Source organism: Phenylobacterium sp. (assembly GCF_030654915.1).
GTDB lineage: Bacteria > Pseudomonadota > Alphaproteobacteria > Caulobacterales > Caulobacteraceae > Phenylobacterium.
This window is the reverse complement of record NZ_JAURWM010000070.1, coordinates 1-45,365: the sequence shown is the minus strand read 5'-3', so window position 1 is coordinate 45,365 and position 45,365 is coordinate 1. Positions and strand designations below refer to the sequence as shown.

Here is a 45,365-nt window from a genome sequence, read left to right as displayed (position 1 = left end):
GTCCAATTCTGCTTTGCCCCAGTTGGCTAGCGGATTGAACTTCACTTGGGCGTCAGCCGGCTCGACCACCGGCAGCGACAGCCGGTCGCCGCCGTGGAAGCGCTTGCGCCCTGTGATCCAAGCATCGAACTCAGCTAGGGCGTGGTCCAGCGGCAGCACCTTGCGGACGTTGCAGCAGGCGTCGGTGTCAGTCTGCCACAGCTTGGCGTCGGGATCGGCCACCGCCAGGTCGGTATAGAGCGGGCGCAGATCGCGCACCTGGGTCAGGCCAAGCTGTGCCGCCAGGTTCTTTCGATAGTCGAGCGTCTGGCCAAACAGCATGCCGGTGTCGAGGAACAGCACCGGGGTGTCCGGCTTGATCCTGGAAATCATGTGCAACAGCACCGCCGACTCCGCCCCGAAGGACGAGACCATGGCGAGCTTGTCGCCAAAGGCCTCGACGGCCGACTCCAGCACGGTCACCGGATGGGCGTGCCTTAGTTCCGCATCTAGGCGCGCCGCCAGCGAGGGACGCTCGACCTGATCGAAAGCCATGCTCTGCTACTCCCGTTCAGCGAAGGCCGGGGTCCGAAGATCCGCGGCGCGCTGATAGACGTGGCGTTGACGGTGGGCCGCGTGGGCCCACTGCTCGGGCGTTGAACCGTCGGCCGGCTCGAAAGCGTCGATGCCGACCCGGACCATGAAGCCGGCCTGCTCACGCAGAACATCGCCCACGGCGCGGATCTCGCCCTTGAAGTCGTAGCGTTCGCGCAGTAGCCGTGCGGCCGTGTAGCCGCGGCCGTCGTTGAACTTGGGGAAGGCCACGGCCACCACCGCCAAGCGCGCAAGGTCATAGGCTAGAACCTCGACCTCCTCGGCTGGCTCCAAGCGCACGCCGACCGCGCGGCCTTCGGACAACAGGCGCTCGCCCTCGTTCTGGAACCGGGTCAGCGAGATGATCAGGTCTCCGCGAGGCAGGTCCTGATCATCGCTCACGTGGGTGTAGGGGTCTTCGACCAGTGAGAATTGGCCGTCGATCAGCTTAATGCGCGTCGGCATAGACAGCCTCCTTGAAGGGAGCGACGCCAGTGCGGCGGAAGGTGTCCAGGAATCGTTCGCCCTCGGCGCGTTCACGCAGATAAACATCGACCAGGATGTCGATGGCCGGCGCCACGCGGTCGGCAGGCAGCGCCGGACCGAGCGCCGAACCCACGGCAGCGTCCTCGGCGCCCGAGCCGCCCAGGGTGAGTTGGTAGAACTCCTCGCCCTTCTTATCGACGCCCAGAATGCCGATGTGGCCCACATGGTGGTGGCCACAGGCGTTGATGCAGCCACTGATCTTGATCTTCAGCTCGCCGATCAGCTCGGCGCGGTCCTGGTCGGCGAAGGTGCGGGCGATGTCTTGGGCGATGGGGATCGCGCGGGCGTTAGCCAGGGCGCAGTAATCGAGCCCCGGGCAGGCGATGATGTCGGAGATGAGGTTGATGTTCGGCGTGCCGATGCCCGCGGCCTTCAATGCGGCGTAGACAGCGGGCACGTCGTCCAGCTTCACGTGCGGCAGGACCAGGTTCTGCTCATGGGTCACACGGACGTCGTTCTGGCCATAGCGTTCGGCCAGATCGGCGACGACGTCCATTTGGTCGGATGTGGCGTCGCCAGGGGTGTCGCCGATCCCCTTCAGCGAGATCTCGACGATCGTGTAGCCGGCGCGCTTGTGCTCACGCAGGTTATTGCGAGCAAACCGCGCCAGCCCCGGATCAGCGGCCTTCGCCGCCTCGAAAGCTTCCGAGCGATTGATCAACGTGTCGAAGGCCGTTGGCGCGAAGGCGCCGCGGATACGGGCGATCTCGGTGTCGGGCAGGTCACCGACGGTTCCGACCTTGGCCCATTCCTCCTCGACCTGGCGGGCGAATTCCACCGCGCCCAGAGCCGAGACCAGGATTTTGATCCGCGCCTTGTACTTGTTGTCGCGGCGCCCGTGTCGATTGAAGACGCGCAGTATGGCGTCCAGATAGGACAGCAGCCGGTTGGCAGGCAGGAACTCCTTGATCGTAGGACCGACATAGGGTGTACGCCCCAAGCCGCCGCCAACGATAACCTCGAACCCCATGGTCCCGTCGCGCCCGCGACGCAGCATCAAGCCGATATCGTGGACCTTGGCCGCCGTCCGGTCCTTGGCCGCCGCGGTGATGGCGATCTTGAACTTGCGCGGCAGGAAGGAATATTCCGGATGCAGGCTGGACCATTGGCGGATCGCCTCGGCCCACACACGCGGATCGTCGATCTCTTCCGCCGTGGCCCCTGCATAGGGGTCGGAGGTGGTGTTGCGGATGCAGTTCCCGCTGGTCTGAATGGCGTGCATGTCCACCGCCGCCAGGGCGTCAAGAATCTCCGGCGTATCGGCCAGCTTGATCCAGTGAAACTGCAGGTTTTGGCGCGTGGTGAAGTGGCCGTAGCCCTTGTCGTACTTGCGACCGATATCGGCCAGCACGCGCAGTTGCACCGGGTTCAGCGAGCCATAGGGGATCGCGACACGCAGCATGTAGGCGTGGAGCTGAAGATAGAGCCCGTTCATCAACCGGATCGGCTTGAACTGGTCTTCAGTGATTTCGCCGGCTAGCCGGCGAGCGACCTGCTCACGGAACTCTGCGGCCCGGTCGGCCAGGAATTCCTTATCGAGGGTGTCGTACTGATACATGCCCTCCCCCTCTTATCGCTTGATCAGGTTAACGCGGCCGGTCGAGCGGGCCGCGCCGGAGGCGTGTTGCAGAGCCTCGATGGCGGCTCCGCCCTCGGCCTGCTTGCCATGATGCAGGTGATTGGTCGGCCCGAGAGCACGCAGCCGTTCGCGATAGCTAAGCGGCGCCCACAGACCCTCGCTCTCGACGAGGTCGATCAGATAGGGATCAACAATCACGGTCTGCTGGCTCTTGGCGGAAGCCTCCGCGGCCTCCCCCGCCTCGGCGTCGGCAAAGAGTTCGGCGTCCACGAAACGCTCAACCCACGCGCCGGCCCGCCAGAACACGACATCACCATCGGTGAGGCGGTTGCCCGTCAAGGCTTTCATAACTTCACTCCCCGCTCGCGGCCCCGAGCTTCGACTTGTGAGACAATTTCAATGTCCGAGGACTGGGCCAGCGCCATCGCCTCGCCGACGATCAGCAGGGCGGGCCCGGCGACATCGGAAGCTGCCTGCGGCAGGCCCGCGAGAGTGGTGACGATGCGGCGCTCATCGGCGCGGCTGGCGTTCTCGACGATCAAGGCGGGGGTCGATCCGCCCCGGCCAGCGGCGATCAGCCGCCCGGAAATCCCGGCGGCGGTAGAGACGCCCATATAGATCACGACGGTCTGGTTGGCCTTGGCCAGGCTCTCCCAGTCCAGATCGGGTTCAGAGCCAGCGGCGGCGTGGCCGGTGACGAAGGTCACCGCCTGGGCCGAACCGCGATGGGTCAGCGGCGCACCGGCATTGGCGCTGGCGGCCAGGGCCGCGGTGACGCCCGGCACCACATGGCATTCCACGCCGGCCTCGCGGCAGGCTTCCAGCTCTTCGCCGCCACGGCCGAAGATGAACGGGTCGCCGCCCTTCAGGCGCACGACGTTCAGGCCTTCCTGGGCGAACGCCACGAGCATGCGGTTGATTTCTTCCTGGGCGTAGGAATGGCGCGACTTGCGCTTGGCCACGCAGATCAGCCGCGCGCCGCTCGGCGCCAAGGCCAATATCTCGTCGGAAACCAGGCCGTCGTGGACCACCACTTCGGCCGCCTGCAACGCCTTCAGCGCCTTGATCGTCAACAATTCGGGGTCGCCGGGACCCGCGCCCACCAGCCAGACCGCGCCAATCGGACGCTTGCGATCACCGCCCAGGAGGACGAGACGCTTGCTCTCCTCATTTTTGGGCTTGCGAGGCGACATCGTTTTTAGCTTCTCTAAACGCTGAACTGGAAAATTAGTGAGGGACGAGCTCGCGCCCGTCCCACCGCATTATCCGCCGAAGAAAAGGGCCGATACCTCGGCGAACAGTTGCAAATTGGTCGTAGAAGGCCCAATTCGCAACCCAAGTACTTCTGCCGGGGGTGTCAGGAAAACTCGATGGAGCGTAACGCGGACCGCCGCCGATTGCCGCCCCTCAACGCCTTGCGGGCGTTCGAGGCCGCTGCGCGTCACCTGAATTTCTCACGAGCCGCCGACGAGCTGTCGGTGACGCCTGGCGCTGTCAGCCAACAGATCCAGAACCTCGAAGACTATGTGGGCGCCGCGCTGTTCAAGCGCACGCCCAAAGGCCTGTTGCTGACCGACGCGGCCCAGACCGCCCTACCCGCCCTGCGCGAGGCCTTCGATCGACTGGCCGAGGCCGCCTCGATGCTGACCGCCGCCGTCGATGGTCGCCGCCTGACCCTGACCGCCGCGCCATCCTTCGCCGCCAAGTGGCTGGTGCCGCGACTCGGCCGGTTCGAGGAACTCAATCCCCACGTCGACGTCTGGCTGTCGGCCGGGCTGGAGCTTGTGGACCTGACCGCCGGCGAGGTGGACATCGCGATTCGCTACGGCGCCGGCCGCTATCCCGGGCTCGAGGTTCGCCGGCTGATCGGCGAGACCGTGATTCCCGTCCTCAGCCCGAGCCTGGCCGCGACGAACCCGCTCAACGTTCCCGCCGATCTCGCCAACCACATCCTGCTGCACGACGGTTCGCCCGAGCCGGACGACAGTTGCCCTGACTGGACCATGTGGCTGGCCGCCCGCGGCCTGCGCGGCGTCGATGGCGCGCGTGGCCCGCGCTTCAATCAGTCCAGCATGGTGATCGAAGCCGCGGTGAATGGTCGTGGCGTCGCGCTGGCCAAGCGCACCCTGGCCCAGGCCGACCTTGACGCCGGCCGGCTGATCACTCCGCTGCAGATCGCGACCGCTGTCGATTTCGCCTATTACGTCGTCCATCCCAAGGCCAAGGGCCGGCTGCCGCAGGTGAAGGCCTTCATCAACTGGATCGCCGCCGAGGCCGAAGCGCACGAAATGGCGCTCAGGGCGCTGGACAACGGCGCTGGGATTTAGTCCTAGAACCCTATGAATATCATCACTGACGATCGGCCGCTTCCGGCCGACTGCGAGACCATGCTCGACGTCCGCAAGGGCGTGGACGCTCTGGACCGCGCCCTGGTGCTCATGCTGGCTGAACGCCAGCGCTACATGGACGCCGCCGCCCGCATCAAGGTCGATCGCCACGCGGTTCTCGACACCGCCCGGATCGAGGATGTGGTCACCAAGGTCAAGGCCGCCGCCCGCGAGGCCGGCCTCTCCGAGGAGATCGCCGAACCGGTCTGGCGCACCTTGATCGACCGGTGCATCGCCTATGAGTTCGGCGTCTGGGATCAGCTACGCGGCGTGCGCAACGACTGAAGCGCGCGCTCATGCGCATAGGCCGCGACGTCCCCCAGGGCGGCGTCCATGGCGTTGCGGACAGCATCAAGGCCACCTGGCCCTTCCGCCTCGGCGAGCGCGCAGGCGTCACCCAGGTGGAAGGCGCCGATTCCGCGCGCCGCCCCCTTGATGGTGTGGACAGCGTCGCGCCAGCCGTCGACCTCGGGATCGAGCAGGTTCGACCAGATCGCCGCCTGTTCGCGGAAAAGGCTGAGAACCTCGTCGATCACCTCGCCGTCGCCGGCGGTGAAGTCCTCCAGGTACTTAAAATCCACCGCTCCGGTGAGATCTCGCCTAGCCATGGTTTCTCCTCAAGCCGCTCGCGTCCAGGCACGTTCCTAGTTCCTGCCGGCGAGTCTGTTTAGTTGAATCAGGAACATAACTCTGGCCCCGACAACCCCATATTGGGCGCCTGACGCCTCGCGGGCGAGCCCTTGATTTGTTGGGGAAATTTTCCAATCGTCATGGAAATTCACATCGGAGGGCGCTGTTGCGTCAGCTTCGCTTGCAAAGCTCGAAAAGGGCGGCTAGTAGAACGCCTCCCGAGCGGGGGCCGACGAAAGATCGCCTGAAACGATCTCTCCAGACCCTGATCGGATTTCCCGAAAGGCCTTATGGCGTAACGGGTTCGGGTGCATAGCTCAGTTGGTAGAGCAGCTGACTCTTAATCAGCGGGTCGTAGGTTCGAATCCTACTGCACCCACCAAAATCTGGTGGAAAACAATAGGTTGAGCACGGCTCGACCACCCGACCAGTTTCAATCAAAAATTTGAACAGCGTCTAGAACGGTGAATTGGCTGGCTGATGCGCCGCGCGCGATATCGCGGCCCCGCTACCGCCTAGCGACGCCCCGTTTCAGTCACCACACCGGACCCAACCTGCCGGCCCGGCCGCCGCTCAAGCACATGAGCGGCGGCGGGCCGGATGGAACGTGGCGACCTACGCCGCGCCGCGGAAGGATCGGGCGAGCCGTTCTTGCTGCGCCCGCGCCGGTGAAGCCTGTGAAGTCTCCGAGATGCGGAACTGCCCCATCAGCCGAGACAGCTCTTCGCTTTCTCGGGCGAGGGCATGGCTCGCGGCAGTGGACTGCTCCACCATGGCGGCGTTCTGCTGCGTCACCTGATCCATCTGATTGACGGCCATGTTGACCTGCTGAAGACCAACGGCCTGCTCCTGGGCGGAGGCCGCGATTTCGCCGATCACGCCTGTAATCTCCGACACCTGGGCCACGATCTGGCTGAGCGACCGCCCAGTCTCGCCCACGAGCTTCACCCCGGTTCCAACTTGATCCGAGGAGACGCTGATCAGCACCTTGATCTCCTTGGCGGCCTCCGCCGAGCGCTGAGCAAGCGCACGGACTTCCGAGGCGACGACAGCAAATCCTTTGCCAGCTTCACCAGCGCGCGCGGCTTCGACGCCGGCGTTTAACGCCAGCAGGTTGGTCTGGAAGGCTATTTCGTCGATGACGCTAATGATGTTGCCAATTTCGGACGCCGAGGCCTCGATCTGAGACATCGCGGCGATGGCTCTGGTGACAACGTCCCCACTGCACTCGGCGGCCGCCTTGGCCTCGGCCACGGTCGCCCTGGCGTGGTTGGCGCCCTCGGCCGTCCGTTTCACGGTGGCGGTGATCTGGTCGAGCGCAGCCGCCGTCTCCTCCAGGCTCGCCGCCTGCTGTTCGGTGCGCTTGGACAGGTCGTCGGCGGCGTGGCTGATCTCACCGGCGCCTGAGCCGATGCTGCTAGCGTTGGCGACCACGTGCGTCATCGCCTGCTGCAATTTCGCCATGGCGTCGTTGAAGTCCGACTTCAGCTGCCGATAGGCCGGCGGGACGTCCGCGTGCACACGGGCCATCAGGTCGCCCTGGGAGAGGCTGGCCAGCCCCTTGGCGAGGTGGTCGACGACAAGCGCGATATCGTTCGCGGCTTGAGCCTGAGCTTGAGCATTCGCGTGCCGTTCAGCTTCGCTGCTCGCACGCAGCTCCTCTTGCTCTCGGCGGGCCACCCGACCGCTCTGCAGCTCGTGGCGCAAGCTCTCCAACGCGCGAGCGATCGTACCAAGCTCATCAGCTGATCGCGTACCTTCGACGGGTTGTTCGTAGTCGCCCTTGCTTAGGCGCGCGACCGACTCCGTGGCCCCGGCAAGAGGGCGCTGGACGAAGGCGCGCACCGCCAGGAACAACGCCCCTAGCACGGCTCCCAACATAAGAAGGCCGCCCACGACGACCATCATCAACAGGTTTCGGGCGGGCGCTTCGACCGTCTTGGTCGGCGCATCCACCACCACGCCCCACGTCGAATCGAGTCCGGCGAGGCGCGCGGGCGTCACTTGGCGCTCCATGGAGACCTTGTTGACGATCACATCGGCGATGCGAGCGACCTTGCCCTCGGCGAGCGCGCGTTTGACGTCTTCAAGCCCAACATCCTTGTATGTCTGCATGCGCTGGGACGCATCGGGGTGTGCGACCCACTTGCCCCCAGACGACAGGAGCATCACCCGACCGTCGCCATAGGGCCGCAACGCCTCCAAGCTCTTGGCGAGGTCATCAAGCGCGATATCGAGGCCAGCCACACCGAGGAACTTCCCTTCCGAAATCACCGGGAAGGCAACCGATGTCATCAAAACGGTCTTTCCACCGACCTCGTAGGGATAGGGCTCGGTTATGATCGCTCGACCCGACTTCGCGGCGCCGGCGTAGAACTCCTCGTCATAGACATCTGCGTTCTCGGGCGGCTCGATAGTCAGCGTCTCGCCGTCTCGGGCGAGATACGGCATGAAGTTGCCGGTGCTGTTGGATCCAAGATCCTTACGGCCGGCATTCGCGACGTCCTGGCCGTCCCAAGCGTTCGGGGCAGCGAAGAACCAGCTGCCCATCACGAGATCGGAGGACAGGGCGTTTGGCTTCAGGAGCTCGACTACCGCCCCGCGATCACGCCCGCCAAGTTTATGGGTCGTGCTGATCGCCGACGCCATGCTCCGCGCGGCGGCTTCCACCCGCCCCAGACGAACACCGATTTCGCCAGCGGCCGCCTCACCCGCCGCCTGTTGGTAGCGATTTGAAAGCGTCGTTACAGTCGATTGGCTTTGTTGACCGAGGACAAGCGCAGCACCGACCAACAGAGTGCCGATCGAGGCCCCAGCTGTGACGAGCAACTTAGCTGATACTGAACCGCGCATAGTCCCACCTGAAACAATGAATGGGCACCATGGATGGCCTCGCCGGTTAACGCGCAGTATAAACCCACGAATTGGTTTCTATAACGTTGTTATATAAACGCGCAGGCGGTACATCGCGCGGCCCGTTTGAACAGGTTCGGGCAATCAGACCGCAGGAAACTAGATACTTTACGTGTTCGCCTTCAGCACACAGGATCTTCGGCTTGATCCCACCAAGTAATCGTCGCCCTAGTGGACGATGCTGGAACCGTCAGACGACACCGCGTTCGCCGCGATCAAAGCCGCGACACGGTCGGCGGGCACTGGAACACTGAAATAGTATCCCTGCCCTTCGCTATAGCCCTCTTCCAGCAGCGCCTCGACTTGATCTGCGGTTTCAATGCCTTCGGCGGTCATGGCGAGGCTCAGGCCGGCGGCGAGCCCCGCCACGGCGCGGACGATGGCCCTGGCGCCGCTCCCTGCTGGAAGATCACTCACGAAGGAGCGATCAAGCTTGATCTTGTCGACCGGGAAGTGGCGCAGATAGCTCAGCGAGGAATAGCCGGTGCCAAAATCGTCCAAGGCGATACGCACGCCTAGGCGACGGAGCTCGCTCAAGATACCCAAGTTGGTGCTGCTCTCGTGCAGAATGACCGACTCGGTGATCTCCAGTTGAAGGCGCCGCGGCTCAAGCCCGCCTTCCATGAGCGCCTGGGTCACCATGCTCACCAAGCTTCGCCCGCGAAATTGCAGGGGCGACAGGTTGACCGCGACATCGATGTCGCTCGGCCAACTGGCGGCAGCCTTGCAGGCCTGGCTAAGCACCCAGGCGCCGATCGATGTAATGAAGTCATTTTCCTCAGCCACCGGAATGAATTCGGCTGGAGGAATCAAGCCCCGCTCGGGATGGCGCCAGCGCACGAGCGCTTCGAAGCAGGTGATCTTCCCAGTGCGAAGGTTGACCAGCGGTTGATAGTGCACCTCGAATTCGCCACGGCTGAGCGCGCCGTGCAATGCGAGCTTCATCGCCTGACGCTCCTTCAGACGTTCGTGCATCCCTGCCTCGAAAAGACGATAGGCGCCGCGTCCCTCCGCCTTCGCCCGGTAAAGCGCCGTATCGGCCGCCCGCAGCAGCTCCTTGGGCAGCTCTGAGTCCTTCGGAGCAAGCGCGATCCCGATGCTGACCCCCATGAAGATGAGATTGCCATCCAGGTCGAAGGGTTCGGCGAGGTCCTTGATAATTCGCTCGGCCAAATCGACGGCGTCGCTGGGCCGACGGATGTCGGCCTGAACAATGGCGAACTCGTCGCCGCCAAACCGAGCGACGGTGTCCGAGGCCCTGATATTGCTTTTTAGACGCTGGGCTACGAGCTGCAAAAGTGCGTCGCCCTCCGCATGCCCGAGGGTGTCGTTGACTTCCTTGAAGCTGTCGAGATCTAGAAACAGGACGGCTGTCTTTCGCTTGGCGCGACCTTCGGCAAGGATCCTGCCCAGGGCTTCATTGAAGAACAGCCGGTTCGGCAGCCCCGTCAGGGCGTCGTGTCGCGCCATGTGCGCGATTTTCTCTTGAACGATCAGCCGCTCTTGCTCGGCCAGCCGACGTTCGGTGATGTTGCGGAAGAAGAGCGAAAGTCCCTCGCTCGTCGGGTGGGCGTGGACCTCGAGCCACTCGTCCAGGGCCGGCAGATAAGACTCGAACGACACGGTGCTCTGGCTTGCAAAAGCCTCGGCGAGGCGCTCACTAAAGATGCCGCCGCGCTCCTCGGGAAAGAGCTCGCCGAGCTTTTTTCCCAGCTCGGGCTCGCAGGCCGCAAGCTTAATTTCCGCATTCCGGTTCAGGTAATTGATCTGGCCATAACGGTCGACGCCGATGACGCAGTCGGTGGTGCTTTCCAACACGGTGGAGAGGCGCGCGGCGGCTCTATGAGCCTCGGCCTCCGCCAGTCGCCGCTCGGTGATGTCGAGCACGGTGCCGACATAGCCGATGAAATCTCCCCCGGCAGTAAACCGCGGCTCGCCGGCGTCGATGACCCAGAGCCAGTTCCCCGAAACGTGCCTGAGCCGGTACTCGGACCGGAAGGGCTTCGCGCAGGCCGCAGCTTCCTCAAAGGCCTTTGCGACCGCCCCGCGATCGTCTGGATGGACGGCGGCAAGCCATCCCGCCCCGAGGGCTTCAGCTTGCGCCTGCCCAGTTGTTTCAAACCACAACTGATTCAGAAATGTGGTCGCCCCAGTCTCGTTGCTGACCCAGATCATCACGGGGGAGAAGCCGGTGAGATCCCGAAACTCCTGAACACTCACCTCCAGGGCGGCCTCGGCCAACTTTCGATCATGGATGTCTTCGAGCGTGCCGTACCAACGCAGGATTTCTCCCTGGGGGCTGAGGCGCGCCGCGGCCCAAGCGCGAATCCAGCGATAATCACCGCGTGGCGTGGCGAGGCGACACTGGAAGTCAAAGGGTTCGCCGGTGGCGAGCGACTTGGCCCACAGGTCAAGCGTCGGGCCAAGATCCTCGGGATGCAGGGCGGTGATCCATCCGCCGACGGCCGCCTCGTCGAGGCTCATCCGCACCTGCGTTTCCCACCGCGGCCCGATTTCGAGAATTACCCCGTCAGGTCGGGCCGTCCACGGAATTTGAGGGCTAAGCTCCAATGTATAGCGGTAGTTCTCTTCGCTCTCGCGCAGCATAAGCTCAGCCTCGTGAGCTTGCGTGACATCCTCCACCGTCGACAGCACGAATGCAGCCTCGTTGGGGGGCGCTCCTAGGGTCAGCCGTCGGTTACGGGATCTAACTTGATATAGCTTCCCCGTAGGCGCGCGCAGCGTCGCGCTCCAGTCAGCTTCACCGCCTCTGGCCAACACCTCGTCGTCAGCCGCCCACTGGGTCCTTGCCTGAGACTCGGGAAAGAAGTCGAAAGACGTACGGCCTACGATTTCCTCGCGTGATCGGCCGGCCAGGGCGCACACCGCTGCATTGACCGCCACCCATCGGTGGGCTGCGTCTTTGATCACCACGGGGTCGGGCAGCGCGTCGATCAGGCACTGTAGAGATCTGGTGGCGTCGGATTCTATAGCGTCCCACAGCGAACTCCTGATGGGTTGATTCACCGCCAGTTCGCTATGTGTCGTGTTGTCGACACCCTCTGGGTGTGCAACTCCGTTTTGCCGATCCATTCTCGTAACCTAATAATCCCAATAGTTTGCAGAGAAGGACCTTATCCTCCACTCTTCAGCTAAGAGTCCCTGGGGCAAATGGTTGCACCCTTAGGGTGAAGGCGCTCGGCAACAACGACGGCTGTTAGGTGCGGCGCCTAGTCCAGGCTGATCGCGGCGCGGGCGCCTAGCCACCGGCTGGGGATTGACGGGCGGATCGAGCGCGTGGCCCGTTCACTCAAATCATTCGGGCGAGGATCGCCGCGCAAGCGATATGCTTGCTTGTCTACGCACCAACCCATGGCCGATCATGGCGCCCCCGCCCGCCCTCGTCGGTCCTTTTGAAAGTCGCATATGGCCACCTTGATCTTGAGCATCGTCGGCAGCGACCGGCCCGGCCTTACCCAGGCGCTTGCGGCCGCGGTCCTTTCGGCTGGCGGCAACTGGCTTGAGAGCCATCTCAGCCGGCTTGGCGGTCTCTATGTCGGATCGGTGTTGATCGAACTGGATAGCGACAGCGTTGATGCGTTGCGCGCGGCGATACGCGAGGTCGACTCTCAGGGTCTTGAGGTCCGGATCTCCCCGGCGATCGATGAAACGCAAGCTGCGGGCGCTACGGTTCAGTTCAGCCTGGTCGGCCAGGACCGCTCAGGGATCGTTCACCAGGTCACGGCGGTGCTGAGCCGTCTCGACGCGAACATCGAAGACTTCGATACGCGCATCAGCGTCGAGCCCCACTCGGGCGCCCCGCTATTCCACATGGACGCACGTTTGAGGTTGCCGCCCACGCTAGCGGCGGAGACGGTTCAAGCGGCGCTGGAGGAAATCTCGGCCGAGATCATGGTCGATATCTCGCTCACCCCCACCAAACCGGGCTAAGGGGCGGCCTACACCGCCCCTCCCCTTTCCACATACATGTCTCCGGCCAGCGCCCTTTGTCGTCCTCGACGCGCAGGCCGCGACCTTCCTCAGGCGGGTTGAAGGTTCGTGACCGTCACGCGCCGCGCGCCGCGGGTGAGGCACTCCTCGGCCTGACGGTTCACGTCGCGGACCATCTCGGCCACGGTCGGGATGTCATGGATGAGGCCTTGGCTCTGACCGACCGTCCAGATGCCGTCGTCGGTGTCGCCCTTGCCCATGACATTGGTGCGGCCGCGAATGCCGGCCACCAAGTGACGGACGTCGTCGATCGTCTTGCTGGCGTCCTGCTGGATTCGCACCACCTCCTCGGACACGGCGTTGCGCGCGACGCGGCTGGTGTTGCGCAGGGTGCGATTGGTGAGCAGGGTGTCGCGCTCGGTGTTTTCGACAATCTTGCGTTTCACGTTTTCATGGATGGCGCATTCCTGGGTCGCCATGAAGCGCGTGCCCATGTTGACGCCGTCGGCGCCCAAGGCCAGGGCCGCCGCCAGGCCGCGACCATCGGCCATGCCGCCCGAGGCGATCACCGGAACGTCGACCGCGTCCACCGTCGCCGGCAACAGCACGACGATGCCGACATCATCTTCACCCGGGTGACCGGCGCATTCGAACCCGTCGATCGAGACCACGTCGACCCCGGATCGCACAGCGGTCACCGCGTGGCGGACCGAGGTGCATTTGTGAATGACCTTCACACCGTTCGCCTTGAAGTCCGGCAAATGATCGGTGGGGTTACGGCCGGCGGTCTCGACGATCTTGATCCCGGACTCGATGATGGCCTGCCGATACTCGTCGTAGGGAATGGGATTGAGCGACGGCAACAGCGTCAGATTGATGCCGAAGGGTTTGTCTGTGAGGTCGCGGCAGCGCTGGATTTCTTTCCAGAGCTCTTCGGCCGAAGGCGAATGGTGCGCAACGATGAAGCCCAGTGCGCCGGCGTTAGCCACGGCCGCCACCAGCGGCGCGTAGCCGACGCCGGTCATTCCGCCCATGACAATTGGCGTCTCGATGCCGAACATATCGGTAATGCGGGTGCTGATCATGAGTTTGCCGTCCCTATGAGTTTTGGCCAGGTCGCCAGGCTTCTTGATAATGACGGGAGTATTCGCGCTCGCCGGGACAGGCCGCAAGGATTTGCTCGGCAGGCGATAGGTCTGGCCCGCCCTCACCGCCTCCGAAACCCTCAAAGTCTGAGCAGATCAGAACGTCTTGCTGAGCGTCGGCCCGATATCGAATTCGGTGAAACGCGATTGCTCGCGGTTCGAAAAACGGTGCGTGAACGCCGCGAACCAGCCAAGCGACACCCCGTTTGAGAACGCCCTCGCCGCGCCCAGCGAGATCTGGGCGCTGACATCGTTGCGATTGCGATTGTCGCCGGCCCGAAAGTCGGAGAACTGCAGCATGGCGCCGAGCGTGATGTCGTGTCCGAACTGCTGCCCGGGGAGCCGATAGGCCACAAGGCTCGTGACCCGGGTCCGGCGAAGATTCGCCACGTCCGAAGCCTGGTGTTCGGCCGACACCTCGGCCCGCAACGCCTGGATGTTGGCGGTATAGGCGACGCTGCCGACCTGCAGGGTATAGGCACGCTCAGCGAAGTCGTTCGAGAAGCCGCCCTGGACTCGATACCCGATCCTCAGGTCGCCCGGGCCCAGGCTGCGCTCGGCTGAGCCCCGCGCCTCCAGGCGCCCCTCCCCGAACCGATCGTTGTAGTCGCCCGTCAGATAGTCGCCGTCGGCGGTCAAGCCGCCGCGCACCTCCCAGGTTCCAAGCGAGACCGGCACGGCTCGGATCGCGACGCTGGGGGTGGCGACGCCGGTCTTCACCGGGGCCGAACTGGTCTGACCGGCGTTGGTCGAAAAGGCCCCGGCCAATGAGAGATCGACTGTGAAGAGCCTGCCTGTCAGGGCGCGGACGTCAGGCTCCAGCATCTCCTCGATATGCTCGGCGGGCTCCAGGACATCGTAGCGGCCGGTCGGATCACGCTCCTGAGCAAAGCTCCAGCCGGGAACGCTCAGACCCGCCACGAAGAGACCCGAAAGCTTGAAAATTCGCATCTACGCCCACCTGATCGCGGCGCGCGGACCAATGCAGTCTCCGCGACAGCCGATACTCAACCAAAGGGAATATCGGGGAAACGGATAATCTCAGATTGCACGACAACTAACGCCATCGCCGCCGCGCGCTCAGGGCTTCAGGCGACCACAGGGCGGTCGTTCCGGCGGCGCGGCGCGAGGAACGACCGGGGAAGTGGTCATCGCCTTCTCACGGACTTCCTTCTTGTAGTCGGCGCAAGCGCGCAGGCGCTGCTCGCGCTGCTCGCGGGGAAATTCACGCGCGTCCCACCTACCGGTGGGATCGCGCTGGGCGAAGGCCGCGCCAGGCGCCTGCAGCCCGCCGAGCGCCATCGCCACGGACAGGATGACCAACCTTGCCTTCACAATCGCACCCTTCCTGGATCACGCCCTCGCGGGCCTTGAATAAGCTATCTAAGGGCGCGCGGCCCGCAGGGTTAGAACGACAAGATAATGCGGCCGCGCGGCGATAGGCTTGGCGCCTGGCGCCACGCCCCCGAAATCTGATCGAACCGAAACGCCCATGACCTTCACACGCAGAGCCCTGGTGGCGGCGGCGACCGCCGCGCCCTCCATCGCCATGGCCGCCGCGGCGCCCCGAAAACTCGGCGCATCGCCGGCCAAGGCCGCCTTCGCCGCGATGCCGTTCACCTATCTCGACTCCGGCTCCACCCACCCGATGCCGCTCGGCGCGCGGGCGGCGTTGGAGGAGTACCTCCGCTACAAGACCCGCGACGGCACGACGCCGAATTACAGCATGGACGACAAGGAAAAGAACGTCTTCGCCCAGTTCGGCGCCCTGGTCGGCGCCGAGCCCGACGAGTTGTGCTTCATCCAGTCCACGACCATGGGCGAGAACCTGGTCCTCCAGGCCCTGGGCTTTCCGCAAGCCGGCGGGCGGATCGTCACCGACGCCCTGCACTTCTTCGGCTCGTTCTACACCTACGGCGAACTGGGCAAGGCCGGCGTCGATGTCGTGACCCTGCCCATGACCGCCGAGGGCGCCATCGACATGGACCAGATGGAGGCGGCGGTGAATGACAAGACCAAGCTGGTCGCGATCAGCCTGGTCTCGACCGTCAACGGCTTCGAACACGACCTGAAGCGCGTCTGCGACCTGGCTCACGCCCATGGCGCCTATGTCTATGCCGACATCGTCCACGCGGCCGGCTCAACGCCCACCAATCTGCGGGCGGCCGGCGTCGATTTCGCCGCCTCGTCTTCCTACAAGTGGCTGATGGGCGATTTCGGCCTGGGCTTTCTCTATGTCCGCAAGGAGATCCAGGACCAGCTCACAAGGCCCTGGTGGGGCTATCACCAGGTCGCCAGTTTCCAGAGCCACGTCCTGCCCTACGATCCGCCGGGCGACAGCGTCGTTGACGCCACCGCGCAATCCAATGCGACCGGCCTGTTCGGGATGGGCACGACCTCATGGACCGGCGTGGTCCAACTCGACCACAGCCTGACCTGGATCAACCAACTGGGGGTGGCGAACCTCCAGGCCGCGCGCCAGCCCCTGGCCGACGCCCTGCAAAGCGAACTGCGCCGGCGGGGTTACGAGCCGCTGACGCCGCTGGGTTCCCGGACAGCATTGGTAGGGTTCGCGCTGAAGGACGCCCGGCGGAAACTGGGCGACCTGCTGCAAAAGGCCGACATCCGCATGACGGTGTCGCAAAACCGGTTCCGGATCTCGCTGGCGGTGTTCAACGACATGAACGACATCGACCGCCTGCTGGCGGTGCTACCGAAGAGCCCGCCAGCCTGACGCCTGGCCCTAGCGAGACATCCAGGGCTTGGACTTCGAAGATGACTGAGCGGCCGCGGCCTGCTCGCGTTGGAAGCGTCCGCCGCGCGGCGGCTTCGGCTTGGCCTCGATGCTCGCCTTCTTCATGCGCAGGGCGCGCTGGATCGGCGTTTCTTCCGTCGGCTCGGGTTTGTCCGGGGTATCGGTCATGGTGCTTCGGCCTTCGGAAGGATCGGATCCTACCCATCGGACATTGTGCGCCCTAGGTAAACCGACATGGGCGTGTTCGGGCCGGTGGCAGGGGACACCAGCCGGCGTCCCCTGCCCTGGCGTTAGCCCTCGACCATGGACTGGGTCGCGACCAGCGCCGTCATATTGACGATCCCGCGCGCCGTCGCCGTGGGGTTCAGGACGTGCAGCGGCCGCTCGAGGCCCAGCAGCAACGGCCCAACCTGCAGGCCGTCGGTCGCCGCGCTCAGTAGGGTGAGCGCGATGTTCGCGGCGTCCAGCGACGGGGCGATCAACAGGTTCGCCTCGCCCGCGAAGGCCCCGTCCGAGACATAGCGCGACCGCACCTCTCCGCTCAGCGCGGCGTCGCCGTGCATCTCGCCGTCGATTTCGAGTTGGGGCGCGAGATCGCGGACATAGGCCAAGGCCTGGCGCATCTTGCGAGCCGAGGGAGAATTGCTCGAGCCGAAGCTGGAGTGCGAGAGCAACGCCACCTTCGGCGTGATTCCGAAGCCGCGCACCGCCTCGGCGGCCAGGATGGTGGCCTCCGCAAGCTGCTCGGCGGTCGGATCGACATTGACGTGGGTGTCGCAGAAGAACAGCGCGCCCTTCGGCATGATCACACCCGACAAGGCCGAGATCCGCGACACGCCAGGTCGCGCCGGCACGATCGGCAGGGCGTAGGTGAAGTGCCGCCACCAGTCGCCGCTGCCGCCGACCAGGGCGCCGTCCACCATTCCCCGGCGCAGCAGCATGGCCGCCGTCACGGTCGGCCGGCTGGTGACCCGACGCATCGCCGCCGCAGGCGGGGTGCCCCGACGCTCGACAATAGCGCGGTACTCGGCGGTCATCTCAGCCACCGACGGATCGGTGAAGGGATCGAACACCTCGATGTCCTGGTCGAGCGTCAGCCGCAGGCCGAGCTCGCGGATCTTGGCCTCGACGATCTCGCGCCGGCCCACCAGCACCGGGCGCGCCAACTGCTCGTCGACCACCGTCTGCACGGCGCGCAGCACACGTTCGTCCTCGCCCTCGGCGAAGGCGATGCGGCGCTTGCATTCGCGGGCGCGGGTGAACACCGGCCGCATCAGCTGGCCGGAGCGATAGACGTACTGCTCCAGTTCGCGGCGATAGGCCTCGAAGTCGGCGATCGGCCGGCGCGCGACGCCGGAATCCATCGCCGCCTGGGCCACCGCTGGCGCGATCTCCAGGATCAGCCGGGGATCGAAGGGCTTGGGGATCACGTAGTCGCGGCCGAACAGCGGGACCTGGCCGGCATAGGCGCTCGCCACCACTTCGCTCGCCTCGACGCGGGCGAGATTGGCGATGGCCTCGGCGGCGGCCCGCTTCATCGCCTCGTTGATCTCGGTGGCGCCGACATCCAGCGCGCCCCTGAAGATGAACGGGAAGCAGAGGACGTTGTTGACCTGGTTCGGATAGTCGGACCGGCCGGTCGCCATGATGGCGTCGGGCCGCACCGCCATCACGTCCTCGGGCAGGATTTCCGGCTCGGGATTGGCCAGCGCCATGATGACCGGGTTCTTGGCCAGCAGCGGCAGCCATTCCTTCTTCAGCACCCGAGGCGCCGAGAGACCCAGGAAGATGTCGGCGCCCGCCAGCACGTCGGGCAATAGCCGTGCGTCGGTGGTCCGGGCGTAGCGCGCCAGCTCCGGGGTCAGGTCGCCCCGGTTCGTGTGCACGACGCCGTTGATGTCGGTCAGGGTCACGTTGTCGGCCGGCAGGCCCATGCTGACCAGCAGGTCCACGCAGGCCAGCGCCGCGGCGCCCGCGCCCGAGGTGACCAGCTTCACATCGGCCAGGCTCTTGCCCTGGATCATCAGGGCGTTGCGGACCGCGGCGGCGCAGACGATGGCCGTGCCGTGCTGATCGTCATGGAACACCGGAATCTTCATCCGGGCACGCAGCTCGCGCTCGATAGCGAAGCACTCCGGCGCCTTGATGTCTTCCAGATTGATGCCGCCGAAGGTCGGCTCCAGGGCCGCGACGACCTCGATGAAGCGGGCCGGGTCGGTGGCGTCCACCTCCAGGTCGAACACGTCGATGCCGGCGAACTTCTTGAAGAGGACAGCCTTGCCCTCCATCACCGGCTTGGAGGCCAGCGGCCCGATATTGCCCAGGCCAAGCACCGCCGTGCCGTTGGTGATCACCGCGACTAGGTTGCCCCGCGCCGTCAAGCGTTCGGCCATGTCAGGGTTCTCGACGATCGCCTCGCAGGCCGCCGCGACGCCCGGCGAGTAGGCCAGCGCCAAATCACGCTGGGTCGCCATCGGCTTGGTGGGCTCTACGCTCAGCTTCCCCGGTCGTCCGAACTCGTGATAGGCGAGCGCCGCGCGCCGTAGAGCGTCATCCAAAGCCTGGTCCTTCCATAAGTTACCCGTGCGCGGCGGCTTCAGCCGCGCGCCTCTCGATACGACGGGGTCGGACACTGTTTCTAGTGCAAGCCGGTCGAATTGTCGGTTGGAGACCGTTTATCCCCGGTCAGGCGCCGCCGCCTGCCACCACGGCCTCGACGATGTGGGCGCGGTAAAGCACGGCGATCAGGTCGGTCTGGGTGATGATCCCGACCAGGACCCGGTTCTCATCCACCACCATCGCCTCGTGCGCCGCACCGCTGGAAAGCAGCGGCAGCAAGGCCTCGATAGGCGTTTTCTCTCGGACACGGTGGACGAAGGGGTCCAGCGCGGCTTCGACCAGCCTGCCCCGCGCGGCCTGCAGTTCGGCCCGCCGCGCCATACCGACCACCCGCCGCTCGGCGTCGATCACCGGCGCGGTCCTCAGGTCGTGCTGGCGCAGGAACGCCAGGGCGCTCTCGGCGCTCTGATGGGCGTCGAGGGTCACGACGTCGCACGACATGATTTCTCCGCAGAGAATCTGCGAATGCAGCCGCTTGTGGGTCTGAAGCTCGACCTGGCGGAACAGGGCGTCCAGGTCCTCGCGGCTGACGTCGAGCAATTCGCCATACTGCGCCAGGGCCTTGTCCAGGTCGGCGGGCCGATAGCCGATACGCTCGTCCGGGATCGAGTCGGCCGTCGCATGCGGACTGGCCGGCGTCTTTACGCGGTGCGGGTAGGAGCGTCCGACCAGTGTGTTGAACACCACGGCGCAGGCCACCAGCAACACCGCGCCCAGTCCGACCGGGACCAGGGCGAAACCGTATCCGAGATCGGTCACCGCCGCGCCGCCGATCACCGAGGTCAGGGCCACCGCTCCACCCGGCGGATGCAGGCAACCCAGCAGCGACATCAGCGCGATGGAGCCAGCCACCGCGAGCGAGGCTGCCAACAGCGGATCGGGCACGAACTTCGCGCAACTCACGCCGACCAGGGCCGACAGGATGCTGCCGCCGATCACCGCTCTCGGCTGGGTCAGTGGGCTGGCGGGAACAGCGAACAACAGCACCGCCGAAGCGCCGAGCGGCGCGACCAGCAACGGCTCGGCCAGAGCGTCGCCGCCCATGAACAGCCGCGCCAGCACGCCGGTCACGGCGATGCCGAGCAGGCTGCCCAGTCCCGCCCGCCAAACGTCTCCGAACCTAACCGGCGTGCCTCGGCGAAGCGCCGCCTCAATCCTGCTGATCATGGGCGGGGCTTATGCGCCAGGCGCGCCGCCTGCGGGAGCCCCCGAAGTCTAATCCCCCCGACAGTTTTTCGAGCCCCCACGCGCCGCATCTTGCCATCCGCTCGGCGGCTGATAAAAAACTTAGTGATCACAAGAATTATTCGCGCACCCTGAGGCGCGGCAGGGCGGACATGATCTTCATCGGCCTCGACAGCGGCGGCGCGAAGACGGCGGGCGTACTTTGCAACGCCCGAGGCCAGGTCCTGGCCCAGGCCCGCGACGTCGGCGCGGCGATTGTCGGCCTGCCCGATCAGCCGTTCTACTCGGTCGTCGAGCCGATGATCGCCAGCCTATGCAGGCAGGCGGGCGTCACCCTGGCCGATGTCGCCCACCTCGCCATCGGCTTGAGCGGTGTCGACTATCCCGACGAGCAGGCGCAGCAGCATCGGCTGATCGCTGAGCGGCTGGGCCTCCATGGACGACTGACCCTGGTCAATGACGGCGTGGTCGCCCTCTGGGGCGCCTCGCCCGCCGAGCGCTCGGCTCTGGTCCAGCACGGCAGCGGGATTACCACCGCCCACCGCGACGCCTACGGGGCTGAGGCCATCTATGACAGCATCGACGTGGCCGAGGTCTTCGACCTGCGCCGCGCGACCATCGCGCTCACCGCGCGGATGATCGACGGCCGGGCTCCGCCGACCGAACTGCGTGACCTGGTCTTGGCGCATTGCCGAGTGGAGGCGCGAGATTTCGCCGCCTGGTTCTTCCGCGAGCCGGCCGCCAAGGCGCGCCGCGCCTCCATCGCCCCGGTGGTCTTCGACGCCTGGCGACAGGGCGATGTGGCCGCGACGCGGATCGTCGAACAGGCCGTCGCCGACTATGTCCTCACCGCCCAGGCCATGACCGCCGGGATGGCGGGGCGGTTCGAGATCGCCTTTGGCGGCGGCGTCATCAATCAGGGCGGCGCGGTCCTGCAAGACCTTCTGAAGGCGCGACTGGCGGCGGCTTGCCCCCAAGCGGTCCAGGTTCCCGTCGCCCTGGCCCCGGAAGTCGGCGCCGCGGTGCTGGCCGCCTTCCAGATGGGGCGCCCCCCTCGCCCGCTATTCGCCTCCCTCGCCCAAGCCCTGGAGACCGCCTCATGACCGAAATCAGCCTGTGTATCGTCGGGGCCGGCGGCAGCTACACGCCGGAAATCGTCGAGGGCGTGCTGGCGCGGCCTGACCTCGGGATCGCCGAACTCAGCCTGATCGACTCCAACCCCGAGCGCCTGGCGGTCATGACCGGCCTCACCCGCCGGATGGTGCAGGCGAGTGGCCAGAATATCTCGGTGCGCGAGAGCGCCGACCTCGCTGTCGCCGCCAAGGGCGCCGACTTCGTGGTCACCCAGATCCGCGTCGGCGGCATGGCCGCCCGTCAGATCGATGAGACCATCCCGCTGCGCTACGGCGTGATCGGCCAGGAGACCACCGGGCCAGGCGGCATGTTCAAGGCCCTGCGGACCATCCCGGTGATGATCCAGGTCGCCCAGGTGATCGCCGAGGTCGCGCCGAACGCGATGATCTTGAACTACACCAACCCCAGCGGGGTGGTCACCGAAGCTGTCCTCAACCACACCAGCGCCAGGCTGGTCGGTCTCTGTTCCAGCATTCCGCTCATGCAGGCCAGGCTCCGGAGCATGCTCGCCGCGCAATTCGGCGCCGTCGAGATCGCCAGTGTCGGCTTGAACCATCTGGGCTTCATCCACGCCATCACCGTCAAGGGCGAGGACGTGACGCCGGCGGCTATCGCCTGGCTGGCCCAAGCCTACAACGGCGACAACGCCCTCTTCGCCTCGGCCCTGAAGATCGCCCCCCTGCTCGGCGCGATCCCGGTGGAGAAGTACGCAGACCTCTATTTCCATCGCCGCGCCGAACTGGCCGAACTGCAAGCCGCGTCCCGCACACGCGCCCAGGCCGTCATGGACATCGAGGCCGAGGTCCTCGCCGAGGCCGCGGACCCCGCCGTCCACACCAAGCCGCCGGCCCTGATCCGGCGCGGCGGCGAAGGCTATAGCGGCGTCACCTTCGACACTCTGGACGCCATCCGCAACGACCGGGGGACGAAGATCGTCATGAGCACTCTGAACCGGGGCGCGGTCGCCAGCCTGCCTGACGACGTCGCTGTCGAAACCCTTTGCCGTGTGGACGCCCAGGGCGCCACCGCCCTGCCGGTCGGTGAGATCCCGCTGGCCTATCGCGGCCTGGTCCAGGCGGTGAAGACCCACGAGACCTTGACGGTCCAGGCGGCCATGACCCGCAGCCGCGACATCGCCCTCCAGGCCCTGCTCGCTCATCCGCTGGTCGGCGACCTCGACGTGGCCGCGCCAATGCTGGATGAATTGCTGAACGCCCACGGCCTGAACTTCCACTGAGGACCGCGCGATGATGAGCCTTGTCGAACGTCTCGGATACGGTCCCGAAGAGCGGCTGCTGATCGTCAATTGCGACGACATCGGCTCCAGCCACGCCGCGAACCTGGCCTGCCTCGAAGCCATGCGCGAGGGCGTGGCCACCAGCGCCACCCTGATGGTCCCCTGCCCCTGGGCGCGGGAGGCGGTGGACATGTTTCAGGGCCTCGACGTCGGCGTCCACCTGACCCTGACCGCCGAGTACCCCGGCTATCGGTGGCGCTCGCTGACCGGCGCCTGGTCGCTGCACGACCAGGACGGCTACCTGCCGACCAATGTCGGCCATGTCATGCGCCATGCCGATCCGGAGGATGTGCGCCGCGAGTGCCGCGCCCAGATCCAGCAGGCCATCTCCTGGGGCGTCGATGTCACCCACATCGACTCCCATATGGGCGGCAACCAGATCGATCCGCGGTTCTTCGAGATCTATGTGGAAATGGCGCTTGAGTTCGCCCTGCCGCTGCGGATGGTCGGACCAGGCCTCGAGGCCAGGCTCGGCTTCCCGTGCCGGGCGCAGGCCCTGGCGCGAGGCGTGGTCTTCCCCGACGAGTTCGTCTCCGAATGGGGCAGACCGACCGCCGACTTGCTGGCTCAGGTCCTGCCCGCGCTGGAACCCGGTGTCGCCGAGGTCAATCTGCATCCGGTCTATGACGGCCCAGAACTGCGCGGCTACGACACCACCCAGGCCCATATCCGGGTGAACGACCACGCCTGCGCCATGTCCCGGCAAACCGCCGAACTGATGGCCGGCCAGCGGCTGCGCCCGATCAGCTTCCGTCCGCTGCGCAACCTGCAGCGCGGCATGATCTGATGACATCTTCGCCACCTGGAACCCGGCAGCCGCGCGGCCGCGCCCGGCGCACGGCGGTGCTGGAGGCCGCACGCCGCCTGTTCTCGCGGCAGGGCTTCAAGGGCGCCAGCCTGGCCGCCATCGCCCAGGAGGCGGGTCTGACCGACGCCGGCCTGCTCTATCATTTCCCCACCAAGAACCACCTGTTGCTGGCGGTGATCGCGGAAGGCGACCGCGAGCAAGACGAGACCTTGGAGCAGGTTCGCGACGCCCGCGGCCTGCCCCTGTTGCTGCGAATGGCCGAGTTTGGCGCCGACTTGGAGGCCGATCCGATCCTGACCGCGCTGGATGTCACGCTCTCGGCCGAGCACCTGCAGGACGGATCGGAGATCAACGCCTATTTCGTCCAGCGCTATGAGAGCTTCCGCGCGATGCTGGCCGAAGCTTTTCGCGAAGCCGCCCAAGCCGGCGATCTGCGGGCAGACCTAGACCCCGACCTGGAGGCCGCCAACATGACGGCGGTGCTGGACGGGCTGCGCCTGCAGTGGTTGCTCAGCGGCGGCGCGGTCTCAATGGCGGACGGAATGCGCGCCTACGTGCAGGGTCTGATTAAAGGACTTTCAGCGTCTCAACCCTAGGACGCGACGAAGCGCCGCCTTTTCACGCGCCACAATTCGTGTGCTTTCAACGCTTTGGGAAGACGATAAGGTTAAGCTAGCCGAAAGCGTTTCCTGTCAGGAAGAGCCCGTGAGCGCCCTCAACGACATCGACCGTCGCGAATCCCCCCGCCAGGACACCAACCTTCGGGCCCGGGTCTTCTATGGCCCCGCCATGGCCCATTGGGCCGATTGCTCGATCGTCGATCTCAGCAAGGGCGGCGCGCGGTTGCAGATCTCATCGATCTATCCGCTGCCGCCACGGTTCGTCGTGCTGCAGCTTCAGGGCGGCGTCGTCTATGACGTGCGCACGCGCTGGCGGCGCGGCGACATGACCGGCGTGGCTTTCGACGCCCAGACCCAGATCGCCACCAACACCGAAGAACGCCTCACCGCCGCCCGTCAGGCCTGGGAAGCTCTCAAAAGCTAGGCCGCCGACCTGCGCGCGACACAGGCCTCGCCAGTTCCCAGCACCCGCTCGCTCGAAGCCGGCCTGCTCGCCAGCAACGAGACCGGCCGGATCGGGCGCGGCGCGAAGTTCCCGCCGCAGTTCGGGCAGACCCCGTTCAGGACCTGATCGACGCAGTCGGCGCAGAACGTGCACTCGAAGGAGCAAATGCGCGCGTGCGGCGAGGCGGGCGGCAGGTCCCGGTCGCAGCACTCGCAATTGGGCTTCAGCAACAACATCGCAGGGCTCCTTCAAGTCTGGAGCGATCTAGCGCCGAGCGGGCCGGGCGCGGAACGACATAATTCCCTCAATGACCGACAAACTCGCCTGCCAGGTGGCGCCGCCTTTGCGATGTGACAATTCGTGAATTCAAATTGGGACGCCGCGGCGGCCCACATCGGGGGCTGAATATGAATATCAAGGGTCTGGTCTTGGCGCTGGCCGCCGGTCTGTCGATCTCCACCGCCGCGCAAGCTGGCGTCACCGTCCACAACGGCGATTTCCTGGGCGCAACCGGCAACTCCAATGGCTTCGAAGCCATCGGCGGCACGTTCTACAATGGCGCCGCCGGCTACACCGAAGGCGGCGTCAAGGTTCAGTACGTCGGCCGCGAGTTGACCACCCTGACCACCCTGAACCCAGTCGGCAAGCACAGCTGGACCCCGCTGGGCGGCGGCTCCGGCTACACCAAGATCTCGCTGGCCGACGGCGGCGACTTCAGCGCCATCGAGTTCCTCGCCGGCGGCAGCAACTGGTTTGGTAACGCCAAACTGCAATACCAACTGTTCCAGGACGGCGCCTTGGTGTTCAGCGGCTTCGTCAACGGGCTCGGCAACATCGCCTCATCGTCGTTGAAGACGATCGGCTTCTCTGGAACCGATGGCCAACTCTTCGACGAACTCCGGGTCCAAAGCATCAGCGGCAATAAGTTCAACAAGTATGGCTACGATCAGCTCATCCTGGACAACATCACCATCAGCGCCCCGCTGAGCAGCGCCGTGCCGGAACCGGCCACCTGGGCCATGATGATCATTGGCTTCGGCGCTGTCGGCTCAATGGTCCGCACCTCGCGTCGCCGTCAGGCCTATGCCTTCGCCTAAGCTCTAGCGCTTAAGACATCAGGACGCCGCTCGCCGAAAGGCGGGCGGCGTTTTGTCGTTCAGGCGTCCCAGAAGCGGCGGCCGCCGGTGCGCGCGACATGGAAATCGCCGCTGACCGACAGCACGATCCAGTCGCCGGGCTGGGCGATGGTCCATCCGTCGGGGGTGCAGACCTGCACCGCGCCGGCCTCGGTCATGGCCTGGGCGTCGTCGCCCAGCCAGGCCCACAGCTTGTGCCAGCTACGAGTGTCATGCGGCGGCGGCACCCTTAGCGCGGCGCCATGATCGAAAGCGGGACTGGTGTGCTGAGCGGACATCATTAACAGGAATACGCGCTGCGTTGGTGACCAGATTCTTAATATGGGACGATCATTCAGCACGAAGTGCGGCAGCCGGTCGTTTGGCGAGCGCATGCAGCGACGCCAACACACCCCCCAGCCCGGCCATGACAGCCGCGCCTCCGACCAAGGCCGCAACCCCGGTCCAGTCAACGGCCCAGTCCGCCTTGAACACCAGCGTCACCACCGGCCAGGCCGCCAGGCACCCCAGCGCGACGCCAGTCAGGCCGGCGATCACCCCTACCGCGCCGTACTCCAGCACGTAGGCGGAAATGATCTGCAATCGTGAAGCCCCCAGCACCTTGAGGATCGAGGCTTCCCGCGTCCGCGCCTGAGCCCGGGCGGCGATGGCCCCGGTCAGCACCAGCAGGCCCGCCAGGGCCGCCACCGCCGCCGCGCCACGGATCGCCAGGGCCAGCCGGTCGAACAGGTCGGTGGCCGCTTCCAGTTGCTCGCGCACCGAGATGACGTTCACCTCCGGGAAATCGCGCCCCAGGGCCTGGGTCACCCTCGTCTCCTGCGCCTTGTCGCCCTTGGCGATGGCGACATGACGCAATTCCGCGCCCTCCAGCGCCGACGGCGTCAGGACCAGCGGGAAACTCGCCCCGAAGCCGCCGACATCGACCTTGCGCAGGACCGCGAGCTTCGCCTCGATCTCCCGGCCCAGGACTTGGAGGGTCACAGTGTCGCCGACCTTCAGCCCGCCGGCCTTGGCGGCGTCGATCTCCATGGCGAGCAGCGGCGCGCCGGAATAGGCCGCTGGCCACCACCTGCCCTCGATCACCTGCGCCGACGGCGGCTCGGCGCCGATGGCCGAGATCGAGATGTCGTTGTCATAGGCCCAGCGCTCCTTCTCGGCGATCGCCTTGCGGTCCACCGGTTTGCCGTTCAGCGCCACGACGCGCCCGGTCAGGAAGGGCGCGCGCAGATAATTGTCGACAGTGAGCTTCTCGCCGAAAGCGGCGCCGACCACGCGGTCGAACTCGGCGGCCCGCGCGCCGGGGATCTCGGTGAACACCATGGCCGGCGCGGTCTTGGGCGCCACCTCGGCCACCTGACGCAGCAGGCTGGACTGGATCAGCACCACCGAGGCCAGCAGTCCCACCCCAAGGCCAATGGCCGGAGCCGCCGTGCGCGCCGCCGAGCGCGGCCCAGCCAGATTGGCGAGCCCCATCCGCAGCGATCCGCGCGTGCCCGCCCGTAGCCGGCCCGCAGCCTTCGCGGCCAGCAGGCCCAGACCCCAGAGCAGGACGAAGGACACCGCCACTCCGCCGATCATGAGGCCCGCCGCCAGCGGCGTCGGGGCCGTCAGCACCGACAGCGCCGCCAGGGCCAGGCCAGCAATGGCCGCGCCCACCGTCTCGACGCTGAGCTTCAAGCCGCCCTGGACGTCGCGGCGGAACAGGCTGGCGGGCGGCGTGGCTCGGGCACGCGCCAGGGGAACCAGCGAAAAGGCCGCCGCCGACAGCAGGCCAAATGCGCCAGCGCGGATCAGCGGTCCCGGATAGAGCGCGAACAGGGCCGGAACCGGAAGGTCGTCGGGGATCAGCCCGCCCAACACGAACGGCGCGGCGGCCCCCAGCACCAAGCCGATGGCCACGCCCAACAGGGCCAAAACCCCGATCTGCGCCAAATAGAGATTGCGGATGAAGGCGCCCTCGGCCCCCAGCGCCTTTAGCACCGCGATGGCCGGCTTGCGCTCCTCCAGGAAGGCGGTGACGGCGCCGAAGACGCCCAGGCCTCCGGCCACCAGCGACGCCAGGCCGATGAAGCCCAGGAAGTATTCGAGCTGATCGATCAGCCAGCGGATGCCGGGCGCGGCGTCCTCGCGGTCGCGCATCCTCACGCCGCTATCCTCGATCACCTTGCGCAGCGCCTTGCGGGCCTGGGTCGGCGATACGCCGTCCGGCAGGGCGATCCGCGCCGTCTCGACGAACTGCAAGCCCGGCTGCAGGAAGCCGCCCGCCTCCACCGCTTGGCGACGCACCATGACGCGCGGCCCCAGCGCAAAGCCTCGCGACAGCCGGTCAGGTTCCTGCACCAGCACGCCGCGCACGATCAGCGGCAGCTCGCCGACCAGGATGTGGTCGCCGATCTTGAGCCCCAGGCGATCGAGCAGCACCCGCTCGACCACCGCCCCGGCCACGCCGCCCTGCGGCGCCAGCGCCTGCGCCAACCCGCCACCGCCCTCCAGCGTCACCTGCCCCGCCAAGGGGTAGGCCTCGCTGACACCGCGAAGCTCCACCAGCCGCCGTTCGCCGGACGGAGCCTGGGCCATGGCCCTCGCGGCGACCGCCCAGGCGGTCTTGCCGGTCGCCTCGATGGCCTGGCGCTCGGTGGGATCGAACAGCCTCTGCTCGACGGTGACGGCCAGGTCCCCGCCAAGGATTTCCCGCGCCTGGCTGGCCAGGCCCTGGCGGGAGGCCTCCGCCGTCGAGCCAGCCGCCGCGATGGCCGCCACGCCCAGCGCCAGGCACGCCAGGAAGATCCGGAACCCCTTCACCCCCGAGCGCAGTTCACGGGCGGCGAACCGCAGGGCCAAAAGGGTCATGCCGGCGACGCCATGCCGCCGCCCAGCCGCACCTGCCGGTCGGCGCGAGCCGCGAGGCTGGCGTCATGGGTCACCAGAACCATGGCCGCGCCCTCTTCCGACACCAGGCCGAACAGCAGGTCGGCGACCATGGCCGCGTTGACGGCGTCGAGATTGCCGGTCGGCTCGTCGGCGGACAGCAAGGCCGGCCGCGGCGCGAGCGCGCGCGCCAAGGCGACGCGCTGCTGCTCACCGCCCGACAGCTGGTGCGGATAGTGCCGCAGGCGGCCGGACAGCCCGACGCGATCCAGCCACTCACGGGCCACGCGGTCGGCGTCCGAGATCCCGGCGATCTCCAGCGGCGCGGCGACGTTCTCCTCGGCCGTCATGTTGGGCAGCAGGTGGAAGGCCTGGAAGACCAGCGACACCCGACCACGCCGCAGCCGCGCGCGGCCGTCCTCGTCCATCTTCGCCAGCGGCCGGCCCAGGAGCTCGACGCTCCCGGAGGTCGGCCGCTCCAGCCCGGCGGCCACGGCGATCAGCGACGACTTGCCCGAGCCCGACGGCCCGGTGATCGCCACGCGCTCGCGCGGCGCCACGGAAAAGCTCAAGTCTCGCAGGATTTCCACGGGACCGGCCGCTGACGGGAGGGTGAGTGAGACATCTCTCACGACGAGCGGCGGATAGTCTTCGGACAAGGAGACCTCAGGGGTGATTGAGCTTCACGGGGTATGACCTAGATAGGACAGCAGAATGGACGACACACCCAGAAGCTTTCCGACCCGGCGCGTCATGCTCGCCGCCGCCTTGGCCGCATGGCCAGCTCAGGCCCTCGCCCAGACGCGGCCGGTGGTCACCGTGCTCGGCGACTCGATCACCGCCGGACTTGGCCTGCCCAGCAACGCCGCCCTTCCCGTCCAACTCCAGGCGCAGCTTCGCAAGCTGGGCGCTAACGCGGTGGTGCGGGGCGCCGGCGTCTCCGGCGACACCACGGCCGGCGGTCTGGCGCGGGTGGATTTCAGCGTCCAGAAGGACACCACGGTCTGCATCGTCGCGCTGGGCGGCAACGACCTGCTGCAGGGACTTGATCCCAAGCGCACCAAGGCCAACCTCGACAAGATCGTCGCCCGACTGCGGGCGCGGAAGATCGCCGTGGTGCTGGCCGGGCTGCACCCGCCGCCGGTGATCGGCAAGGCCTATGCCCGCGAATTCCAGGCTGTGTTTCCGGCCGTGGCCAAGGCGCACGGCGCGATCCTCTATCCCAACCTGCTGGCCGGCGTCACCCAGGTCGCGCGCCTGAACCAGAGCGACGGCTTCCATCCCAACGCCCAGGGCGTGATCGTCATCGCCCAGGGCCTGGCCCCCGTCGTCGCCCGCGCCCTGAAGACACGCAACTAGGTCTTCGAAGCCGAGACAGGCAGCGGCGCTGGCGCGGGCGTATCGACCGCGTCGCTGCCGTCGTCGAACATCACCCGGCCTGAGCCGGCGCGGTCGGTCTCCAGCCGCTCGGGCCTGGTGGTCAGCTTGACCTCGCTGGAGCCGGACGACTCGATCTTCGCCGACAGCCTGGGCGCGATGGACGCCTCGCTCGTGCCGGAGACGTCGGCGGTGGCGGATTCAGTGATCACCTGAGACAGGTCGGCCTCGCTGGACCCCGACAGATCGAGGCTGACCTGTTTGGCCTCGCCTCGCACGGTCACCTCCGACGAGCCGCTGGCGACGATCGAAAGCTTGTCCTGCTTGTAGTTCGATATCTCCAGCTCGTCGTCGCCGCCCAGGTCGAACTCGGTGACGGCCGGCGCGCTCATCACGACCCGGAGCCGAACATAGCCCTCTACGGGCTTGTCCAGGCTCAGCTTTCCGCCCGACAGGGTCACCCGCTCGATGACGTCGCGCGGCCCGGTGATGCTGACGCGGCCAGGTCCGGGCGACTGGGTGAACTCGATGCTGGCGGGGATGGCGAACACAACCTTGGACGAACCGTCCCAGGCCAGTTCCCGCGTCGCCGTCGAGGCGACCGGCGGCCGATCGTGATCGCCGTCGTCGCGATCATGATCGTGCCGATCGAAGCGGTCGTCGATATCCCAGTTGGAATACCAGCCCCACTTGTGGGTCGCCAGTTCAGGTCCACCCAGGGCGGCGGCGCTGGCCAGCGCCACGATGGCGACGAAGAAGCCGGTGATGGCGATCAGGACAAGGACACGGATCATCGGATTGGCCACCTTGCTCATGACTTAGGCTCCATGGCGGGCTTCAACAGCCGGTAGTGCAGGCGTCCGTACCAGACCAGGGCATTGACCAGGCCGATGACGCAAAGGGTGAGGATGGCGCCCAGCGACGCCGCGGCCGCCATCAGGCCGATGCCGCCGAGCAGCGCCACGGCCGCTCCGCCTGGGGGATTGAGGAACGGACCGGCGGCGAAGACCACCCCGCCGCCCACGAAGATGGCGATGGCCGCCACGATCAGGCCAAACAGCGTCCCGGCCACGGTCATCAGGATCGGCAGCAGGATGAGGATGTCGATGGCGCCGAGCCCGAGCACGGCGAAGATCGCCCCCGCGGCGGAGGTCGGATTGCGCTCTTCCTCCCACCGCTTCAGGCCGGTCTCGGCGCGCAGTTCGCGGGCCAATCGGGCCGGATCGCCCAGGGCGTCGGCCACCTCTTCCTCGGTCCGGCCCGCGGCCAGCCCCTCGGTGAAGTGGGTCTCATAGTCGGCGACGGCCTCGGCGATGGCCTTGGGCGGCAGGCCCGACAGGCCCAGCCGCAACCGGTCGATGAACGCTTGGCGGTTCATGCGGCGTCTCCCAAAATGGCTTCGACCGCGCGGGAAAATGCAGCCCATTCCGCCTTTTGCGCGGAAAAGCTCTCAACTCCAGCCTCGGTCAGTTTGTAGTATTTACGCGGTGGCCCCGCCGAACTCTCGACCAGATAGGTGTCCACCAACCCGTCGTTCTGCATCCTCCGCATCAGCGGATAGATGGTGCCTTCCCCCATATCGATCCCTTCAGCCAGGCGGCTCGCGATCTCGTAGGCGTAGCTGTCGTGTTGGGAGAGCAAGGCCAGCACGCAAAGCTCGAGCACCCCCTTCTTCAGCTGGACTTGAACGGCTTCGACCACGAGACATCTCCAATGTTCGCTAGTACGTACCGCAAGGTAGTGTGCGTCACAAGGTAGCTTGCATTACATCTTAGTAAGCCGCGCTCACGCCGCGACATAGCCATGCGCGGACAGGCTGATGAGCGCCTGGCTGGTGATCACCCCGCTCCATTCGACGTGCGCCTCCGCGTCCCACGGCTCCCAGCTCGGGCGCCACCCGCCGTCGTCGCCCTGCGATGCGATCAATCGCTCCGCCTGGCGCTCAAGGCCGCCGCGGACCACCTCGTATCCGAACGAGCCCGGCGTCGGGATCAGGCGCAGGAGGTCGAGATGCTCGTCGTCAGGGTCCGCCGCCATCAGCGACGGAAGAAGCAGCGCCTGGAGGCGCCCTCGCACTTCGGCTGGCAGCCCGTTCGTCTGGACAAGCCGCATGCAGCAGCAAAGCTCGTAGGGACTCTCGATCACCCCCGCGGCCTCGACGGCGCTCAGCACGCCCTGGCTCACCCGCTCCAGAACCTCATCCGGCACGTCGGCGCGGTGGTCGTACAGGTAGCCCAGCAGTTCGGCCGTGGGATTGAGAACATAGCCCCGAAACCGCGCCAGATTGGGCGCCCACCACGGGGCGTGCCGCCCTTCATCGACCCGCTCGTCAATGGCCGGCCAAACCCAGGCCCGCCGATCCAGCGTCGCAAGCAGGTATTTGATCGCGGCGGGGGCTAGGTAGCCCTGCGCCGCTAGGCCAATCCCGCGCATGTACTGAAAAGCAATACTCGTGGCGATGGCGCTGGGCGCTGGCGTTCGAATGTCCGGCTCCAACGCGCGTCCAAAGCCGCCTTCCGAAGTTTGGAACCTCGCCAACTCCGCGATGACCAGGTCCGCCGAGCCTGCGCTCGTGGGCAGGACGTAGTCGAGATAGGCCCGGTCCAACGGTCGGGCGGTTGTCTCGACAAACCGGCGAGCCCGCTGGACCGCCGCTCCGGAGATCATCCTCGCCATCGTCGAACTCCGGGCCATCGCCGCTCGCCCACCCTAGGCCCGAGGCCCCGCCGATGACAAATGACCCCGCCCGCACATCTAGCCGAGCGCATCGCCTGCCACAGGCGCTATACGGATGGCCAAATCACCTCGGCCGCCAGGGGCGCGGCCTAGCGAGACCAGTCGATGCCGATTAAAATTCCAGACGACCTCCCCGCCCGCGCCACGCTCGACGCCGAAGGCGTCATGGTGCTGGGTGAAGCCGACGCCGTGCGCCAGGACATCCGGCCGATGCGTATCGGCCTGCTCAATCTGATGCCCAACAAGATCAGGACCGAGACCCAGATCGCGCGACTGCTCGGCTCGACGCCGCTGCAGGTGGAGCTGACCCTGGTCAAGATGACCAACCACGTGGCGCGCAACACCCCCAGCGACCACATCATCTCATTCTACCACGACTGGGAGGACATCAGCGTCCAGCGGTTCGACGGCTTCATCATCACCGGCGCCCCGGTGGAGACCATGCCGTTCGAAGAGGTCACCTACTGGGACGAACTGCGCCGGATCTTCGACTGGACCCAGACCAACGTTCACGGCTGTTTCAACATCTGCTGGGGCGCCCAGGCCGCGGTCCACCACTTCCACGGCATGCCCAAATACCTGCTGGAGGAGAAGGCGTTCGGCGTCTACCGCCACCGAAATCTCGCGCCGGCCTCGCCCTATCTGCGCGGCTTCTCCGATGATTTCTCGATCCCGGTCTCACGCTGGACCGAGGTGCTGCGCGCAGACATTCCCGCCGCTAGCGGCATGAATATCCTGATGGAATCCGACGAGGCGGGCCTGTGCCTGCTGGACGATCCGGCCCACCGCTCGCTGCACATGTTCAATCACATCGAGTACGATTCCGGCTCGCTCAGCGAAGAGTATTTCCGCGACATCGCCGCCGGAAAGGCGATCGCCCCCCCGCACAGCTACTTCCCCGACAACGATCCGACGCGGCCGCCGGAAAACCGCTGGCGCAGCCACGCCCACCTGCTGTTCGGCAACTGGATCAACCAGCTCTACCAGACGACGCCCTTCGACCTGTCGAAGATCGGCCAGGCTGGGACATGATCCGCGCCCTTGCTCTCGCCGTCGCCCTGCTCGCCCCGGCCGCCCATGCGGGCGAGTGGCGGGCGCTCGATCCCGCCCAGACCCTGGTCATCGACACCACCAAGGGCCGGATCGTCGTCGAGATGCGCCCTGACTTCGCGCCGCTGGCGGTCGAGCGGGTCAAGCTGCTGGCGCGCGAGGGCGTCTATGACGGCCTGCTGTTCCACCGCGTGGTCGATCACTTCGTCGACCAGACCGGCAATCCAGACAACAAGGACGGCGGGGTCTCGCGTCACCCCGACCTCGCGCCGGAATTCACCTTCCGCATGAAGCAGCCCGGGCACGCCGCCGTCGTCGCGCGGTCCAGCGACGCGATATCGGGCTTCGTCGGCGCCACGCCCTTCGCCGCGGCGTCCGACATCGAGCTTCAGCGCAACCCGCAGGCGGGCCGCCTGGCCTGGGGCGCCTATTGCCCCGGCGTCGCGGGCATGGGTCGCCAGGCCGCCGAGACCACCGCCAACTCCGAGATCTTCTTCATGCGCGAGGCCAGCCGCCGGTTGGACCGCGACTACACCGTCTGGGGCGCGGTGGTTCAGGGCCTGGACGTCGTCCGCGCCATGACCGTCGGCGAGCCGCCGGCCCATCCTGACCGGATGATCAAGGTCCGCCTCGCCGCCGACCTGCCGCCCGTCGAACGGCCCCGGATCGAGATCCTCGACGAACACAGCGCCGCGTTCGGTGCGCTGGTCAAAGAGGTCCGCGCCGCCAAGGGCGCCGATTTCACCGTCTGCGACATCCAGGTCCCGACGCGCTCGGTTCCTTAGCGCCCCGTGCGAATGGGCCTGGACCGCCGACCCTAGGCGGTTATCGCGCTCGTCGCGCCACGGCGGCTGGGCGACGCCCTGCTGCTGCGGATCGAGGGCGGCTATCTCCACCACGCAGTTGTTCGAGACGAACCGCCCCTCGGCCGAGGTCGGACGCGCGGCTGAGGCCCGGATCGACGCCTACCGGGGCGCTTCGTAAACGACCTTGCCGCCCACGATGGTCATCACCGCATGCGCCTTGGCGATGTCGGCGAACGGCGCGGTCATCAAGTCGACGGAGAACACCGACAGGTCAGCGGGCTTGCCGACCGCCAGAGTCCCCAAATCGCCCTCCTGGAAGGCCGCATAGGCCGGCCCGGCGGTCAGCATGGTCAGCGCCTGCTGGCGGGTGACGGCTTCATCCAGCCCCCACTGCGCTCCGGCGAAGCCCTTCAGGTCGTGGCGGTAGGCGGCGGCGTAGAACTCCACCAGCGGATCGCCCTTCTCCACAGGAGCGTCCGATCCGGCCGCGATCACCGCGCCGGTCTTCAGCAGGCTCTCCCAGGCATAGGCGCCCTTCAATCGTTCGCTCCCCAGCCGGCTCGGTGCGAAGAACAGATCGCCGATCGCGTGCGACGGCTGCATGGACGCCACAACGCCAAGCCGGGCGAAGCGCGGTAGGTCGTCCGGGGCCAGGACCTGGGCGTGCTCCACCCGCCAGCGCGCGGCCTTCAAGCCGGCGGCGTCGGGGCCATAGGCCTGCTGGTAGGCGTCCAGCACCAGGCGGTTGCCGCGGTCGCCGATGGCGTGGGTGGCGATCTGGGCGCCGGAGGCCTTGGCCTGCGCCAGCACGGCCTTGATGGTCTCGGGTGGGGTCAGCAGCAGGCCGGTCCCCTCCGCATCGGCATAGGGCGTCAGCAGCGCCGCACCGCGCGATCCGAGCGCGCCATCCATGTACAGCTTCACCCCGCGCGTGCGGACCAGGCCGCTGGCGTCCTGCGAGGGGCCCCGCGTCAGCACCCCCTGCCCTTCGGTCTGGGTCATATAGTTGTCGACGCGGATCGGCAGCTGTCCCTGGGCCGCCAGCGCGACCTGCATCGCCACCTCTTGGGCCGAGGCCCCCATATTGTGCAGGCCCGTCCAGCCCCTTGAGGCGTAGAGGTCGACACCGCGCTTCACCGCCTGCGCCTGCATCTCCGCGCTCGGCTTCGGCAGCTTGGCCTCGACCAACTCCATCGCATTGTCGATCAGCATGCCGGTCGGCTCGCCCGCGCTGTCCTTCAGGATCTGGCCGCCCGCCGGGGCGAGCGTGCCCGGGGTGATTCCCGCCAGGGCCAGCATCTTGGAATTGGCGACCAGGGCATGACCGTCGGCGCGGGTCAGCACCACGGGACGGTCGCGAACCGCCCGGTCCAGGTCGGCGCGACTGGGAAAGCGCTTCTCGGGCCAATGGGTCTCGATCCAGCCGCGGCCGACGATCGGATCCGAACCCGGATGCTTGGCGTCCCAATCCTGCAGCCGCCGGGCCAAGGCCTCGATCGAAGGCGTGCCCTCAAGGGTCAGGGTCATTTCACGAAAGCCGACGCCAGACAGATGGGCGTGGGCGTCGACGAATCCGGGATAGGCGGCGGCTCCCTTCAGATCGACGTCCCGGGCGGCCGGCGCGGCCTGGCGCGCGCCCGCCAGCGGACCGGCGAAGGCCACCTTGCCGTCCTTGATCGCCAGAGCCTCGACCTTCGCACCGCCCGTATAGATCGGACCTCCGTGGATCAGCAGGTCCTGCGCGCTCACAGGCGAGGCCAGCGCCAGGCCGGCGCTCAGGAACAGGGGGCTCAGGATCGCGCGCATGTCGGCCTCATCGAGTCATCAAGACGTCATTGATCAACGATCTTGGCGTGCCTGGAAACAGGCGTGACCTTTCCCCGCTCATTTCACCAAGCTGCGCCGGGGCGCCTAGCCAGGGTTTCCGACACCGGCCAGATTGCCGGCATGAGTCCGAGGGCGGCGGGACGAGCGACGGGGACGGGCTTGCGCATGGGCGCGGGTCTGTTGGCGCTCGCCTTGCTGGGCGTCCTGCTCGTCTATGCCGGCCGCATCTTACTGGATCTGCCGTTCTATCCGGCCACCGAGGGCGGCTATCTGATCCAGGCGCTGTACGGAAAGGCGATGCCCGGCCACCCCGACCTGCTGCCGGGCGTCCAAGGCCTGAACAACACCGCCTTCTTCCTGATCGTCCGGGCCACCACCTACGTCACCCAGGACCTCTTGGTCTGGCTGCGCGTGCTCGGAGCCTGCGCCTATTTCGCCGGGCTCTTGCTGGTCTATCGCAGCACGCGAAGCGAGGCTGGACAATCGCCGCCGCTGGGCTTCCTGCTGCTGGCCCTGACCTTCCCCTACTATCGCTTCGCCTTCGCGGCCTTGCCGGACGGCTGGTTCGTCGGCGTCCTGGGCCTGCTCGTCCTGGCGACCGGCCGCGTCTATCTTGGCCGCCCGATCCTCCACGCCATGGCCGCGGGGGCGTTGTGCGCCGTCCTGGTGTCGCTCAAGCCCCAGGGCCTGGCGGTCGCCATGGCCGTGCTGATCCTGGCGCTGCTCGACGTCGCTCTCGGGCGGCGGGATGTTCGGGTCTTCATTGGGCGCGTCTCGGTGTTTTCGACCGTCTTCCTAGTCGGGGGAAATCTCATCCTGCTGCTGGGGGGTCAGCCGATCGTCTCGCCCTTCGCCTTCCTGTTCAGCGGGCCAGAGCTCGCGGCGATCAGCGACCGGGTGACGACGGAGGCCTTGGAGGCGACGACCCGGTCCCTGGCCCCCCTCATCTCGTCGTTCCTGCTGTTGGCCGGCGTTCCGGCGCTGACCGGCCTGCTGCGGATCGAGATGCGCTGGCGCTGGATCACGGCGCGCAAGCTCGGCCCCTTCCGCCTGGAGCGGCAGGAGATCGCCTTCCTGTTCGTGCTGACTTCGCTGATCATCACCCTGGTGATGACGGCCGCCTTTGGAGTGGCCGAACCCCACCGCATCCTGGGACGAGACTTCGAGGCCTTGGCGCCGATCCTCTGGCTGACCGCCGCCCCGTTCATCGCCGAGTTCGACCGCGATGGAGCGCGCTGGTGGCGGAGCGCCATGGGCTTGGTCGTCGCGGTCGGCGTCGCGGGCCTTGCGATCTGCCTGTTCAGCGGCGCGCTCGCCTTGCCCTGGGACACCGCGGCGCTGAACGCCTTCTTCCGGCCTGATCTGTCGCGGCTCGATCTGGCCCCCGCGATCCCCTACTTCGCCCTGGCCACCGTGGCGGCCCTTGGCGCCGCCGCCGCCATGGCCTTCACCGTCTGGCCCACCCAGCGGATTTGGCTCGCCACCTTCGTGGTCCTCGCCGCGCTCGCGACCCTGGTCGATGTCGCGTGGGAAGACTCATTGCGCCCGGCGCGCGCCGCCCTGGGCGCCGAGCTTCGGCAAGCCGACCTGATCGTGGCTCAACGATTGGGCGGCGTGGCCGTCATCGCGCAGGACGAGAGCATGGCCCATCAGGTTTTCCTGGGCCTTCGCGGGCGGCCCCAGACCGTTCTGGTCGGCCCTGACGCCACCCGCCCAGCCGGACGACTCGCCGATATCGACACCGTGGTCGCCATTGGCGTTCACCCCCCGCTCCAGAACTGGAAGCCAGTGTTCCAGGGCAAGGCGCTTCAGGTGTTCGAGCGCGCCTCACCGCCACACCTGCACGTCAGCGGTGGCGAACCCCTTGGGTCGGACGCAGGAAGCAGCTAAGAGCGCGCGGGAACAGCGCGCCTCCGCGGTCGCGACCCACATACGACGGACGGAAAAGATGCTGAGCTGGTTCCAGGCGATTATGCCGAAGGAATTGAAATTCTTCACGCTTTTCAGCGACCACGCTGAAACGCTGGTTGAAGGGGCGAACGCCCTGCGCGACATCATGAAGGGCGGCGACGGGGTTGCCGAAGCCTGCGCCCGAGTCGTGGCGCACGAGGACGCCGCCGACCACATCACGCGTGAGGTGTTGCTGAACGTCCGCCGAACCTTCATCACCCCGTTTGATCGGGGCGACATCAAGGACCTGATCACCTCGCTCGACGACGCCATCGACCAGATGCAGAAGACCGCCAAGGTGGTCACCTTGTTCGAGCTTCGCGAGTTCGAAGATCCGATGCGCGAAATGGCCGACATCATCGTCGAGGCCGCCCTGCTGACCCGTGAGGCCGTGGGCCTGATGGCCAACATGCGCCAGAACGTGACCCGCCTGAACCAGCTGACCGAACAGATCACCCACATCGAGGATCGCTCCGACGTCATCTACGACGCCGGCCGCAAGGCGCTGTTCCTGGCTCACCGACATGACGACCCCATGGCCTTCGTCGTCGGCGTCGATCTCTACAGCCACCTCGAGAAGGTGATGGACCGCTTCGAGGATGTGGCGAACCGCATCAGCGGCATCGTGATCGAGCAGGTCTAGACGCGTGGAGCTCCTTGCTGGCTACGGGCCGCTGCTGATCTTCCTGATCGTCGTCGCGCTGGCGTTCGACTTTCTGAACGGCTTGCACGACGCGGCGAACTCGATCGCCACGATCGTGGCGACCCGGGTGCTGCCGCCCTTCGCCGCCGTGGCTTGGGCGGCGTTCTTCAACTTCATCGCCTTCCTGTTCTTTGGCCTGCACGTGGCCAAGACGGTCGGTTCGGGCATCATCATGCCCGAGCTGATCAGCGACGGCCTGATCTTCTCGGCCCTCATAGGGGCCATCGGCTGGAACCTGCTGACCTGGTGGATGGCGATCCCCTCCTCCTCGTCGCACGCCTTGATCGGCGGCCTGGTCGGCGCGGGGCTCGCCAAGGCGGGCATGAGCGCCGTCGTCTGGGGCGGCCTCAGCAAGACCGTCTTCGCGATCGTGCTTTCCCCGGCCACCGGCTTCTTCCTGGCCTTGCTGCTGGTGCTGATTGTGTCCTGGACATTCGTGCGCTTCACGCCCTGGGCCGTGGACGGGGTGTTCCGCAAGATGCAGTTCGTCTCGGCCTCGCTCTACTCGCTGGGGCACGGCGGCAACGACGCCCAAAAGACCATGGGGATCATCGCCGCCCTGCTGATCGCCCACGGCATGGGCCCGGCCAATGGCGAGTTCCACGTCCCGCTGTGGGTCGTGCTGTCCTGTCAGGCGGCCATGGGTCTTGGCACCCTGTTCGGCGGCTGGCGGATCGTCCACACCATGGGCTCGCGGATCACCAAGCTCTCGCCGATGCAGGGCTTCTGCGCCGAGACCGGCGGGGCGATCACCCTATTCGCAGCGACCAGCATGGGCGTCCCGGTCTCCACCACCCACACCATCACCGGCGCCATTGTCGGGGTCGGCGCCGCGCGCCGCGTCTCGGCCGTGCGTTGGGGCGTGGCCAAGGAAATCGTCACCGCCTGGGTCGTCACCCTTCCTGCGGCGGCGCTGATCAGCGCCCTGACCTACTGGGTCGCAGGACGCTTCATGGGTTGAAGCTCTAGCGCGCGGCTCCGTTCCCGCGGAGCCGCGCTCTTGGCTTAGCCCCAGACGCGCTCGGCGTAGGACACGAAGTTCGCGCCCAGCACCTTCTCGATCACTCGCGGCTTGTGGCCCTTGGCCTCCATCATCGCGGTCAGCTTGCGGAACTGATCGGGTCCGCGCAGATCGATGATGAAGGGATGGGTGTCAGCCCGCTCGCCCTTGGCCGCGATGCCGGCGGCCTTGCGCTCTTCATGCTCCACGGCGATCGCGGACCTGTAGGCCTCCATGTCGTCAATGGTCGCCACCGAGCCGTCGGTGCCGATCCCGACATGGTCCTCGCCGCAGACATTCAGGGCGTGACCGATATGGGCCACCACGTCGTCTGCCTTGGCATAACTGTCGGGGGCCAGGAACGGCATGAAGTAGATGCCGACGAAGCCGCCCTTTTCGGCCACGCCGCGCAGCTCGGCGTCGGTCTTGTTGCGCGGCAGGTCGGTCAGCGCCCGACAGCCGGTGTGGTTGATCGAGATCGGCGTCTTGGAAGCGGCGATAGCGTCCAGGCAGGTGCGCTCGCCCGAGTGCGACAGGTCGACCATCACCTTGGCGGCGTTCAGCTTCGCGACCACCTTACGGCCCTGCTCGCTCAGGCCACGGTTCTCCGGAACCATCGAACCGTCGCCGAGCATGTTGGCCGGATTATAGGTCAGTTGAACGATCCGGACGCCGCGAGCGGCGAACTCATCGACCCGTTCAGCGTGCTCGCCGATCTGGACCGCGTTCTGGAAGCCGTAGATCACCCCGATCTTGCCCTGCGCCTTGGCCCAGCGGATGTCGGCGGCGGTGCGAACCAGCAGCAGCTTGCCGCTGTTGTCGGCGATCACCTTGTCCCAGGCGTCGATGGTTTCCAGCGTGTAGGTATAGGGATCCTGCGGACCGGCCACATAGCCAAGCGTGATGTTCACCGCCGTCAGGCCCGAGGCCAGGGCGTCACGCAGCGCGCGTTCGTCAAAGTCTAGCCTGGACGTGTCGGCGGCCAGTCCGGCCGGGCGGCCGATCTGCAGGTTCGGGTTCGCCAGGCCGCCCAGGGCGTTGACGATTATCGGATCGCTGGCGCTAGCGCGCGCAAAGGCGGGCATGACGGCGAGGGCGGCGGCGAAGCCCAGGGTCTGGCGGCGCGAAATCATCAGTCTTCCTTCCGAACGGCGGCGTCCGCCTTGGGGTCATAGTCGGTTCGCGGATAGGCCTGCCCGCGCTTGACGGTCAGGGTCAGGCTCCGCAGGGCCCCGATATCCTTCGACGGGTCCTGGCGCGTGAACACCAGGTTCGCCAGCTTGCCGGCCTCGATGGTGCCGAAGTCCGGATCCTTGCGGACCGACAGCGCCCCGTTGCGGGTCGCCGCGACGATGGCCTGCATCGGGGTGAAGCCCGCGCGGTTCACCAACAGTTCGAGCTCTTCATAGAGCGCCGGGAAGGGCGCGTCTGGAGCCGAGAAGCCATCGGTGCCCGCCGAGATGATCACCCCGGCCTGCAGCGCCTGGTTGGTGATCTGGGCGGCCAGTTCGGTCGAGCAATAGGGCTTGGTCGGACGCCCTTTCATGGCCTCGTAGATCCGCACGGTGGCGTCCAGCACCACCCCGTCGGCCTTCATCTTGGCCAGCAGCTTGGCGATCTCGGGATGTACCGACGTGCCGAACTTCTCTTCCTGGACCGCCGCGCGCTTGTGGTACTGGCCGGGGATCTGGTCGGAGACCTGATAGGCGAGCATGCAGACGTGGCTGACGACGTCGGCGCCGGCGTCCAGAACCTGGGCCGGGGTGGCCGGGAACACCGCCGCATGCGCCCAGATCGGCACGCCCTGGCGGTGGGCCTCGGCGGTGATGCGCGCCACCTCTTCGCCCGACAGGTTCGCATAGATCTTGATCGCCGAAGCCCCGATGCCGCGCGCCTGGGCGACGGCCAGCGGCAGGTCGGTCTGTGGGGTGATCGCCTGCATCCAGGAGACTTCGCCGCCCTTGGCGCCCAGCGAGGCGGCTTGGACGCGCTCATCCTCGAAGAACGAAGGGCCGGCCATCAGGGCCGCGTAATAGATGTCGGGTCCGGGGATCTCGCCGATGCGTGTGGCTCGCGCCAAGTCCGCGACGTTGCGCAGATCATCGGCCATGTCGCGGATGGCGGTGACGCCGCTGTAGAGATCGCGCCGCAGATGGGCTTGCGCAAACGGCCGGTTCGGCGGCGTCGCCAGATGCTCGTGACTGTCGATCAGGCCCGGCAGCGCATACTGGCCGGCCATATCGACCACCACCGTTTGCGGCGGCAGTTTGAAGGCGATCTCGCCGTCCTTCCAGACCCGCTCGATCCGCTCGCCCTTGACCAGGATCGACATCCCCGGCCGGGGCGGCGCGCCCGTCCCGTCGATCAGGCTCGCGCCCTTGTAGACCGTAAGCTTCTCGGCCTGCCCTTCCGCCAAGGCGAAGCCGGGAAGAAGGGCCAGGCAAGCCGTCAATACGGCGAGGGACGAACGGATCATGCCGCAGCCTAACGCGGCCGCCCTCGCCGGCTCAACGGCAAAGCTTGTCAACGCGGCAGCTTGCTGGTTCCCATCAGATAGGCGTCCACCGCCTGGGCGCACTGACGGCCCTCGCGGATGGCCCAGACCACCAACGACTGGCCGCGACGCATGTCGCCGCAGGAGAAGATGTTCGCGGCGGTGGTTTGGTAGTCGCTGACCGGCGCCTTGACGTTGCCACGCGGGTCCAGATCGACCCCCGCCTGCGTCACGAACCCGGCGTGGCGCGGACCGACGAAGCCCATGGCCAGCAGGACCAGATCGGCCTTCAGCTCGAACTCGCTGCCCTCGACCGCGGACAGGGACTCACGGCCGTCGTCGCCGACCACCCACTCCATCCGCGCGCACACCATGGCCTCGACCTTGCCGTTCGAGCCGATGAAACGCTTGGTGGTGACGGCGAAGTCGCGCTCGCAGCCCTCTTCGTGGCTGGACGAGGTCCGCATCTTCAGCGGCCAGTCAGGCCAGGTCAGTTGCTTGTTCTCGCGCGCCGGAGGCTGCGGCATGATTTCGAGCTGTGTCACCAGGGCCGCGCCGTGGCGGTTGGAGGTGCCGATGCAGTCCGACCCGGTGTCGCCGCCGCCGATCACCACCACATGCTTGCCGGTGGCCGAGATTGCGCCGCCCGGCGCCGCGCGCAGTTCGTCGTCGCCGGCGTTGCGCTTGTTTTGCTGGGTCAGGAAATCCATCGCGAAATGGACGCCCGACAGTTCGCGGCCGGGGATCGCCAGGTCGCGCGGATCTTCCGCCCCGCCAGCCATGACCAGCACGTCGTAGTCGTCCAACAGCCGCTGGACCGAGACGGTCACGCCGACTTCGAAATTAGTGCGGAAGATCACGCCTTCCTGCTCCATCTGCGCGACGCGGCGGTCGATCAGATGCTTCTCCATCTTGAAGTCGGGAATGCCGTAGCGCAGCAGACCGCCGATGCGGTCGCTCTTCTCGAAGACGGTCGGAGCGTGACCGGCGCGCGCCAGCTGCTGGGCGCAGGCCAAACCCGCCGGGCCCGAGCCGACGACGGCGATGCGCTTGCCGGTGCCGCGCTCGGACATCTGCGGCTTGATCCAGCCTTCCTGCCATCCACGATCGACGATCTCGCACTCGATCACCTTGATGGTGACCGGGGTGTCGACAATGTTCAGCGTGCAGGACGCCTCGCACGGGGCGGGGCAGACGCGGCCGGTGAACTCCGGGAAGTTGTTGGTCGACTGGAGGTTATCCAGCGCCGTCTTCCACTGGTCGCGATAGACCAGATTGTTGAAGTCCGGGATCTGGTTGTTCACCGGGCAGCCCTGGTGACAGAACGGAATCCCGCAATCCATGCATCGCGACGCCTGTTGGGCCACATCGGCCTGCGGCATCGGATGGACGAATTCCTTCCAGGTCTTCAGACGCTCCTGCGGGGCGTCGTAGGTGCGTTCCTGGCGCTCGATCTCAAGAAAGCCGGTGGGCTTACCCATGTTCTTACTCCGACTTCTAAGGGCTATTCGGCCGCGACGGCGGCTGCCGCCTGGCGTTCGGCGGCCATGTCCATCAGGGCGCGCCGGTAGTCCTTAGGCATGACTTTCACGAACGAGCCCAAGGCCTCGTCCCAGTTTTCGAGGATCTCGCGGGCGCGGGCCGAGCCCGTATAGAGGTGATGCCGCTCGATCAAGATGCGCAGGCGCTCGGCGTCGAACCGCAGCACGTCGCCCATCCCGTTGTTCTCCACCGACAGCGAGCGCTGGCTCGGTCGGAAGGGTTCGTCCTCGCGGGTCGTCGGCCCTGACGGCTCCACCTTCTCCAGCTCGACCATGGCCGAGTTGCAGAGCGGCGTGAACCGGCCCTTGGGGTCATAGACATAGGCCACGCCGCCGGACATCCCGGCCGCGAAGTTGCGGCCCGTGTCGCCCAGCACCACGACGACGCCGCCGGTCATGTACTCGCAGCCATGGTCGCCCAGGCCCTCGACCACCGTCACGGCGCCGGAGTTGCGCACGGCGAAGCGCTCGCCCGCCACGCCCTGGAAGTAGGCCTCGCCCGCGATGGCCCCGTAGAGCACGGTGTTGCCGACAATGATGTTCTGGGTCGGATCGCGGTTGGACTCCGGCGGCTGGCGCACGACCACCCGGCCGCCCGACAGACCCTTGCCCACATAGTCGTTGCCGTCGCCGGTCAGCTCCAGGCTGACGCCGCGGGCCGCGAAGGCGCCGAAGCTCTGCCCCGCCTGGCCGCGGAATTTCAGCGCGATGGTGTCTTCCGGCAGGCCAGTGTGGCCGTAGCGCCGCGCGACCTCGCCCGACAGCATGGCGCCGGCGGTGCGGTTGACGTTCTTGATGGCGTATTCACGCATCACCGGCTCGCCCCGTTCCAACGCCGGCATGGCGTCGGCGATCAGGGTGTTGTCCAGCGCCTTGCCCAGACCGTGCTCCTGGCGGTCCATGTTCCAGAGGCCCTTGGCCCCTTCCGGAGCGGCGGCGTAGAGCAGCTTCGACAGGTCGACCCCGCCGGCCTTCCAGTGATCGACGGCCTCGCGCATGTCGAGCCGGTCAACCCGGCCGATCATCTCGTTGATGGTCCGGAAGCCCAGCTCGGCCATGATCTCGCGCAGCTCTTCAGCCACGAAGAAGAAGTAGTTGATCACGTGCTCGGGCTGGCCGGTGAAGCGCGCGCGCAGCACCGGGTCCTGGGTCGCCACGCCCACCGGGCAGGTGTTCAGGTGGCACTTGCGCATCATGATGCAGCCGGCCGCGATCAGCGGCGCGGTCGCGAAACCGAACTCGTCGGCGCCCAGCAACGCGCCGATGGCGACATCGCGGCCGGTCTTCATC

43 protein-coding genes and 1 tRNA gene are annotated in these 45,365 nt (G+C 66.7%); 17 read left to right on the top strand and 27 right to left on the bottom strand.

Going from position 1 to position 45,365, the window contains the following annotated elements:
• From Q7T84_RS03410 to cobA, 5 genes are all read right to left on the bottom strand, one after another.
• Positions 1-534: phosphoadenylyl-sulfate reductase (locus Q7T84_RS03410; RefSeq protein WP_304806299.1), on the bottom strand; the 534-nt coding region annotated here is incomplete at its 3' end.
• Positions 535-540: 6 nt separating this feature from the next.
• Positions 541-1,038, bottom strand: a complete 498-nt coding sequence (locus Q7T84_RS03405; protein ID WP_304806298.1) for a DUF934 domain-containing protein — start codon at positions 1,036-1,038, stop codon at positions 541-543.
• Positions 1,022-2,677 (bottom strand): nitrite/sulfite reductase, encoded by a 1,656-nt coding sequence (locus Q7T84_RS03400; RefSeq protein ID WP_304806297.1) that lies wholly within the window; start codon positions 2,675-2,677, stop codon positions 1,022-1,024. The genes Q7T84_RS03405 and Q7T84_RS03400 overlap by 17 nt, the downstream gene beginning before the upstream one ends.
• Positions 2,678-2,689: 12 nt before the next feature.
• Positions 2,690-3,046: a DUF2849 domain-containing protein gene (locus Q7T84_RS03395; RefSeq protein ID WP_304806296.1), complete on the bottom strand. Its 357-nt coding sequence runs from the start codon at positions 3,044-3,046 to the stop codon at positions 2,690-2,692.
• Positions 3,043-3,891, bottom strand: coding sequence for a uroporphyrinogen-III C-methyltransferase (gene cobA, locus Q7T84_RS03390; RefSeq protein ID WP_304806295.1), 849 nt, complete (start codon positions 3,889-3,891; stop codon positions 3,043-3,045). Before cobA ends, Q7T84_RS03395 begins: the two co-directional genes overlap by 4 nt.
• Before the next feature lie 177 nt (positions 3,892-4,068).
• Between cobA and gcvA the strand changes: the two genes are divergently transcribed.
• The gene (gene gcvA / locus Q7T84_RS03385; RefSeq protein ID WP_304806294.1) at positions 4,069-5,025 is read left to right on the top strand and encodes a transcriptional regulator GcvA; all 957 of its coding nucleotides are present in this window, start codon (positions 4,069-4,071) and stop codon (positions 5,023-5,025) included.
• Positions 5,026-5,037: 12 nt separating this feature from the next.
• Positions 5,038-5,370 carry a chorismate mutase gene (locus Q7T84_RS03380; RefSeq protein ID WP_304806293.1) on the top strand — a complete coding sequence of 111 codons (333 nt, stop codon included), beginning with the start codon at positions 5,038-5,040 and terminating at the stop codon, positions 5,368-5,370.
• Here the strand turns inward: Q7T84_RS03380 and Q7T84_RS03375 are convergent.
• Complete coding sequence (locus Q7T84_RS03375) at positions 5,343-5,693, bottom strand: Hpt domain-containing protein (RefSeq protein ID WP_304806292.1); 351 nt, start codon at positions 5,691-5,693, stop codon at positions 5,343-5,345. The genes Q7T84_RS03380 and Q7T84_RS03375 overlap by 28 nt on opposite strands.
• A gap of 328 nt (positions 5,694-6,021) precedes the next feature.
• Here Q7T84_RS03375 and Q7T84_RS03370 point away from each other — a divergent pair.
• Positions 6,022-6,097, top strand: a tRNA-Lys gene (locus tag Q7T84_RS03370).
• Positions 6,098-6,330: 233 nt separating this feature from the next.
• Here the strand turns inward: Q7T84_RS03370 and Q7T84_RS03365 are convergent.
• A complete protein-coding gene (locus Q7T84_RS03365; RefSeq protein WP_304806291.1) occupies positions 6,331-8,568 on the bottom strand; it encodes a methyl-accepting chemotaxis protein in 2,238 nt (745 codons plus the stop codon).
• Between the two features lie 228 nt (positions 8,569-8,796).
• Positions 8,797-11,721 (bottom strand): EAL domain-containing protein, encoded by a 2,925-nt coding sequence (locus Q7T84_RS03360; RefSeq protein WP_304806290.1) that lies wholly within the window; start codon positions 11,719-11,721, stop codon positions 8,797-8,799.
• Between the two features lie 333 nt (positions 11,722-12,054).
• Between Q7T84_RS03360 and Q7T84_RS03355 the strand changes: the two genes are divergently transcribed.
• Positions 12,055-12,579 carry a glycine cleavage system protein R gene (locus Q7T84_RS03355; protein WP_304806289.1) on the top strand — a complete coding sequence of 175 codons (525 nt, stop codon included), beginning with the start codon at positions 12,055-12,057 and terminating at the stop codon, positions 12,577-12,579.
• An 89-nt stretch (positions 12,580-12,668) separates the two neighbouring features.
• Here Q7T84_RS03355 and Q7T84_RS03350 read toward each other — a convergent pair whose 3' ends face one another.
• The 3 genes from Q7T84_RS03350 to Q7T84_RS03340 all read right to left on the bottom strand — a co-directional run bounded on the left by Q7T84_RS03350 (position 12,669) and on the right by Q7T84_RS03340 (position 15,047).
• A complete protein-coding gene (locus Q7T84_RS03350) occupies positions 12,669-13,790 on the bottom strand; it encodes an NAD(P)H-dependent flavin oxidoreductase (protein WP_370653610.1) in 1,122 nt (373 codons plus the stop codon).
• A gap of 30 nt (positions 13,791-13,820) precedes the next feature.
• On the bottom strand, positions 13,821-14,675 hold the full coding sequence (locus tag Q7T84_RS03345; RefSeq protein WP_304806288.1) for a hypothetical protein: 855 nt from the start codon (positions 14,673-14,675) through the stop codon (positions 13,821-13,823).
• A gap of 129 nt (positions 14,676-14,804) precedes the next feature.
• Entirely contained in the window at positions 14,805-15,047 is a 243-nt protein-coding gene (locus tag Q7T84_RS03340; RefSeq protein ID WP_304806287.1) for a hypothetical protein, read from the bottom strand.
• A 169-nt stretch (positions 15,048-15,216) separates the two neighbouring features.
• Between Q7T84_RS03340 and Q7T84_RS03335 the strand changes: the two genes are divergently transcribed.
• Positions 15,217-16,458, top strand: a complete 1,242-nt coding sequence (locus tag Q7T84_RS03335) for an aminotransferase class V-fold PLP-dependent enzyme (protein WP_304806286.1) — start codon at positions 15,217-15,219, stop codon at positions 16,456-16,458.
• A 9-nt stretch (positions 16,459-16,467) separates the two neighbouring features.
• Here the strand turns inward: Q7T84_RS03335 and Q7T84_RS03330 are convergent, their stop codons facing one another.
• The 3 genes from Q7T84_RS03330 to Q7T84_RS03320 form a co-directional block, all read right to left on the bottom strand.
• Positions 16,468-16,647, bottom strand: coding sequence for a hypothetical protein (locus Q7T84_RS03330; protein ID WP_304806285.1), 180 nt, complete (start codon positions 16,645-16,647; stop codon positions 16,468-16,470).
• 122 nt (positions 16,648-16,769) lie between these two features.
• Entirely contained in the window at positions 16,770-19,037 is a 2,268-nt protein-coding gene (locus Q7T84_RS03325; protein ID WP_304806284.1) for an NADP-dependent malic enzyme, read from the bottom strand.
• 127 nt (positions 19,038-19,164) lie between these two features.
• A complete protein-coding gene (locus Q7T84_RS03320) occupies positions 19,165-20,265 on the bottom strand; it encodes an HPP family protein (protein WP_304806283.1) in 1,101 nt (366 codons plus the stop codon).
• Positions 20,266-20,435: 170 nt separating this feature from the next.
• On the opposite strand from Q7T84_RS03320, the gene Q7T84_RS03315 reads away from it, so the two are divergent.
• The 5 genes from Q7T84_RS03315 (at position 20,436) to Q7T84_RS03295 (ending at position 24,566) form a co-directional block, all read left to right on the top strand.
• Entirely contained in the window at positions 20,436-21,386 is a 951-nt protein-coding gene (locus tag Q7T84_RS03315; RefSeq protein ID WP_304806282.1) for an N-acetylglucosamine kinase, read from the top strand.
• Entirely contained in the window at positions 21,383-22,654 is a 1,272-nt protein-coding gene (locus tag Q7T84_RS03310; protein WP_304806281.1) for a hypothetical protein, read from the top strand. The genes Q7T84_RS03315 and Q7T84_RS03310 overlap by 4 nt, the downstream gene beginning before the upstream one ends.
• A 10-nt stretch (positions 22,655-22,664) precedes the next feature.
• The gene (locus tag Q7T84_RS03305; RefSeq protein WP_304806280.1) at positions 22,665-23,501 is read left to right on the top strand and encodes a polysaccharide deacetylase family protein; all 837 of its coding nucleotides are present in this window, start codon (positions 22,665-22,667) and stop codon (positions 23,499-23,501) included.
• The gene (locus Q7T84_RS03300) at positions 23,501-24,118 is read left to right on the top strand and encodes a TetR/AcrR family transcriptional regulator (RefSeq protein ID WP_304806279.1); all 618 of its coding nucleotides are present in this window, start codon (positions 23,501-23,503) and stop codon (positions 24,116-24,118) included. Before Q7T84_RS03305 ends, Q7T84_RS03300 begins: the two co-directional genes overlap by 1 nt.
• 109 nt (positions 24,119-24,227) lie before the next feature.
• The gene (locus Q7T84_RS03295) at positions 24,228-24,566 is read left to right on the top strand and encodes a PilZ domain-containing protein (RefSeq protein ID WP_304806278.1); all 339 of its coding nucleotides are present in this window, start codon (positions 24,228-24,230) and stop codon (positions 24,564-24,566) included.
• Here Q7T84_RS03295 and Q7T84_RS03290 read toward each other — a convergent pair.
• Positions 24,563-24,823, bottom strand: a complete 261-nt coding sequence (locus Q7T84_RS03290; protein ID WP_304806277.1) for a DUF1272 domain-containing protein — start codon at positions 24,821-24,823, stop codon at positions 24,563-24,565. The genes Q7T84_RS03295 and Q7T84_RS03290 overlap by 4 nt on opposite strands.
• A 171-nt stretch (positions 24,824-24,994) precedes the next feature.
• Here Q7T84_RS03290 and Q7T84_RS03285 point away from each other — a divergent pair, with 171 nt between their 5' ends.
• Entirely contained in the window at positions 24,995-25,684 is a 690-nt protein-coding gene (locus Q7T84_RS03285) for a PEPxxWA-CTERM sorting domain-containing protein (protein WP_304806276.1), read from the top strand.
• A 59-nt stretch (positions 25,685-25,743) separates the two neighbouring features.
• Here Q7T84_RS03285 and Q7T84_RS03280 read toward each other — a convergent pair whose 3' ends face one another.
• Genes Q7T84_RS03280 through Q7T84_RS03270 form a run of 3 tightly spaced genes read right to left on the bottom strand, consistent with a single transcriptional unit; the run spans position 25,744 to position 29,250 of the window.
• On the bottom strand, positions 25,744-26,004 hold the full coding sequence (locus Q7T84_RS03280; protein ID WP_304806275.1) for a hypothetical protein: 261 nt from the start codon (positions 26,002-26,004) through the stop codon (positions 25,744-25,746).
• Positions 26,005-26,053: 49 nt separating this feature from the next.
• Positions 26,054-28,573, bottom strand: a complete 2,520-nt coding sequence (locus Q7T84_RS03275) for an ABC transporter permease (protein ID WP_304806274.1) — start codon at positions 28,571-28,573, stop codon at positions 26,054-26,056.
• Positions 28,570-29,250 (bottom strand): ABC transporter ATP-binding protein, encoded by a 681-nt coding sequence (locus Q7T84_RS03270; protein ID WP_304806273.1) that lies wholly within the window; start codon positions 29,248-29,250, stop codon positions 28,570-28,572. The genes Q7T84_RS03275 and Q7T84_RS03270 overlap by 4 nt, the downstream gene beginning before the upstream one ends.
• Positions 29,251-29,305: 55 nt before the next feature.
• Between Q7T84_RS03270 and Q7T84_RS03265 the strand changes: the two genes are divergently transcribed.
• A complete protein-coding gene (locus Q7T84_RS03265; RefSeq protein WP_304806272.1) occupies positions 29,306-29,950 on the top strand; it encodes an arylesterase in 645 nt (214 codons plus the stop codon).
• On the opposite strand, the gene Q7T84_RS03260 is transcribed toward Q7T84_RS03265, so the two are convergent.
• The 4 genes from Q7T84_RS03260 to Q7T84_RS03245 form a co-directional block, all read right to left on the bottom strand.
• On the bottom strand, positions 29,947-30,783 hold the full coding sequence (locus tag Q7T84_RS03260) for a GIN domain-containing protein (RefSeq protein WP_304806271.1): 837 nt from the start codon (positions 30,781-30,783) through the stop codon (positions 29,947-29,949). The two genes, Q7T84_RS03265 and Q7T84_RS03260, sit on opposite strands and share 4 nt — an antisense overlap.
• Positions 30,780-31,346, bottom strand: a complete 567-nt coding sequence (locus Q7T84_RS03255; protein WP_304806270.1) for a DUF1700 domain-containing protein — start codon at positions 31,344-31,346, stop codon at positions 30,780-30,782. The genes Q7T84_RS03260 and Q7T84_RS03255 overlap by 4 nt, the downstream gene beginning before the upstream one ends.
• On the bottom strand, positions 31,343-31,669 hold the full coding sequence (locus tag Q7T84_RS03250; protein ID WP_304806269.1) for a PadR family transcriptional regulator: 327 nt from the start codon (positions 31,667-31,669) through the stop codon (positions 31,343-31,345). The genes Q7T84_RS03255 and Q7T84_RS03250 overlap by 4 nt, the downstream gene beginning before the upstream one ends.
• A gap of 84 nt (positions 31,670-31,753) precedes the next feature.
• The gene (locus Q7T84_RS03245) at positions 31,754-32,644 is read right to left on the bottom strand and encodes a hypothetical protein (RefSeq protein ID WP_304806268.1); all 891 of its coding nucleotides are present in this window, start codon (positions 32,642-32,644) and stop codon (positions 31,754-31,756) included.
• 165 nt (positions 32,645-32,809) lie between these two features.
• Between Q7T84_RS03245 and metA the strand changes: the two genes are divergently transcribed.
• On the top strand, positions 32,810-33,736 hold the full coding sequence (metA, locus tag Q7T84_RS03240) for a homoserine O-succinyltransferase (protein WP_304806267.1): 927 nt from the start codon (positions 32,810-32,812) through the stop codon (positions 33,734-33,736).
• Entirely contained in the window at positions 33,733-34,539 is an 807-nt protein-coding gene (locus Q7T84_RS03235) for a peptidylprolyl isomerase (RefSeq protein WP_304806266.1), read from the top strand. Before metA ends, Q7T84_RS03235 begins: the two co-directional genes overlap by 4 nt.
• Before the next feature lie 180 nt (positions 34,540-34,719).
• Here the strand turns inward: Q7T84_RS03235 and Q7T84_RS03230 are convergent, their stop codons facing one another.
• Positions 34,720-36,366, bottom strand: a complete 1,647-nt coding sequence (locus Q7T84_RS03230) for an amidohydrolase (protein WP_304806265.1) — start codon at positions 36,364-36,366, stop codon at positions 34,720-34,722.
• A gap of 186 nt (positions 36,367-36,552) precedes the next feature.
• On the opposite strand from Q7T84_RS03230, the gene Q7T84_RS03225 reads away from it, so the two are divergent.
• Genes Q7T84_RS03225 through Q7T84_RS03215 form a run of 3 tightly spaced genes read left to right on the top strand, consistent with a single transcriptional unit; the run spans position 36,553 to position 40,001 of the window.
• A complete protein-coding gene (locus tag Q7T84_RS03225; protein ID WP_304806264.1) occupies positions 36,553-38,277 on the top strand; it encodes a hypothetical protein in 1,725 nt (574 codons plus the stop codon).
• Between the two features lie 58 nt (positions 38,278-38,335).
• The gene (locus Q7T84_RS03220; protein ID WP_304806263.1) at positions 38,336-38,980 is read left to right on the top strand and encodes a DUF47 domain-containing protein; all 645 of its coding nucleotides are present in this window, start codon (positions 38,336-38,338) and stop codon (positions 38,978-38,980) included.
• A gap of 4 nt (positions 38,981-38,984) precedes the next feature.
• The gene (locus Q7T84_RS03215) at positions 38,985-40,001 is read left to right on the top strand and encodes an inorganic phosphate transporter (RefSeq protein WP_304806262.1); all 1,017 of its coding nucleotides are present in this window, start codon (positions 38,985-38,987) and stop codon (positions 39,999-40,001) included.
• A 44-nt stretch (positions 40,002-40,045) separates the two neighbouring features.
• Here the strand turns inward: Q7T84_RS03215 and Q7T84_RS03210 are convergent, their stop codons facing one another.
• The 4 genes from Q7T84_RS03210 to Q7T84_RS03195 form a co-directional block, all read right to left on the bottom strand.
• On the bottom strand, positions 40,046-41,173 hold the full coding sequence (locus Q7T84_RS03210) for a dipeptidase (protein WP_304806261.1): 1,128 nt from the start codon (positions 41,171-41,173) through the stop codon (positions 40,046-40,048).
• The gene (locus Q7T84_RS03205) at positions 41,173-42,516 is read right to left on the bottom strand and encodes an amidohydrolase family protein (protein ID WP_304806260.1); all 1,344 of its coding nucleotides are present in this window, start codon (positions 42,514-42,516) and stop codon (positions 41,173-41,175) included. Before Q7T84_RS03205 ends, Q7T84_RS03210 begins: the two co-directional genes overlap by 1 nt.
• Before the next feature lie 47 nt (positions 42,517-42,563).
• Positions 42,564-44,015 (bottom strand): glutamate synthase subunit beta, encoded by a 1,452-nt coding sequence (locus Q7T84_RS03200; protein WP_304806259.1) that lies wholly within the window; start codon positions 44,013-44,015, stop codon positions 42,564-42,566.
• 23 nt (positions 44,016-44,038) lie between these two features.
• Positions 44,039-45,365 (bottom strand): glutamate synthase-related protein (locus tag Q7T84_RS03195; protein ID WP_304806258.1); only part of this gene is annotated, 1,327 nt, incomplete at its 5' end.

Bases quoted from the DNA above. Each gene is read 5' to 3' on its own strand.
- Q7T84_RS03405 (WP_304806298.1), bottom strand. From the start codon at position 1,038: ATGCCGACGCGCATTAAGCTGATCGACGGCCAATTCTCACTGGTCGAA.
- Q7T84_RS03400 (WP_304806297.1), bottom strand. From the start codon at position 2,677: ATGTATCAGTACGACACCCTCGATAAGGAATTCCTGGCCGACCGGGCC.
- Q7T84_RS03395 (WP_304806296.1), bottom strand. From the start codon at position 3,046: ATGAAAGCCTTGACGGGCAACCGCCTCACCGATGGTGATGTCGTGTTC.
- cobA (WP_304806295.1), bottom strand. From the start codon at position 3,891: ATGTCGCCTCGCAAGCCCAAAAATGAGGAGAGCAAGCGTCTCGTCCTC.
- gcvA (WP_304806294.1), top strand. From the start codon at position 4,069: ATGGAGCGTAACGCGGACCGCCGCCGATTGCCGCCCCTCAACGCCTTG.
- Q7T84_RS03380 (WP_304806293.1), top strand. From the start codon at position 5,038: ATGAATATCATCACTGACGATCGGCCGCTTCCGGCCGACTGCGAGACC.
- Q7T84_RS03375 (WP_304806292.1), bottom strand. From the start codon at position 5,693: ATGGCTAGGCGAGATCTCACCGGAGCGGTGGATTTTAAGTACCTGGAG.
- Q7T84_RS03365 (WP_304806291.1), bottom strand. From the start codon at position 8,568: ATGCGCGGTTCAGTATCAGCTAAGTTGCTCGTCACAGCTGGGGCCTCG.
- Q7T84_RS03360 (WP_304806290.1), bottom strand. From the start codon at position 11,721: ATGGATCGGCAAAACGGAGTTGCACACCCAGAGGGTGTCGACAACACG.
- Q7T84_RS03355 (WP_304806289.1), top strand. From the start codon at position 12,055: ATGGCCACCTTGATCTTGAGCATCGTCGGCAGCGACCGGCCCGGCCTT.
- Q7T84_RS03345 (WP_304806288.1), bottom strand. From the start codon at position 14,675: ATGCGAATTTTCAAGCTTTCGGGTCTCTTCGTGGCGGGTCTGAGCGTT.
- Q7T84_RS03335 (WP_304806286.1), top strand. From the start codon at position 15,217: ATGACCTTCACACGCAGAGCCCTGGTGGCGGCGGCGACCGCCGCGCCC.
- Q7T84_RS03330 (WP_304806285.1), bottom strand. From the start codon at position 16,647: ATGACCGATACCCCGGACAAACCCGAGCCGACGGAAGAAACGCCGATC.
- Q7T84_RS03320 (WP_304806283.1), bottom strand. From the start codon at position 20,265: ATGATCAGCAGGATTGAGGCGGCGCTTCGCCGAGGCACGCCGGTTAGG.
- Q7T84_RS03315 (WP_304806282.1), top strand. From the start codon at position 20,436: ATGATCTTCATCGGCCTCGACAGCGGCGGCGCGAAGACGGCGGGCGTA.
- Q7T84_RS03310 (WP_304806281.1), top strand. From the start codon at position 21,383: ATGACCGAAATCAGCCTGTGTATCGTCGGGGCCGGCGGCAGCTACACG.
- Q7T84_RS03305 (WP_304806280.1), top strand. From the start codon at position 22,665: ATGATGAGCCTTGTCGAACGTCTCGGATACGGTCCCGAAGAGCGGCTG.
- Q7T84_RS03300 (WP_304806279.1), top strand. From the start codon at position 23,501: ATGACATCTTCGCCACCTGGAACCCGGCAGCCGCGCGGCCGCGCCCGG.
- Q7T84_RS03290 (WP_304806277.1), bottom strand. From the start codon at position 24,823: ATGTTGTTGCTGAAGCCCAATTGCGAGTGCTGCGACCGGGACCTGCCG.
- Q7T84_RS03285 (WP_304806276.1), top strand. From the start codon at position 24,995: ATGAATATCAAGGGTCTGGTCTTGGCGCTGGCCGCCGGTCTGTCGATC.
- Q7T84_RS03280 (WP_304806275.1), bottom strand. From the start codon at position 26,004: ATGATGTCCGCTCAGCACACCAGTCCCGCTTTCGATCATGGCGCCGCG.
- Q7T84_RS03275 (WP_304806274.1), bottom strand. From the start codon at position 28,573: ATGACCCTTTTGGCCCTGCGGTTCGCCGCCCGTGAACTGCGCTCGGGG.
- Q7T84_RS03265 (WP_304806272.1), top strand. From the start codon at position 29,306: ATGGACGACACACCCAGAAGCTTTCCGACCCGGCGCGTCATGCTCGCC.
- Q7T84_RS03260 (WP_304806271.1), bottom strand. From the start codon at position 30,783: ATGAGCAAGGTGGCCAATCCGATGATCCGTGTCCTTGTCCTGATCGCC.
- Q7T84_RS03255 (WP_304806270.1), bottom strand. From the start codon at position 31,346: ATGAACCGCCAAGCGTTCATCGACCGGTTGCGGCTGGGCCTGTCGGGC.
- Q7T84_RS03245 (WP_304806268.1), bottom strand. From the start codon at position 32,644: ATGGCGAGGATGATCTCCGGAGCGGCGGTCCAGCGGGCTCGCCGGTTT.
- metA (WP_304806267.1), top strand. From the start codon at position 32,810: ATGCCGATTAAAATTCCAGACGACCTCCCCGCCCGCGCCACGCTCGAC.
- Q7T84_RS03235 (WP_304806266.1), top strand. From the start codon at position 33,733: ATGATCCGCGCCCTTGCTCTCGCCGTCGCCCTGCTCGCCCCGGCCGCC.
- Q7T84_RS03230 (WP_304806265.1), bottom strand. From the start codon at position 36,366: ATGCGCGCGATCCTGAGCCCCCTGTTCCTGAGCGCCGGCCTGGCGCTG.
- Q7T84_RS03225 (WP_304806264.1), top strand. From the start codon at position 36,553: ATGGGCGCGGGTCTGTTGGCGCTCGCCTTGCTGGGCGTCCTGCTCGTC.
- Q7T84_RS03220 (WP_304806263.1), top strand. From the start codon at position 38,336: ATGCTGAGCTGGTTCCAGGCGATTATGCCGAAGGAATTGAAATTCTTC.
- Q7T84_RS03210 (WP_304806261.1), bottom strand. From the start codon at position 41,173: ATGATTTCGCGCCGCCAGACCCTGGGCTTCGCCGCCGCCCTCGCCGTC.
- Q7T84_RS03205 (WP_304806260.1), bottom strand. From the start codon at position 42,516: ATGATCCGTTCGTCCCTCGCCGTATTGACGGCTTGCCTGGCCCTTCTT.
- Q7T84_RS03200 (WP_304806259.1), bottom strand. From the start codon at position 44,015: ATGGGTAAGCCCACCGGCTTTCTTGAGATCGAGCGCCAGGAACGCACC.